The 55,442-nt window shown below is 54.9% G+C and carries 45 protein-coding genes and 1 pseudogene; 17 read left to right on the top strand and 29 right to left on the bottom strand.

Annotated elements, in window-relative coordinates; translation table 11 throughout:
• Window positions 1-340 precede the first annotated feature (340 nt).
• From guaA to fsa, 4 genes are all read right to left on the bottom strand, one after another.
• Window positions 341-1,897 (bottom strand): glutamine-hydrolyzing GMP synthase, encoded by a 1,557-nt coding sequence (gene guaA / locus FD34_RS01280; RefSeq protein ID WP_057806002.1) that lies wholly within the window; start codon window positions 1,895-1,897, stop codon window positions 341-343.
• 329 nt (window positions 1,898-2,226) lie between these two features.
• Entirely contained in the window at window positions 2,227-4,251 is a 2,025-nt protein-coding gene (tkt, locus tag FD34_RS01275) for a transketolase (RefSeq protein WP_057806001.1), read from the bottom strand.
• Window positions 4,248-4,781: a triose-phosphate isomerase gene (locus tag FD34_RS01270; protein WP_057805999.1), complete on the bottom strand. Its 534-nt coding sequence runs from the start codon at window positions 4,779-4,781 to the stop codon at window positions 4,248-4,250. The genes tkt and FD34_RS01270 overlap by 4 nt, the downstream gene beginning before the upstream one ends.
• Window positions 4,782-4,815: 34 nt before the next feature.
• Window positions 4,816-5,469: a fructose-6-phosphate aldolase gene (gene fsa, locus FD34_RS01265; protein WP_057805997.1), complete on the bottom strand. Its 654-nt coding sequence runs from the start codon at window positions 5,467-5,469 to the stop codon at window positions 4,816-4,818.
• Window positions 5,470-6,039: 570 nt separating this feature from the next.
• Here fsa and FD34_RS01260 point away from each other — a divergent pair.
• The gene (locus FD34_RS01260) at window positions 6,040-7,008 is read left to right on the top strand and encodes a DUF4143 domain-containing protein (protein WP_057805995.1); all 969 of its coding nucleotides are present in this window, start codon (window positions 6,040-6,042) and stop codon (window positions 7,006-7,008) included.
• On the opposite strand, the gene coaA is transcribed toward FD34_RS01260, so the two are convergent.
• From coaA to FD34_RS01235, 5 genes are all read right to left on the bottom strand, one after another.
• A complete protein-coding gene (coaA, locus tag FD34_RS01255) occupies window positions 6,910-7,833 on the bottom strand; it encodes a type I pantothenate kinase (RefSeq protein WP_057805993.1) in 924 nt (307 codons plus the stop codon). The two genes, FD34_RS01260 and coaA, sit on opposite strands and share 99 nt — an antisense overlap.
• Window positions 7,834-8,024: 191 nt before the next feature.
• Window positions 8,025-9,968 carry a copper-translocating P-type ATPase gene (locus FD34_RS01250; protein ID WP_057805991.1) on the bottom strand — a complete coding sequence of 648 codons (1,944 nt, stop codon included), beginning with the start codon at window positions 9,966-9,968 and terminating at the stop codon, window positions 8,025-8,027.
• Window positions 9,965-10,216 carry a cupredoxin domain-containing protein gene (locus FD34_RS01245; RefSeq protein WP_235805952.1) on the bottom strand — a complete coding sequence of 84 codons (252 nt, stop codon included), beginning with the start codon at window positions 10,214-10,216 and terminating at the stop codon, window positions 9,965-9,967. The genes FD34_RS01250 and FD34_RS01245 overlap by 4 nt, the downstream gene beginning before the upstream one ends.
• A 37-nt stretch (window positions 10,217-10,253) precedes the next feature.
• Window positions 10,254-10,625: a cupredoxin domain-containing protein gene (locus FD34_RS01240; protein WP_057805987.1), complete on the bottom strand. Its 372-nt coding sequence runs from the start codon at window positions 10,623-10,625 to the stop codon at window positions 10,254-10,256.
• Between the two features lie 137 nt (window positions 10,626-10,762).
• Entirely contained in the window at window positions 10,763-12,859 is a 2,097-nt protein-coding gene (locus FD34_RS01235) for an LTA synthase family protein (protein ID WP_057805985.1), read from the bottom strand.
• 187 nt (window positions 12,860-13,046) lie between these two features.
• Between FD34_RS01235 and FD34_RS01230 the strand changes: the two genes are divergently transcribed.
• On the top strand, window positions 13,047-13,922 hold the full coding sequence (locus tag FD34_RS01230; protein ID WP_057806015.1) for a DMT family transporter: 876 nt from the start codon (window positions 13,047-13,049) through the stop codon (window positions 13,920-13,922).
• 48 nt (window positions 13,923-13,970) lie between these two features.
• Here FD34_RS01230 and helD read toward each other — a convergent pair whose 3' ends face one another.
• On the bottom strand, window positions 13,971-16,274 hold the full coding sequence (helD, locus tag FD34_RS01225; RefSeq protein WP_057805984.1) for an RNA polymerase recycling motor HelD: 2,304 nt from the start codon (window positions 16,272-16,274) through the stop codon (window positions 13,971-13,973).
• Window positions 16,275-16,528: 254 nt separating this feature from the next.
• On the opposite strand from helD, the gene FD34_RS01220 reads away from it, so the two are divergent.
• The 3 genes from FD34_RS01220 (at window position 16,529) to hflX (ending at window position 19,232) form a co-directional block, all read left to right on the top strand.
• Window positions 16,529-17,179 carry a DedA family protein gene (locus tag FD34_RS01220; RefSeq protein ID WP_057805983.1) on the top strand — a complete coding sequence of 217 codons (651 nt, stop codon included), beginning with the start codon at window positions 16,529-16,531 and terminating at the stop codon, window positions 17,177-17,179.
• 85 nt (window positions 17,180-17,264) lie between these two features.
• Window positions 17,265-17,921: a histidine phosphatase family protein gene (locus FD34_RS01215; RefSeq protein WP_057805976.1), complete on the top strand. Its 657-nt coding sequence runs from the start codon at window positions 17,265-17,267 to the stop codon at window positions 17,919-17,921.
• Between the two features lie 30 nt (window positions 17,922-17,951).
• Window positions 17,952-19,232: a GTPase HflX gene (gene hflX, locus FD34_RS01210; protein ID WP_057805974.1), complete on the top strand. Its 1,281-nt coding sequence runs from the start codon at window positions 17,952-17,954 to the stop codon at window positions 19,230-19,232.
• Window positions 19,233-19,288: 56 nt separating this feature from the next.
• On the opposite strand, the gene FD34_RS01205 is transcribed toward hflX, so the two are convergent.
• The 3 genes from FD34_RS01205 to FD34_RS01195 form a co-directional block, all read right to left on the bottom strand.
• A complete protein-coding gene (locus FD34_RS01205; RefSeq protein WP_057805972.1) occupies window positions 19,289-20,281 on the bottom strand; it encodes a D-2-hydroxyacid dehydrogenase in 993 nt (330 codons plus the stop codon).
• A gap of 144 nt (window positions 20,282-20,425) precedes the next feature.
• The gene (locus FD34_RS01200; protein ID WP_057805970.1) at window positions 20,426-23,356 is read right to left on the bottom strand and encodes a YhgE/Pip domain-containing protein; all 2,931 of its coding nucleotides are present in this window, start codon (window positions 23,354-23,356) and stop codon (window positions 20,426-20,428) included.
• A 30-nt stretch (window positions 23,357-23,386) separates the two neighbouring features.
• Window positions 23,387-23,938 carry a TetR/AcrR family transcriptional regulator gene (locus FD34_RS01195; RefSeq protein WP_235805951.1) on the bottom strand — a complete coding sequence of 184 codons (552 nt, stop codon included), beginning with the start codon at window positions 23,936-23,938 and terminating at the stop codon, window positions 23,387-23,389.
• A gap of 277 nt (window positions 23,939-24,215) precedes the next feature.
• On the opposite strand from FD34_RS01195, the gene FD34_RS01190 reads away from it, so the two are divergent.
• On the top strand, window positions 24,216-25,262 hold the full coding sequence (locus FD34_RS01190) for an aldose epimerase family protein (protein ID WP_057805967.1): 1,047 nt from the start codon (window positions 24,216-24,218) through the stop codon (window positions 25,260-25,262).
• Window positions 25,263-25,316: 54 nt separating this feature from the next.
• Window positions 25,317-25,553: a PspC domain-containing protein gene (locus FD34_RS01185; protein ID WP_057805965.1), complete on the top strand. Its 237-nt coding sequence runs from the start codon at window positions 25,317-25,319 to the stop codon at window positions 25,551-25,553.
• A gap of 72 nt (window positions 25,554-25,625) precedes the next feature.
• Here the strand turns inward: FD34_RS01185 and fucP are convergent, their stop codons facing one another.
• The 7 genes from fucP to FD34_RS01150 all read right to left on the bottom strand — a co-directional run bounded on the left by fucP (window position 25,626) and on the right by FD34_RS01150 (window position 30,505).
• Window positions 25,626-26,966: an L-fucose:H+ symporter permease gene (fucP, locus tag FD34_RS01180; RefSeq protein WP_057805963.1), complete on the bottom strand. Its 1,341-nt coding sequence runs from the start codon at window positions 26,964-26,966 to the stop codon at window positions 25,626-25,628.
• 10 nt (window positions 26,967-26,976) lie between these two features.
• Complete coding sequence (gene rbsD / locus FD34_RS01175; protein ID WP_057805962.1) at window positions 26,977-27,372, bottom strand: D-ribose pyranase; 396 nt, start codon at window positions 27,370-27,372, stop codon at window positions 26,977-26,979.
• A gap of 206 nt (window positions 27,373-27,578) precedes the next feature.
• The gene (locus FD34_RS01170; RefSeq protein WP_057805960.1) at window positions 27,579-28,424 is read right to left on the bottom strand and encodes a DUF6681 family protein; all 846 of its coding nucleotides are present in this window, start codon (window positions 28,422-28,424) and stop codon (window positions 27,579-27,581) included.
• Between the two features lie 14 nt (window positions 28,425-28,438).
• Window positions 28,439-28,969, bottom strand: a complete 531-nt coding sequence (locus FD34_RS01165; protein ID WP_083479763.1) for a hypothetical protein — start codon at window positions 28,967-28,969, stop codon at window positions 28,439-28,441.
• Window positions 28,970-29,040: 71 nt separating this feature from the next.
• Window positions 29,041-29,484, bottom strand: coding sequence for a Fur family transcriptional regulator (locus FD34_RS01160; protein ID WP_057805956.1), 444 nt, complete (start codon window positions 29,482-29,484; stop codon window positions 29,041-29,043).
• Window positions 29,485-29,513: 29 nt separating this feature from the next.
• Window positions 29,514-30,089: a guanylate kinase gene (locus tag FD34_RS01155; RefSeq protein ID WP_057805954.1), complete on the bottom strand. Its 576-nt coding sequence runs from the start codon at window positions 30,087-30,089 to the stop codon at window positions 29,514-29,516.
• Window positions 30,090-30,091: 2 nt separating this feature from the next.
• The gene (locus tag FD34_RS01150) at window positions 30,092-30,505 is read right to left on the bottom strand and encodes a bis(5'-nucleosyl)-tetraphosphatase (protein WP_057805952.1); all 414 of its coding nucleotides are present in this window, start codon (window positions 30,503-30,505) and stop codon (window positions 30,092-30,094) included.
• 151 nt (window positions 30,506-30,656) lie between these two features.
• Here FD34_RS01150 and FD34_RS01145 point away from each other — a divergent pair, with 151 nt between their 5' ends.
• Window positions 30,657-32,048, top strand: a complete 1,392-nt coding sequence (locus tag FD34_RS01145) for an APC family permease (protein ID WP_057805950.1) — start codon at window positions 30,657-30,659, stop codon at window positions 32,046-32,048.
• A gap of 36 nt (window positions 32,049-32,084) precedes the next feature.
• Here the strand turns inward: FD34_RS01145 and FD34_RS01140 are convergent, their stop codons facing one another.
• From FD34_RS01140 to FD34_RS01120, 5 genes and pseudogenes are all read right to left on the bottom strand, one after another.
• Window positions 32,085-33,692, bottom strand: coding sequence for an APC family permease (locus tag FD34_RS01140; RefSeq protein ID WP_083479761.1), 1,608 nt, complete (start codon window positions 33,690-33,692; stop codon window positions 32,085-32,087).
• A 702-nt stretch (window positions 33,693-34,394) separates the two neighbouring features.
• The gene (locus FD34_RS01135; RefSeq protein WP_057805948.1) at window positions 34,395-35,468 is read right to left on the bottom strand and encodes an ABC transporter substrate-binding protein; all 1,074 of its coding nucleotides are present in this window, start codon (window positions 35,466-35,468) and stop codon (window positions 34,395-34,397) included.
• Window positions 35,465-36,283 carry an ABC transporter permease gene (locus FD34_RS01130; RefSeq protein ID WP_057806007.1) on the bottom strand — a complete coding sequence of 273 codons (819 nt, stop codon included), beginning with the start codon at window positions 36,281-36,283 and terminating at the stop codon, window positions 35,465-35,467. The genes FD34_RS01135 and FD34_RS01130 overlap by 4 nt, the downstream gene beginning before the upstream one ends.
• A 9-nt stretch (window positions 36,284-36,292) precedes the next feature.
• Window positions 36,293-37,090 (bottom strand): annotated as a pseudogene (locus FD34_RS01125) (ABC transporter permease); the annotation flags it as partial.
• Entirely contained in the window at window positions 37,090-38,181 is a 1,092-nt protein-coding gene (locus FD34_RS01120) for an ABC transporter ATP-binding protein (protein ID WP_057806004.1), read from the bottom strand. The gene FD34_RS01120 and the pseudogene FD34_RS01125, both read right to left, overlap by 1 nt.
• Before the next feature lie 141 nt (window positions 38,182-38,322).
• Here FD34_RS01120 and FD34_RS01115 point away from each other — a divergent pair, with 141 nt between their 5' ends.
• The 6 genes from FD34_RS01115 (at window position 38,323) to FD34_RS01090 (ending at window position 46,401) form a co-directional block, all read left to right on the top strand.
• The gene (locus tag FD34_RS01115; RefSeq protein WP_057805946.1) at window positions 38,323-40,731 is read left to right on the top strand and encodes a Xaa-Pro dipeptidyl-peptidase; all 2,409 of its coding nucleotides are present in this window, start codon (window positions 38,323-38,325) and stop codon (window positions 40,729-40,731) included.
• A 64-nt stretch (window positions 40,732-40,795) separates the two neighbouring features.
• Window positions 40,796-41,707, top strand: a complete 912-nt coding sequence (locus FD34_RS01110; protein ID WP_057805943.1) for a proline-specific peptidase family protein — start codon at window positions 40,796-40,798, stop codon at window positions 41,705-41,707.
• Window positions 41,708-41,898: 191 nt separating this feature from the next.
• Window positions 41,899-44,568: an HAD-IC family P-type ATPase gene (locus tag FD34_RS01105; RefSeq protein WP_057805941.1), complete on the top strand. Its 2,670-nt coding sequence runs from the start codon at window positions 41,899-41,901 to the stop codon at window positions 44,566-44,568.
• A gap of 87 nt (window positions 44,569-44,655) precedes the next feature.
• The gene (locus FD34_RS01100) at window positions 44,656-45,297 is read left to right on the top strand and encodes an HAD family hydrolase (RefSeq protein ID WP_057805939.1); all 642 of its coding nucleotides are present in this window, start codon (window positions 44,656-44,658) and stop codon (window positions 45,295-45,297) included.
• Between the two features lie 12 nt (window positions 45,298-45,309).
• Window positions 45,310-45,753 carry a DUF3290 family protein gene (locus tag FD34_RS01095; protein ID WP_057805937.1) on the top strand — a complete coding sequence of 148 codons (444 nt, stop codon included), beginning with the start codon at window positions 45,310-45,312 and terminating at the stop codon, window positions 45,751-45,753.
• A 12-nt stretch (window positions 45,754-45,765) separates the two neighbouring features.
• On the top strand, window positions 45,766-46,401 hold the full coding sequence (locus FD34_RS01090; protein WP_057805935.1) for a DUF421 domain-containing protein: 636 nt from the start codon (window positions 45,766-45,768) through the stop codon (window positions 46,399-46,401).
• Window positions 46,402-46,444: 43 nt separating this feature from the next.
• On the opposite strand, the gene FD34_RS01085 is transcribed toward FD34_RS01090, so the two are convergent.
• Window positions 46,445-47,527: a DHHA1 domain-containing protein gene (locus FD34_RS01085; RefSeq protein ID WP_057805933.1), complete on the bottom strand. Its 1,083-nt coding sequence runs from the start codon at window positions 47,525-47,527 to the stop codon at window positions 46,445-46,447.
• A gap of 151 nt (window positions 47,528-47,678) precedes the next feature.
• Between FD34_RS01085 and FD34_RS01080 the strand changes: the two genes are divergently transcribed.
• Both FD34_RS01080 and brnQ read left to right on the top strand, forming a co-directional pair.
• Window positions 47,679-48,932 carry a DUF2325 domain-containing protein gene (locus FD34_RS01080; protein WP_057805931.1) on the top strand — a complete coding sequence of 418 codons (1,254 nt, stop codon included), beginning with the start codon at window positions 47,679-47,681 and terminating at the stop codon, window positions 48,930-48,932.
• Between the two features lie 394 nt (window positions 48,933-49,326).
• On the top strand, window positions 49,327-50,706 hold the full coding sequence (gene brnQ, locus FD34_RS01070) for a branched-chain amino acid transport system II carrier protein (protein WP_057805927.1): 1,380 nt from the start codon (window positions 49,327-49,329) through the stop codon (window positions 50,704-50,706).
• A 79-nt stretch (window positions 50,707-50,785) separates the two neighbouring features.
• Here the strand turns inward: brnQ and FD34_RS01065 are convergent, their stop codons facing one another.
• On the bottom strand, window positions 50,786-51,622 hold the full coding sequence (locus FD34_RS01065; protein WP_057805925.1) for a response regulator: 837 nt from the start codon (window positions 51,620-51,622) through the stop codon (window positions 50,786-50,788).
• Complete coding sequence (locus FD34_RS01060; protein WP_057805923.1) at window positions 51,619-52,914, bottom strand: sensor histidine kinase; 1,296 nt, start codon at window positions 52,912-52,914, stop codon at window positions 51,619-51,621. Before FD34_RS01060 ends, FD34_RS01065 begins: the two co-directional genes overlap by 4 nt.
• 175 nt (window positions 52,915-53,089) lie before the next feature.
• On the opposite strand from FD34_RS01060, the gene FD34_RS01055 reads away from it, so the two are divergent.
• Window positions 53,090-54,637, top strand: a complete 1,548-nt coding sequence (locus tag FD34_RS01055) for a YfcC family protein (protein ID WP_057805920.1) — start codon at window positions 53,090-53,092, stop codon at window positions 54,635-54,637.
• Between the two features lie 54 nt (window positions 54,638-54,691).
• Here FD34_RS01055 and FD34_RS01050 read toward each other — a convergent pair whose 3' ends face one another.
• Window positions 54,692-55,285 carry a glycoside hydrolase family 73 protein gene (locus FD34_RS01050; RefSeq protein WP_057805918.1) on the bottom strand — a complete coding sequence of 198 codons (594 nt, stop codon included), beginning with the start codon at window positions 55,283-55,285 and terminating at the stop codon, window positions 54,692-54,694.
• Between the last annotated feature and the right edge of the window lie 157 nt (window positions 55,286-55,442).

Below are 55,442 nucleotides of genomic sequence, written 5' to 3'. Positions count from 1 at the left end.
TCTTCTTACTTAATCTGCGTCACTAAATTCGTTCAAGTTATTTCTTGCAATCTGCCATCTCTATTAACTAGCTGAAAATTAAGTGTGAAGTACTATTTCAAGCTTTTCTAAATAGCCTTCAAGTAAATAATAATATATGAAGCTATTTAAAAAGATCATATTATTAGTGCTATGAAACTAACAAAAGGTACTACGTAATTTGAGTTTACGTAGTACCTTAGGCCATATTATCTACTACAATTTTTGGTAGACAACTTGGAATAAACTACCTTTTCTACCAAATTTGACCCTCTACAAATGCCGTTATCTTAGGCTTCCCTCTTCATATTATCCTATAACATCACTCGTATTCGATTGTCGAAGGCGGCTTGCTCGTGACGTCGTAAAGGATCCGGTTGACGTGGTCGACCTCATTGACGATCCGCACCGAGATCTTCTGCAGGACGTCCCACGGAATCTTAGCGAAGTCAGCGGTCATCCCGTCAATCGAGGTCACGGCCCGGATGGCAACCGCGTAGTCGTAGGTCCGGCCGTCACCCATCACCCCAACGGAGCGGATACCTGGCAGGACGGTGAAGTATTGCCAGATCTTCTCGTCGAGGCCGGCCTTCTTGATCTCGTCACGCAGGATAGCGTCGGACTCCCGGACGATCTCCAGCTTTTCCGGTGTGATCTCACCAATCACTCGAATTCCCAGGCCAGGGCCAGGGAACGGCTGCCGCCAGACCAGTTCGTGCGGAATGCCGAGCTTCTCACCCAGCTCCCGGGTCTCATCCTTGAAGAGCTTGCGCAGCGGTTCAATCAGCTTGAAGCCGAGCTTCTTCGGCAATCCCCCAACATTGTGGTGGGACTTGATCGTCTGGGCCGTGTCAGTCCCAGACTCGATCACATCCGTGTAGAGGGTCCCTTGGGCCAGGAAGTCAGCATTCGGGATCTTCTTGGCTTCCTCGTTGAAGACCTCGATGAATTCCTTACCGATGATCTTCCGCTTCTTCTCAGGATCAGTAACCCCCTTGAGCTTGCCCAGGAAGCGTTCAGACGCGTCGACCTTGACGATGTTTACCCCGAGGTCGCGGTTCAGGGCGTTCATAACCTGATCGGCCTCGTTCTTCCGCAACAGACCGTGGTCCACGAAGATGCAGGTCAGCTGGTCGCCAATCGCTTTGTGGATCAGCACGGCGGTAACGCTGGAGTCGACCCCACCGGACAGACCGAGGATGACCTGCTTATCGCCAACCTCTTGGCGGATGTGGTCAATCTGCAGGTCGATGAAGTCGTCCATCGTCCAGTTGTCCTTGGCACCACAAACGTCAAAGGCAAAACGCCGCAGGATGTCAAGCCCGTACTCGGAATTGCGGACCTCGGCGTGGAACTGGATCCCGTAGAACTTCCGCTTGTCATCGGCGATGGAAGAGATCGGGCAGTTCTTGCTGGTGGCCGTTACCTTGAAGCCGTCGGGCGCCTTGGTGACCAAGTCACCGTGGCTCATCCACACGTACTGTTTCTTTGGCAGGCCCTTGAAGAGGACCGCATCGTCGTCGAGCACCGTGATATCGGCGCGGCCGTACTCGGAATTTTCGGCCTTCTCGACCTTACCACCCAGGTCATAGGACATCAGCTGCATCCCGTAGCAGATTCCCAGGATCGGAATACCTAACTTGAAGATTGCTGGATCAACCTTGAATGCGTCTGGATCATACACACTGTTCGGGCCGCCGGAGAAGATGATCCCCTTGAGGTTCTTGATCTTCTTAATCTCGTCAGTCGTGATCTTGTGCGACAGCAGCTCAGAGTATACCCCGAAATCCCGCAGCCGCCGGGTAATCAGCTGGTTGTACTGACTCCCGAAGTCAAGCACGATGATCTTATCAAATGCATCTAAATTGACGTTTGCCACAATGCCACTTCCTTTGATTGAAATTCTTTTCTTAGAGGCTAGTTTACAGGCAAGAAGCCGGACGGTCAACCGCATATGACGATTAATTGTTACGCTTTTTGCCGCCATCTTTATTATATGCGGGAGCCGGGGGAAAGTTCAGCCATAAATGGCGAAAATTTTACCAGAGAATGGCAAAACGGACCGGCAGGGCGCCGATCCGTTGCGAAGGAATGTGTGTAAATTGATGGATGGACGGACCTAGTCCTCGAGGGCGGCGGTCAGGAGTTCGAGCTCCGTGATGACCGCCTGCTCATCAAGTTGGTTGAGGTCCTCGTTAACCCTTGTGATCATTTGCCAGCCCCCTTCCGCTTCAGATCCAGGAAGTGCTTTACGACATTGTCGACGGTAAAGCCGTACCGGTCGGCGATCGTCTGACCATCCCCACTCTGGCCAAACTGATCGACACCGATCACGTCACCGTCGAGGCCCACATACTGACCCCACATAGCGGGTGAGGCCATCTCGACGGCGAGGCGGGTCCGGATTCGGCCCGGCAGAATCTGCTCCCGGTAGGCCGCGGACTGCTGGTTGAAACGCTCCATGCTGACCATCGACACGACCCGGACGTGAATATTATGCTGCTTGGCCAGGCGGTCACGGGCGGCCAGGGCCAGGGAGAGTTCCGACCCGCTGGCCATGATAATCCCTTGCGGCTTATGGGTGTCGGCAGCCACGTAGGCTCCACGTTCGCAGACGGCCCCGACCGTCTCGTTTAGGACGGGGAGATCCTGGCGGGAGGCGATGATCACGCTCGGCCGGTCGGTGGTCTTGGCGATCGTCTGCCAGACGGCTACCAGCTCGTTGGCGTCAGCCGGCCGGAAGACCTGAACGTTAGGAATCGTCCGCAGCATTGCCAATTGTTCCACCGGCTCGTGGGTCGGGCCATCCTCCCCAACCATCAGGGAGTCGTGGGTCAGAATGAAGATGGACGGCAACTGTTGCAGAGCCGCCAAGCGGATGGCCGCCTTCAGGTAGTCGCTGAAGACCATGAAGGTGGAACAGTAGGCCCGGTTGCCACCGTGAAGGTTAATCCCGTTGATGGCCGCGGCCATGGCGAATTCCCGGACCCCAAAGTAGATGTTACGACCACCATAGTTGGCGGGCTTGAAGGCATCATAGTCCTTCAACAGGGTCTTATTGGACGAGAAGAGGTCAGCTGAACCACCCCAGAGCTGGGGATTGCGTTTGGCCAGGTCTTGCATGGCCATGGAGTTGGCGACCCGGGTTGAGACCTTCTCCCCCGGCCGGTAATGGTTGGCCAGGTCCCGGATATCCAAGCGTTGGGCCACCAGCTGCTTGGCCTTAGCCGGAAACGCCCGCCGATAGTCGGCAAAGAGGGCCTGCCACTCGTTGTAGCGCTCCTTCTTCCCCATCACGTACTGGGCGAACTGCTGGTAGACGCTATCCGGATATTCAAACGGTGGGTACTCCCACTGGTAGTTCTCCCGGGTGACGGCCAGGTTGTCCGCACCCAGCGGGTTCCCGTGTACCTTGTTAGTCCCCTCATTCGGCGAATTGTAGCCGATGATTGTCTTCACCTCGATCAGCGACGGCTGCGGTGACTTTTGGGCCCGGCTGATGGCACGGGCAATGGCATTCATGTCGGCACCGTCCTCAACCAACTGGTAGTCCCAGTGGGCAGCCTTGAAACGCTCGCCAGCATTCTCGTTATTACTGAGGTTCAGCGGACCATCCAGGGAAACATCGTTGGAGTCGTAGAGGACGATCAAGCGGCCCAACCGGTTCTTCCCGGCCAGGGACATGGCCTCATCGGCGACCCCCTCCATCAGGTCCCCGTCACCGACGATCGAATAGGTGTAGTGGTCAATGATCGAATATCCTGGCTTGTTGTACTGGAGGGCCAGGTGGCGTTCGGCCATCGCCATTCCCACGGCCATCGCAAAGCCCTGACCGAGGGGACCGGTCGAGGCGTCAACGCCCGGTGTCAACCGGTATTCGGGGTGGCCCGGGGTCCGGGAGCCCAGCTGGCGGAAGTTCTTGATGTCCTCCAGTGACAGGTCAAAGCCGTTGAAGTGTAAGAGACTGTACAGGAGGGCAGAACAGTGGCCCCCGGACAGGACGAAGCGGTCCCGGTTTAGCCATTGCGGGTCGTTCGGGTTGAAACAGAGAAACTTCTCCCAGAGGGTGTAGGCCAGCGGGGCCATCCCCATTGGCGAACCCGGGTGCCCACCGTGGGCTCGTTCAATCATGTCCATACTCATAAACCGCAGGGCGTCAACCGCCTGCTGGTCCTGGTCAGTAAATTGGGGCGCTGGTGCCCACATCACAGAAGTGTTTCGACTGGTAATCATTTTCTAACCTCATTTTCTATGTTTTGCTTGCCAAACGGGTTCTGCACCACCCCGTCGACGTTGATATCATTCATTACGGTCGCCCGTTCTGCATCCAGGACGGGGCCGGCGTAGACAATCGTGACCCGGCGTGCCAGTTCACGGTCGTACAGGCTGGCGAGGATGTCCCGAATCTGCCGGTGGGCCACCCGGATTCGCTGGGCATCATCGGGTAGCCAGCAGACCTGGGACCACTGTGGCCAATAGGCAACGGTCACGTGCCCGAGGTCAGCCGAGTTCACCCCGTGAAGGGCACCCGCCAGCTGAGTAATGATTGTCGCAGCAAAGTCCAGCGGGGCCAGACGCTGCTCGCCCTCGTCCAGGCAAACCAGCAGGGGCCGTTGAGCAGCAAGGGCTCGCTTTACGTTTCGATTTGCTAGGCGACCACCCTCGCTGCGACATTCGATCCAGGCATAATCGGCGATCGCCGTGGTCCCTCGCACCGTGTCAATCCGCAGTGGAAGGGGACGAAACGCCTGTAGTGCCGGCATTGTACTCTTCAACATCCTAATCACCATTTCCTTCCTACTTCTGCAGGCGTTCAAACTCCGCCCAATCCCTTTCAAAGGCAGCCAGCCCCTTGTCGGTCAGTGGGTGTTCCCAGAGCTTGACCAGGATCTTGGCGGGGACCGTTGCGATGTCGCAACCGGCCAGGGCCACCTGCTCGACATGCTGGTAGTTGCGGATCGAGGCCGCAATGATCTCGGTCTGGTAGCCGTAGTTATCGAAGATCTGGCGAAGCTTCTCTACCAGCTCGATCCCACTGGCCCCGATATCGTCTAGCCGGCCAAGGAAGGGGCTGACGTAGGTGGCACCCGCCTTAGCCGCCAGCATCCCCTGCATGGCAGAGAAAACCAGGGTGACGTTGGTCTTGATTCCTTCTTTAGATAAGACCTTGACCGCCTTCAGTCCTTCGGCGGTCATCGGAATCTTCACCACGATGTTGTCCGCCCACTTACTCAGGGCCCGCGCCTGGTCAAACATCTCCGGCGCCCGGTCCGCAGTAACCTCCGCGCTAACCGGGCCGTCAACGATCGCGCAGATCTGCTTCTCGACGCTCTCCCAGTCCTTGCCTTCACGGGCAACCAGGGTCGGGTTGGTGGTTACCCCGTCGATGATTCCGAGTTCGTTTACCTTCTTGATGTCTTCAACGTTGGCTGTATCGGCAAAAATTTTCATGGTTATTATCTCCTCAATCATTCATTTTTCCGCTCGCTAAAGCATGTCTAATCTCTTAAGTGGTCTCATTAAGACTGTCAAGGAGATTCTGGCGATTATTTTTTGTGCAACCGTTCGCCCTTCCGCCACGCTGGAAAATATTTTTAGTAAAATTTCTCGATTTTACTAATTTATTTGGCGATTATTGTCACCAGCATTTGGAATTCGTTCCCAATTTGTAAGCTAGTCCAATCACTGTTAGAATTAATTTAACTACTAATTTTTAACGGAGATATCAAAGATGTTCACACGATCATTTCAACTAGACCAATTTATAAAATATTCGAATGAAAGCTGGATTAAGGTCATCACTGGCGTGCGCCGCAGCGGCAAATCAATTTTACTAAGACAGGTAAAAGATAGCTTACGGCGAAACGGTGTCAGCATGGACCAGCTCCACGTCGTCCGCTTCAACCAACTCCATCGCCAGCTCCTGATCGACTGGCCCTCACTGGCTGCCTCAATAGAAAAAAGCTCGCCGCTAAAAAGGAAAACTACCTCTTCCTCGACGAACTTGACCAGGTTGACGCTGTGGTTCCCCTCCTGCAGGATCTACTGAGCCGGGGCAACGTCAACCTCTTTGTGACTGCTGCTACCCGTTCCCTAATTGGCCGGTTATCCCCACTGCGAGCCCAGTTGGTGGTCATCCCGGTCCTGCCGCTGGGCTTTAGTGAGTTTTGCCGGTATCAGGGGCACCCCGCTGACCACCAGGCCCTCTACCGGTACCTCAATACCGGTGGCTTTCCCTTTGCTCAGGGGGTTCATGACGCCCACTCGCTGGGTAACTACCTGGACGAGGTCTTCAATACCATCCTGGTCGGCGGTTTCACCAAGCATGGCACCCTCTGCAACCCCTTTTTGACTAAGCAGTTAGCGATCTTTCTGGCCACCCAGCTGGGCGAAGCAGTCAACGCCTCCAAGGCCGTCAGCGGACTCCGGGCAGCGGGTGTTTCAGTCTCCAATAAGACCCTGGCCACCTACCTGACCTTTCTCCAGGACACCTTCCTCTTCTACCCCTGCTACGAACTTGACCTGGCCCGCAATCGGACCAAACCGACCAACGTCAAATACTACCCGGTCGATCCCAGCCTACGTAACTACCTGACCAATCAAAAAGGAGCGCTCTCCCAAGCAAACTTGGAGGCGCTCATCTTCATCGAACTCGTCCGCCGCGGCTACCTGGTCCACTCCAGCAAACGGTTCACCTTCGTTGCCGACCGCGGTCAGCAACGTTCCTATATTCAGTTTCGGTATTCTCTTCGCAGCCAACACGACTACGACCAAGTTCTGGCAGCCTTTCGGACCCTACCAGCTAGTGCTCACAAACAACTAATCGTCATGCAGGCCGGTGACATGGTCGTCACCGCCCCCGACCTGCCGCTGATCCGTCTCACCGACTGGCTAGTCACGCCGCAGGTAAATCCGGTCGACCACGTGGCCCACGGTCTTGTGGAGGATGACGTTGGCCCGGCTCTTGGTGGGGAGGATAAACTCCTCTAGATTCGGTAGGTCGACCCGCTGCCAGACATCGCGGGCCATCTTGAAGGCCGCCTCACGATCGCCTTGGGAGTAAGGGTAGTAGTAGTTGGATGGGTCGGTGAAGGCCGTGTCCAACAATAGCCCAAACCGCTGCAGGTACCACTGCTCGATCAGGTCGGCATCGGCGTCAACGTACAAGGACAGGTCGAAGTAGTCGCTGACGTAGAGACGCTGGTTGGTCGATAGCTGGAGGGTGTTGATCCCCTCGACAATCAGGATATCGGGCTGTTCAATCAGCTGGGGCTTATCCAACTGAACATCGTAGACCTGGTGGGAATAGGTCGGCGCCTTGAGCTCGGGTTCGCCTGCCTTGACGTCGTTTAAGAACTTCAGCAGCTTCTCCATGTCGTAGGACTCGGGGAAACCCTTGCGATCCATGATTCCCCGTCGTTTCAGTTCGGCGTTAGGGCAGAGGAACCCATCGGTGGTCATCAGCTCCACCCGCTTATCCGGCAGGAGCTTATTAAGCAGGATGCTGAGCAGACGGGCAATCGTGCTCTTGCCGACCGCTACCGAACCAGCAATCCCAATAATATAGGGTACCCGGTGGACCGACTGGCGCAGGAAGTTAGCCTTTTGCATCTGCCATTCTAGGAAGTTCTGGTAGCGCAGCTGGATCAGCTTGATCAGGGGGAGGTAGACGTCTTGCACGTCCTGGATCGAGACCCGGTCGTTCAGCGACTTGATGTCCTCCAGGTTATCCTGACTCAAGCGCACCGTATTGGTCGGGAAGAAGCTGTGCCAGGTCTGCCGATCAAATTGTTCATAATTCATCCATTCATCCATTATTCGTTTTTCCTTAGTCTATTTTCAAGTAAGCGTTTACTAGTATGGTACCACAAGGGAGGCGGCTTGGTTCAGCAAATTGCCTTGTAGGTTCCTTCACGAGTCAACATTGCTAGTCTACTGGAATGGGAATCGAAAAGCAACCATATAGAAAACGGCCTAGCACCCACACTTGCTAAGCCGTTTTTATATTATTGCGTTACAGTAGCGGGTTTGCTGCCACCAATCCGTACCTTATTAAGCAACAGGGATGAGGTGACGACCGAGACCGAACTGAAGGCCATTGCCAGGGCCGCAAACTCGGGGCTGAGCTGGAGGCCAAGCCCGACGAAGACGCCGGCTGCAATCGGCACCCCGATCAGGTTGTAGATCAGGGCCCAGAACAGGTTGAGTTTGATCCGGTTGAAGGTCTTCTTACTGATATTGAGGGCCTTGACTACCCCACGGAGGTCATTTTGTACCAGGACAATGCTCCCGGACTCGATCGCAATGTCGGTACCTGAGCCCATGGCGATCCCGACGCTGGCCGCCGTCAGGGCTGGAGCATCGTTGATCCCATCACCGACAAATGCTACCTTACCGTCCTGCTCTAAGGCTTGGACATGTTCCGCCTTCTCGTTAGGCAGGACGTTGGCAATGACCCGGTCAATCCCGACCTCCTTGGCGATTGCCGTAGCAACCCGGTCATTATCCCCAGTCAGCATGACCGTCTGCAATCCTCGTGCCTTCAAGGCCGCAATCGCCGCGGCGGATGTCGGCTTCGGGGCATCCTGGATGGCAATCAGACCGATTACCTTCTTGGCCAAGCCAATCAGGATCACCGTCTTGGCCTCGTCCTGGAGGTCAGCCATCCGCTGGCGGAAATCGTCGGTAATCTGGTAGTCAGCCAAGAGCTTGTCGTTGCCGACAAATGCCTGCTGGTCGTTGAGGGTAGCTTGAACACCCTTCCCCTCAACCGCCGTAAAGTTAGTGACAGTCTGTGGGGTAATTTGCTTGTCCGCAGCAGCCTTCATGACCGCCTTGGCCAGCGGGTGCTCAGAGTTATCCTCGAGGCTGGCCGCCACGGTAAGGACTTCGGCCGGGTCACCGACAATATCCGTGACCGTTGGCTTGCCAACCGTGATCGTCCCGGTCTTGTCGAAGACCACCGTCTTGATGTCGTTAATCTCCTCTAAGGCCTGACCGTCCTTGATCAGAACCCCCATCTTGGCGGCGCGACCGGTTCCGACCATCAATGCGGTCGGGGTTGCCAGGCCGAGGGCACATGGGCAGGCGATCACGATGACTGCCACCGCAAACAGCATGGCCTGAACCAGGGTGGCACCCAGGAAGCTGTACCAAACCACAAAGGTGATGATCGCAATGATCAGAACCGCTGGTACGAAGATTCCTGAGATCTTATCGGTTAGGTTCTGGATCGGCGCGTGGCTGGTCTGGGCCTTTTTTACCATCTCGACGATCTGAGCCAGCATGGTGTCCTGACCAACCTTGGTGGCGCGGAACTGAATTGCCCCGTCGCCGTTGATGGTCGAGCCGACCACCGTGTCACCGACCTTTTTGGTCACCGGCATTGACTCCCCGGTGATCATTGACTCGTCCAGGCTGGTCTGCCCACTGGTGATCACCCCATCGACCGACACCTTCTGCCCCGGCTTGACCTGGATGATGTCGCCAACCTGAACCTGGTCAAGTGGGACCTGAACAAAGTGACCATCGCGCAAGACCATGGCGTTCTTCACCTGGAGGTCCAACAGCTTCTTGAGGGCGTTGGAGGCGTTGTTGTGCATCCGTTCCTCCATCGTGTCACCGAGCAGGACGAAGACGGCAATAAAGGCCGCACTCTCAAAGTAGACTGGCCGACCGGTGACCATCGCAAAGAGACTGTAAAAGTAGGCGATTGTGGTCCCAATCGCGACCAGGGTGTTCATGTTGGCGTTATGGTGCTTAAAGGCCGCCCAAGCACTGGTCCAGTAAGGCAGGGCCGCCACCAGCATGATCAGGGTCGTAGTGACCAGGGCCACCCAGTTGTAGCCCGGCATCATCCAGTGAAACGGCATCGCCAGCATCTGGATAAGCATCGGGATCACCAGGACGAAGGAGATCCAGAAGCGCTGGCTGCTCGTCAGCTTTCTCATTTGACAACCACCTTTCCGCGGAACATGTCCATCCCACAGGCGTAATCGTATTCACCGGCCTGCTGTGGATTAATCGTAACCGTCACATCTTCATTCAGGGGAAGATCCTGCTTAAAGCCAAGGTCATTAGACTGGACGGCCGCCAAACAGGCAGATGGGTTGGTGCGATTAAATACCAGCCTGGTTGACTGGCCCTTTGGTACCGTCACAGTCTGTGGTTCATAGCCATTATTAACATTAATTTTCACCGTATTTTCCATCGTTTACCTCCATCACCAATTCAAACTACTTAACGATTACCTTGCCGTGGAACATGTCCATCCCGCAGGCGAAGTTGTATTCGCCAGCCTGGTCAGTGGGGATGTCTACCGTGGTGACCGACTGCTTGGTCAGGTCCTTGTCGACACCAAGCTTATCGAAGACGACGTGGGAAAGGCAGGCCGTGGAGTCCTTCATGTCAAAGTGGACTTTCCCCGGCATCCCCTTCTTCAGGACAACCGTCGATGGTGAGTAGCCACCCTTGACGACCACTGTGGCCGCCTGGCTACCACCATCAACCTTGGCGTCACCCGCGGTCTCGGTATGCTTACCGAAGAACCACCACGGTATTGCGCCGATCAATACCAAACCAATAATCAAAGCTAAAGTCCGTTCCATGTATGTTCACCTCGTCAAAATTTTTGTTTACGTTTGTAATTCAATTATTAGCCTACCGTTTATGTTTACGTTTGTCAACAAAAATGCAATAAGAAAACGGCAATCACGCAAACATGCGTAATCACCGCCCTATTTAGCTACGGCTTCGGGAAAGTCAGCTTTGGATAATCCTTAAGTTCCGGTGCGTTGGTCGTGTACTCATCAAAAGTACTCTGGTTGTCATTCTCAGTCTTGAGGCTAGTCTTCTGCTTCTTCTGTTGCTTCTTCAGGTTCTGCAGGCTCTTCTTGAGATTGTAGGTATAGTCCTTCTTGTTAACCTTCTTGAAGCCCGGCAACTTGTAGAAGCGGAGCAGGTCGCCGTTCACAACCCGGTCGGACAATCCGAGGTCGGTTGTGACGTACTTCTGGATCTTGCTGAACTCGGCCTTCTGCTTTGACGTCGCCTTAGTGATCTGTTTCCCATTCTTAGTGTAGAAGTAATCGCCGTTGTACTTGGTGTACTTCGGTGTTACCCAGTCACCGTTACGGAACGGCACAATCTGGTTACGCTCTGGTGACAAGAGGTCTTGGCCAAACTGAATGTAGTTCTTGGAACTGATCCCCAGCAGGTCCTCCAGGGTCGGTAGGACGTCAATCTCACCGCCATAGGTGTGGTCGATGCCCCCCTTGAGGCCCGGCATGTTGATCATGAATGGTACCTTCTGGAACATGGCCAGGTCGTAGTTGGTCAGCTTCTTCTTGTGCAGGATCTGGGCAACTGCTGGCTGGTGGTTGTTGGAGATCCCGTAGTGGTCCCCGTACAGAACTAAGACACTGTTCTGGCGCAGGCCGGACTTATCCAGGTAGTCGAGGAACTCACCGAGGGCCTCATCCAGGTAGCGGGCCGTCTGAACATACGGGTCTACCGTATCGTCCCCGGTCTTCCACGGCTCAATGTCCTTGTTCTGCTTATCCAGGATATATGGATAGTGGTTCGTGACCGTGATGATCTTGGCGTAGAACGGCTGCGGCAGTTGCTCAATGTAGTGGGCCGTCTCCTTCATGAAGATCTTGTCCTTCATCCCGTAACCGGCGTCGTAGTCCTTGGTCTTCGGGAAGTACTCCTTACTAAAGAAGTACTGGTAGCCAAAGGACTTGTAGGCGTTGTCCCGGTTCCAGAAGCTCGGTACGTCCCCGTGGAAGGAGGCCGTCGTGTAGCCAAGCTTCTGGTGAAGGAGAGCCGGTGCGGACTGGAAGGTGTTAGTCGTCCCATCGGTGACCATTGCAGACCCCTCCGGCAGCCCGAAGAGGGAATTCTCCAGCATCGTCTCGGCATCGGCCGTCTTCCCCTGGCCGACCTGGTGGAAGAAGTTATCAAAGGCCAGGGTATCGTTGGCGTGGTAGAGCCGGTTGAGGTTTGGCATGACCTCCTGGCCGTCCTGCTTATAGTCGATCATGAACTGCTGGAGACTCTCCAGGTGGATGACGAAGATGTTCTTCCCCTTGGCGACCCCCTCATACTGAATGTTTGGTCCGGCGTAGTTATGATGAATGAAATTCAGGACCGGCTTGAGCTCGTTCTGGTTGGCCTGGGCCTTAATAACACTGTTGTGGGTGGTCTTCACCCCGTCATAGATCGTGTAGGCCTGCAGTCCCAGGTACTTAACAATGTAGTTGTTATCAAAGGTCCGGGTCAAGAGTTGTGACCGGTCCTTCTCCGCCATCCCCAGGTTGGCGCCGAACAGCACCAGGCCGAGCATCGTGACCGTCATGGCATAGCGAATCTTGAAGTAGCGCATGTCAACTCGGATAACGTGGAAGAGCAGGATTAAGGCGAGGATGATCACGTCGGCATAGACGAGGAAATCCTCGGGCCGCATGATTCCCATCAGGCTCTTCCCCAGGTTGTTGGAAGCCGCCCCCGACCCCTTGATCACGTTGAAGGTGATGAAGTCAGAAAATTCACGATAGTATAAGATGTTTGCAAAGAGCCAGGTTGATAGCAGGGCGTTGATGATGATCATCAGCCAATACGACAGCCGACCCCGGAAGTACAGCGCAATCCCGAGAAAGATCAGGGCCCCCGGAATTGTATTAAACGCGAGCAGGAAGTGTTGCATGCTTCCCTTAACACCAAGGTTGAACTCATTTTGATATGCCCAGTAGCTCTTGATACAGAACAAGAGCACCACGAGCAGGAAGAAGCCAAGTTTGGTGTTCAAGCCGCGTTGGAGCTTCTGAAACGCTGTTTTCATGTTTGTTCCTCCAGTAAAAAAGATCAATACTTACGATAATACACTATTAATGACGATGGCAATCATAATCGGTTCATTTTTCAAAAAAGTTTAGAATTTGCCCCGGTGCCCGTACTGGCCGTGTTAAGATATGACCATTCAAGAGAGGAGAATGATTATGTCAATTACGAAACACCGGGCGAACCTGATGCTGCTGATGGTCGCGATCCTGTGGGGGAGCAGCTATATTTTCGCCAAGCTGACCATTGAGGCCGGGATGCATTCGGGCCTGATCAACGCTTGCCGGGGAACGATGTGCGTGGTCGCTGGCTACCTGATTTTCTACAAGAAGATCAACCGGATGAACTGGACGGACGTCAAGCTGGGCCTCTTGATGGGGATCATCAACTTCCTCGGCTACTACCTGCAGACCGACGCCCTCCGCTACACGACCCCGGCCAAGAACGCCTTTCTCACCACGCTCTACATCGCCGTGGCCCCACTGATGTTGTGGCTCTTCTGGTACGAGAAGCCCCAGCGCAAGGCCTACTTTGCGATTGTCCTGGCCATCATCGGTATGGCGATCCTCACCAACGTCGTTCACAGTGGCCTCCGCTTTCAGTACGGCGACCTGTTAACCCTGATTTCGACCGTCTTCTGGGCCCTCCAATTGATCAACTTTGGTAAATTTGCGCCCCGGGTCTCCAGTCCCTGGGTCGTCATCTTCATGATTGGCCTCTGCCAGGGCGTCTGCGGCTGGATCACGACCCTGCTCTTTGAACGCGACACCCTGGGTCAGGTCCATTGGGCGCAGGCCCTGATCCCGCTGGCGATCCTGGCCATTGGGGTCACCTTCCTCGCTCAGGGGATGCAGATCACCGCCCAGGCCTACACGGACGCCACCTCGGCTGGGCTGATCCTGATGCTGGAATCGTTCTTTGCCAGCGTCATGTCGGTCATCCTCGGCTACGATCCGTTGACTCACCGGCTCCTGGTCGGTGGGCTAATCCTCCTGCTGGCCAACGCCATCATGCAGGTCGACCTCCGTCGGCTACCAATCTTTAGCAAACACCACCAAGTCTAGGATAGCAAAAACGTTCAGCGCCAATAATGACGCTGAACGTTTTTGCATTTATTCGTGCTTAATAAGCTGGTACTCGTCCTCAGGTACCCCGGCTAGTAGCGATGTTGGCTGACCGGTTACCGTCAGGGTCAGGGCGTGCATGGCCCGCGAACAGATCGTGTAAAGGAGCTGCCGCTCGTCATCGCCATGATACTGCTGGTCGTTGGCGTTCCAGACAATGACCGCGTCGAACTCCAGTCCCTTGGCTAAGAAGGATGGCACGATAATGGGGCCCTTGACCAGCCGTTGGTTCTCGGTTCGGATCAGGGTTGTCTTGACGTTGCGCCGCTCCAGCTCCTGGTAGAGATCCTCGCAATCCGCCAGGGTCTTGCCGATAATGGCCACCGCGTCGTGCTCCTGCTGATCCTTCTGCAGGGTATCAACCACGGCGTCCGCACTCCCAGCCGTATCCGGACTGACAATCACTTGCGGCAGGGCGCCGTTACGGTTGAAGGCCTCGATGGCTTCCCCGTCGACGAGCAGGTGCTTAGTGAAGTCGGTGATCTGCTTGGTCGACCGGTAGGACTTGGTCAGCTGAACCACCTTGGTCTTCTCTGGATCAAACATCGTCCCCAGCTGTTTCAGGAGGGAGTGGCTGTTGGCGTGGGTGAAGATCGCCTGGTTGAGGTCGCCCAGCAGGGTGTACTTGGCCTTCGGGAAACGGTACTTCAGGTAGGCGAGCTGGTAGGCGTCATAGTCCTGGACCTCATCGACGAAGACGTAACGGATGTCGCGGTCACCCTTGCGGCCAGTGACCAGATCGTAGAGGTAGAGGTAGATCGTAATGTTGCTGGCACTGATCGCCCCTTTCTTCAGGTCGTCCTTGACCCCGTCGACGTAGGACCGCCACTGGTCGGCCGTTAAGTCATATTCCGCCAGGTCAACTAGCTTCGGGGTAACCCGGAGGAGGTGGAGAAACTGGCCGTTAATGTTGATCCACTGGTTATGGTTGATGGCCCGCTTGATCGGTTCGAGGGCCTTCATGACAATCTTTCGTGCCAGGAAACGGTACTCCTTATCGTCACTCTCAAATTCCCGCGGTTCATTAGCGAAGAGGTTGTCGATCTCCTCCTTACTCAAGTCCTGGATACGCTGCTCAACCCACTTGCTCCGCATCTCGCTGGACACGCGGTGGTTGAGGTACTTGATCAGGGCCTCCTTGGTCCCGTCCAGCCGGTTGCCCAGGTTGTAGTTGTTGTTGAAGGAGTAGTAGATCTCCTTGATCTTCTCCTTACTGATGAAGACCTTGTTGTTGAACATGATGTTGCGGAAGCGCATGTTGGCGTGACCCAGGTGCTGGGCGTAACGGCCGGTCAACTTGAAGTACTGAAGACTGGTGACCAGACGCTGGATCCGCTGAGCCGTGGCCGTCTGCCCGGCCGCAAAACGCTGCGCCAGAGTCTGGACGTGGAGGCGGGGTACCCGGCGGTTGACGAACTGGAAGTAGGTCATCTGGACCATGTTGTGTTCGCCCAGCTCCGGCAGCACCTGGTCGATGTAGTCGTTGAAGAGCTGATTGGGTGAAAAGAGGACCACCTGTGAGGAGGTCAGGTTCCCCCGGTAGCGGTAGAGCAGCCAGGCGACCCGTTGTAGGACCGCCGCCGTCTTCCCGGAACCCGCGGCCCCCTGGACAAAGAGCAGGTCATCCTTAGTGTCCCGGATGATCTCGTTCTGGGTCCGCTGAATCGTCGTCACAATGCTCTTCATCTTGGTGCTGGAGTGATTACCCAGGGCTTCGAGCAGCATCTGGTCCCCGACCTGTTCATCGGTGTCGAAGATGGTCACGATCGTCCCGTCCTTGATCTGAAACTGGCGCTTCAAGGTCAGGTCGACCTCCTGCTTGCCCACCGGGGTGTCGTAACTGACCTTGCCCAGCTTACCCTCGTAGTAAACGGAAGAAATCGGCGCCCGCCAGTCGTACACCAGAAAGTGGTCGGGTTGGTCACTAAACGAGGCCAGACCGATGTAGATTGACTCTGGCTTGGCCGCCCCCTTCTCCTGGAAGTCGATCCGGGCGAAGTAGGGCTTCTTCTCCAAGCGCTGGAGGGTGGCCAGGTGGTCGGCGGCGTGCTGCCAGCTGTTCTGTCGTTCATCAAGCATCTGCTGCTGGGCGCGGAAGGACATCGCCGTGTCCATCATCCCCGAGTAGGTGGTCGTGTTGAGGTGGATGTCGTCGATCTGCTTGTTGATCCCCTTGATATCGTGCTTGGCGGTACTGATCTTCTGTGCCGCCTTGTCCTCGGCCTTTTTGATCTCCTCCACCACGTGGTCTAAGTGATCCTGCTCATACTTTCTTACTGCATCTTCAACCACTGCTATCTTCCTTTCTACCAGTGCGGCGGTGAGAAAAGATTGCTTACTCGCCAGCCACCATTTTTTCGTATATGGGAAATGCACTTCCCAGACTCATTAAAATCGTCCTACTATTATATCATCATCCCCGCATCGACCGTTAACGTTTCGCCAACGGTTAAAGGATTACTTAATTTTCAACCAAAGTGCTAGGCAATCACGCGGCAAACAGCCTAAAATAAGTATAGGATTATGCATTCAAAAGGAGGGGTTCCATGGCCCATATTTTCTATATTCTGACCCACATCGCAGAAACACTGATTCCAATGTTTCAATGGCTGGGGCCGTGGAGCTACGTCATCCTCTTCACTCTGGTCTTCATGGAGACCGGACTAGTGGTCTTCCCCTGGCTGCCGGGCGGATCACTAGTTTTTTTGACTAGTTCGTTTATCGCCGTCAAACCGGTCCTGAAGATGGAGATTGTGATCCCCGTCTTCTTCTTTGCCGCCTTCATCGGTGACTCGGTCAACTACTACATTGGCCACCGCCTCTCCCACTGGCACTGGTTAAAACACCAGCTGGAGGGTCCCCGGATGGTAGAGGCCGGCCGGTTTCTCGACAAGTACGGCTTCTGGGCGGTCGCCTTTGGTCGCTTTGTCCCCTTCATTCGGTCCTTCATCCCGCTGATCTCCGGGATCATGGGTTACAGTTTCCACCGTTTTACCATCGGCAACATGGTCGGCGTCGCATCCTGGGTCGCCCTGGGCTGCGGTTGCGGTTACTTCTTCGGGACGATCCCCTTTGTCCGCAAGCACTTCTCCCTATTCATCCTGCTCTTCGTCCTGGCCGCTCTGGCGATTGCCGGACTGACCTTTATCATCAAGCTGATCCGCCAGAAAATCATCCGGAAAAACCGGATGCTGTAACGGACGCGTTTGCTACTATTTATAAGTCATTTCATGTTAGAATAGGAACAGGAGTTTATTCAATTTAAAAGGAGTTTTGTGTATCATGGCAATTCAAGTTTACTTTGTTCGTCACGGCCAGACCTACCTGAACCGTTACAACCGGATGCAGGGTTGGTCCGACGCCCCACTCACCGAAAAGGGAAAGGTCGATGCCAAACGGGCCGGCAAGTTGCTCTCCAAGGTGCACTTTGACTACCTCTTCAGTAGTGACCTGCCACGGACCCTGGCCACTGCCCGCCTGCTCCTTGCTGCGGACGAAAACACTGACATCACGGAGCCCATCCCCGAGCCAGCCTTCCGCGAAGAGTTCTTCGGCTCATTTGAAGGCCAAAACGGGGCTGAGTTTGCCGACTTTCTGGGCGGTGCCGAGGGCTACCACAGCTTTGCGGCAATGGTCGGCGGCTGGGGTCCTGACAAGCTAAAGGACAAGATTGCCGCGGCCGACCAGTATGGGGATGCCGAGGACCATGTCCAGTTCTGGGACCGGATCAACAAGGGCTTTGACCGCCTGCGGGCCCTCCCTGATGGTTCAACCGTCATCGTGGTTTCCCACGGGGCTACGATCCGTTCCATCGCTGCACACTACTCCACTGAATTGGATCCTGGCGAGTCACCACGTAACGGCAGCATCACCAAGCTGACCCTCGACGGCGACTCCACCCACGTTGATTTTTACAATATGCTTGAAATACCCGAATAATTAATCCACAAAGGGGGAAAATACTCTTAAATGGATACCAACATACAATCTGACGAATTAGTAATCATCACCGGCCTAGACACGGGCCAAGAAGATTATGACTACTCCATGGTCGAGCTCGCTGAATTGGCCCAGGCCAACCACATGGACGTTGTTCAACGGGTCGACCAGGTCATCGACCGGCCAAACCCGGCCACCTATTTTGGTAAGGGCAAGGTCCAGGAGATCGGTGACGTAGCGGCCGCTAACCACGCCACCACGATCATCACCAATGATGAACTGACTCCGAGTCAGCTCCGCAACCTCGAAGAAGAGACCAGCTGCCGAATCTTGGACCGGACCGCCCTGATCCTTGAGATCTTCGCTACTCGGGCCCAGACTAAGGAGGCCAAGCTCCAGGTTCAGATTGCCGAGCTCCAGTACCGCCTGCCCCGCCTGCAGACCAGCGCAAGCCAGCGCCTCGACCAGCAGACCGGTGGCGGGAGCGGCTTTACCAACCGGGGAGCCGGTGAAACTAAGCTGGAAATGGATCGGCGGACAATCCAGTACCAAATCACCCACCTCCGTCACGAGCTAGCTGCCATCGCCAAGTCCGAGAAGACTAAGCGCAAGCAACGGGCCAAGAGTGAGATTCCGACGGCCGCCCTGGTCGGCTACACCAATTCCGGTAAGTCCACCATCATGAATGGCCTGGTCAAGCGCTACGGCAGGGTTGAGGACAAGACCGTCTTCGAAAAGGACATGCTCTTTGCCACCCTGGATACCAGCGTGCGACGGATGGCCCTACCCGGCCAGAAGGAATTCCTGCTCAGTGACACGGTCGGTTTCGTCAGCAAGCTACCGACCCAGCTGGTGGAATCATTCAAGTCCACCCTGGCCGAGGCTGCTAATGCCGACCTCCTCATCCAGGTGATCGACTACTCCGATCCGCACTACGAGGAAATGATGGCAACGACCAGGAAGACCCTCAAGCAGATCGGCATCCACGATATTCCAATGGTCAACGTCTTTAACAAGGCCGACAAGACCGAGATCGAGTTCCCAGTCCTGGAGGGTGACGACCAGATCGTCATCTCGGCCAAGCAAGGCGCTTCCCTGGAGCTGCTGGTGGACGTCATCCGCAAGCACCTCTTTAAGGACTATGTGCAGGCCAAGCTCCTGGTACCATTTGCCGACGGGCAGGTTGTCTCCTACCTCAACGAACACTCCAACATTTTGGACACCGAGTACCAGAACGACGGTACCCTGCTGACGGTCGAGGCCGCCCCTCAAGACTACCAGCGCTTCGCTAAGTACGAGGTTAAATCTTAATTACGCTAAAAAGCCTTCACAAGCCAGTAACTACTGGCCTGCGAAGGCTTCGTTTTTTAAAGGTGAACCTCATTTTTGGTCCGCTGACCGGTGACCACCCGGACGACATCGTTCAGACTGATCTCAACCATGTTTCTGATCGAGGTCGTGGTGAAGAAGGCCACGTGCGGTGTGATCAGGACGTTCGGCATCGCGTGAAGGCGCTGGTAGTCGGCCGGCAACTGGTCAACTGCCACCTCCTGGTTGAAGAAACCAGTCTCGTCGGCCAGAGTGTCGAGGCCGGCCCCAGCGATCTCGTGATTCTCCAATGCGGTGATCAGGTCGGCCGTGTTGATCAGGCCACCCCGGGCCATGTTGATGACGATGGCATTCTTCTTCATCGCCGCAAACTGCGGTGCCGCCAGCATGTTCTTGGTGCTCGGCAACAGCGGCGTGTGCAGGGAGATGATGTCGGCGGTCTTGATGATCGTGTCGAGGTCGGTGTACTCAACAAACGGGGCGTACTCGACGTTCTTGTTCGGGTCGTAGGCGAGGACCCGGGCGCCGAGGGCCTTGTAGAGCTGGGCGGTGGCCCCACCGATGTTGCCCAGGCCAATGATCCCAACCGTCTGCGTATAGATCTCACTACTGATCAGGTCGGGGTTCCAGCGGAAGTCACCCTGGTCCATCCGGCTGGTGAACTCACCGATGTGGCGCAGGAGGTACATTGCGTGGGTCAGGCCCATCTCGGCGATCGCCCGCGGTGAGTAAACCGCCACGTTGGTCACCACGATCCCGTTGGCCCGGCACGCCGCCAGGTCGATCATGTCGTAACCCGCCGTCCGGGTCGCAATCTGCTTGATTCCCATTGCGGCCAGCTCCTGGTATACCGCCGAGTCACCAAGCGGCTTGGTCTGCTGGATCGAGATCCCGTCACAGCCCTTTGCCAGGTCAATGGTCTGCGCATTTAGTTGGTCGCTGACCATCTCAACCTCGTTTCCGGTCTCCTTCATCCAGTCCTGAACGTACTCGCGCTCGGCCTTACCGGTGCCATACATGATAATCTTCATAAATACTCATTCCTTTTCTGAAAGCTCTTTCATTATTAGAATACCATCAAATTAACCAGACGTCACCTGGTCCTGTGCTCATTAATTACGTGTTAAAACACAAAAAGTGTCCGTCACCGAAACGGCAACGGACACCTTATTAGGTTACTTATTCTTCTGGTCGGATTGAATTCCGCCATCGTTTTCCATCTTATCGAGGAACTTCTGGTCCTTGTCCAAGCGTGGGAAGAGGTTGAATGCGTGGGAACGAATCCCAATCATCGACGCCCACAGCAGGAGGAAGAAGACCACGGCGATCCCGAGCAGGACAGCGTTGCAGAACATTGCGTAGTGCTGGCCCAGTCCGCTACTGATCGACTGCCGCAAGCCCTGAATGGAGTAGGTCATCGGCAGGAACCAGTGGATCACGTTATAGAACTTCATGGTAACCTCCATCGGGAAGGTCCCACCGGAACCACCGAGCTGGAGCATCAGCAGAACCATGGCCAGGAAACGACCAGGGTTGTCGAAGGTCATCGACAGGAACATCACGATCGCCATCGAAGCCAGCCCGAAGCAGATCGTCGTCAGGAAGAATGACGGAACATGGTCGATGTGCAGACCACAGGCCATCATGATTCCATCCTCGACGATTGCCATCGCAGCGGCTACCGTGCTGCCGATCACAACCTTGCTCCCCCACCAAGCGGTTGCGGACTTGCCTGGCGCCGCAATCCGCCGAATTGGGTAAACGAAGTTGAAGACCAGCATACCGACGTAGAGGGCAACCGACAGTACGTACGGTGCCAGGGCGTGACCATAGTTCGGTACGTAACTGTAGTTCTTGTGCTGGAGCTGGGTAGGTTCCGCGAACATCTTAGCTGTCCGTGCGGTTGGCTTGATACCGTTGATGGTCTTGGCACCACGGCCCAGGGAGGAGGCCAGACGACCGGCACCGGCGTTCAATTGCGCAATCCCGAAAATTAATGCTGGCGAGTTGTCCTGGAGCTGTTGAGTCCCGGCCGCTAATTGGTTAACCCCAGCCACCAGGGTTGGAATCTGGTTATTGAACTGACCAAGGGCACCGGCTAACTGCATGGCACCGGAGTTCAGCTGGCCGCTGTTGGCGGTAAGCTGACTGATCCCGCTGCCCAGTTGGCCGACCCCAGCCGTGTACTGGTTGATACCACTAGCCAGTTGGTTGGCACCGGACTGCAGAGCACCGGTGTTGGCAGCGAGCAGGCCCGCACCAGCAGCGGCGGTGCGGACACCGGCCGTGTACTGGTTGATGCCGGCCTGAGCGGCTTGAGCACCAGATTGGAACTTGTTGGCACCAGCGTTCAGCTGGTTAGCACCAGCAGTGGCCTGGCTGTTGAGCTGGTTGGCGCCAGCAGTCAGTTGGTTGGCACCGGCCGTCGCCTGGTTGCTGAGTTGGTTAGCACCAGCAGCCAGTTGGGCGGTCCCGTTCTGGAGGGCCTTGATCTGGTTTGGCAGACCGGCGATTGTGCCCTTGTAGCCATCGAGCTGGTTAAGCAGCTGGTTAGCCTGGCCCATCACCGTCGTGGCCTGGTCAAGGGTGCCGGACATGTTGCTCAGGTTACCCAATTGTGATTGGAGATCCTTAAGGCTGCTGTTGAGGCTGTTCATCTGGTTAAGGGCCCCAGACATCCCCTGGATTGTCGCGGCATTCGACTTTGCCATCCCAGCGATTTCCTGCAGCTGGCCCTTGATCTTATCGTCACTCATACTCCCAGCAAGGGCGGCTGCCGTCGCCGCAATCTTGGCATCGTTACCCGCAACGCCACTCAGCTTACCCAGTTCACCCTGGGCACTGCTGATGGCACCGCCGGCATTCTGAAGCTTACCGGCAGCGGCAGAGGCGGCAGTCAGTGAGGACTTGGCTTGGCCGAGAGCCGTGCTCAGTTGGGCGATGCTGTTCTTCATCTGGTCGGCCTGGTTCAGGGCACCCATGATCCCCGCGGTGTTGATCCCACTGAGGGAGCTGGTGACCTGGCTGTTGAGCTGGTTGGCACCATCAGCTAACTTGCTAGAGCCACCAGCAACCCCACTGGCCAGGGTGTTGGTCCCATTGGCCAGCTTGTTGGCACCACCGGCAACACCGGTGGCCAGGGTGTTAGCACCACCGGCCAGGCTACCGGCACCGTCGGCCAGCTGGGCACCACCGTTCTGCAGAGCGGTACTCTTGCTGTCTAAGAGACCAAGACCAGAGTTCAGTTGGTTGATCCCACTGGTAAACTGACCGACCCCTGAACGGAGCTGACCGGCACCGCTGTTGAGGGCGGCCGAGTTGGCAACCAGCTGGCTGACCCCGGCGCCGAGCATACCGACCCCACCGGTGTACTGCTGGATCCCGTTAGCCAGGGTCTGACTACCACTGGCCAGCTGAGCAGCACCCGCAGTCAGTGGGGCGACCTTGACACGCATCTCCTGGACACCATTGTTGACCTGGCTGACCCCGGCAACGTACTGGTTAACCCCATTGTTCAGGGTCACAATTCCGGTATCGAGCTGCTTGGCACCACTGGCGGCCTTGCTCATGCCCTTGCCAACCACGTGGAGTTCCTTGAACATGGCCGAGGCGTAGGCGTTGGTAACCGAGGCCCGAATCTTGGTGTTCAGCTTCTGCATCCCCATCTGGGAGATAACCTCACCGATCATGTTCAATGAGTCGTTGGTCTCGTACTTAAGCTTCATTGGTTTCGGGTGCTTATCCATCACCGTTGCAGCGTTCTTGGAGAAGTCCTTCGGGATGGTAACAACCGTGTAATACTTTCGGTCCTTTAACCCTTCCTGGGCCTTCTTGGCCGAGACAAACTCCCACTTCAGGGCGTGGTTGGTCTTCAGATTCCTGATCGTCTGATCTCCAACGTCCATCTTACGGCCCTGGTATACGACCGGGTCATCCTTGTTAACAACTGCGACTGGCAGGTCCTGCGTGTTCCCATACGGATCCCATACCGACTTCAGGAAGAAGATACTGTATAGGAAGGGAATAATGCAGATGACCAGGGTCGAAACCAGCAGGATTTTATTATGGTAGATATTCTTAAATTCCTGCTTGATCATTTCCCACATTTTTCTCTTTCACCTCTAATTTACTAAATCCTACATTTTCTTATCGTCGGAGAGACTGTGGACTGTCTCCCGAACGAAGCTGATGACTTCCGCTACCGGCACGTTGTAGTTCTTACTCTGCCACCAGTGGAAGCCCCCAAGGATCGCGCCACTCAGCGTGTAGGCCAACAGCTCCGGATTATCCGACTTCTGTAGTGCCTGAATAACCGGGTCGCTGCTCTCCTGTTCGCGCCGTTCCAGAAACATCTGGGTCAGAATCTGCAGTAGCTCCGAGTACAGGGAGCTGTGAGTGTCACTGGCGGCCAGATGACGAACCACGTCACGGTGCTGATCAATATACATAACAACCTGCTTAACAATATCATCCTCAGAATTACCGTTATCGACGATCCGCACCACCTGGGCTTTCAGGGTCTGCTCAAGCAAGTCGTACTTGTCGTTGAAGTAACGATAAAAGCTACTCCGGTGCAAGAGCGCCTCCTTGCAGATCTGGTCAACCGTCAGGTGATCAAATGAGTTGGTTTCCAGCAGGACCATCAGGGCATTCTGAAAGTCCCGAACTGTCCGTGTAACGCGCATCATCTATTCCTCCCTCCTGTTGTCTTTTTAACATGAATACTATATAACGTTCTGATATCAAACAACAGAGTTTTTTAAGAATATTTGTTGCTAAAAGCGACAGTAGTTCCGAAATGTGTTAAAAATCGGGTCCACCTCCCAGAATTGGTTATTGGCCCCTTTCAGTCGCAAAGCGCTTAATTTTCCTATATTTAGATTAGAATTAGTCAAATTGTCCTGGATATTCCGGTGAATATGCTACAATCGCAAGTGAAAGCAAATATGCAGGAGGCGTTTGATCATGAAGATTGCAACGGAAAAATTCGGTGAATACCGTAACCAAGATGTCATCAAGTACACCCTGACTAACGATAACAACGTCAGCATCAGTGTCCTCAACTTCGCGGGGATCTGGCAGGCCTACATGGTTCCCAACACGCGGGGCGGACGCGTCAACCTCCTCCTCGCTGCTGATACCTTCGACCCCTACGTCGAGCACGGTAGCCTCTACGCCAGCCGGATCGTGGGGCGGACTGCGGGCCGGATCGCCGGTGGCCAGTTCGACATCGACGGTCAGTCCTACAGCGTACCAACCAACGAGGGCGATAACCTCCTCCACGGTGGCGCCAACGGGCTCGCCCAGCAGTTCTACCAGGTCGAAACCAAGCAGGATAGTGATCAGGTCCAGGCCATTCTGACGACCAGCATCACCCCGGCTACCGACCACTTCCCGGGCAAGGAGGACGTCAAGGTCACCTACACCCTGGCCAACGACAATAGCGTCACGATCGACTTCGACGGCCAGACTGATTCGAAGACCCTCTTCAACCCGACCAGCCACACCTACTGGAACCTGTCCGGCGAGGCCAAGACGATCCAGGGCCACGTGCTGACCCTCAACTCCACCTACCACCTCCAGCTGGACGAGGAGAAGCTACCGACCGGGAAGAAGATCTTAAATAAAAACACCCCGTTTGATTTCAGATACCCGACCGTCCTCGGCACCGCCCTTCAGCACCTTCAGGAAGAAAACAATCCGGAGGGGGGCTTTGACGACGCCTTCGTGGTCCTGCCAAGCAACCGCCTGGCCCACGAACCGGTGGCCGTACTGATGGACGCCGCCACCGGTCGCAAGATCAAGATGTACTCCGACCGCAACGGGCTGGTGGTTTACACCGCTAACGGCCTGCAGGTGCCGGACTACAACCGGCCAGCGGGCAGCTGGTTTGCGATCGCTCTGGAGGGACAGACCCTACCGGACGCCCCGCACCACCCACAATTTGGTGACATTGCTCTGCGGCCCGGCCACCCCGAACACTTCCAGTTACGTTACGAGTACTTTGCCTAGTGAAATGGTATAATTAAGATAGTTAATCGTACCGTTTCGATTGGAGGTCTTAATATGGAAAAGAAGCTTACCAAATCAAAGAACAAGGTCTTCCTCGGGGTCTGTGGCGGTCTCGCCAACTACTTCCACGTTGATCCCACCATCGTGCGGCTGATCGCCCTGGTTCTCCTGGTCATGACCGGGTTCTTCCCGCTTGGCCTGATCTACCTGGTGGCCGGCCTGATCATGCCCGATGCCAAGAGCAAGGGCGGCAAGCACGTTGTCGAGGGCGAATTCAAGGAACATAAGTAATCACAACGCAAAAAGCACTGCCTGGGGAGGAATCTTCCAGGGCAGTGCTTTTATTATGCTTTCAATTAATGGTTATTCACCATCGTGGACTTCGTTCGGGTGCTGCTTTTCCCAACGGTGTTCCGTCCAGAAGTAGAGGGTGATCAGGGTGAAGCAGATTGCCGGCACGATGAATGAGAACTGCATCGAACCACTCAGGTCGGATACCCGTCCCTGAACAGCTGGGATGATGGCCCCACCGATCAGTGCCATCACGATGAAGGCCCCACCAGTTTCGGTGTACTTCTTCTCGTGAATCTGGTCCAAGGTGTGGGCGTAAATCGTCGGCCATTCCGGACCGAAGAAGAAGCTGGTAACGATGGCGGCGATGACGGCCGTCAGGTTCGGAATCGTGAAGGTGACGATCAAAGAAATTGTCCCCAGCAGGGAGAACCAGGTCAGCACCTTGGTGATTGAGTAACGGTTCAGGAACCAGTTGGCAACCAGCTTACCGAAGAACCAGGCGATGTAACTGTAGATCATGAAGGTTGAGGCTGCAGAATCGGAGATGTGTGAGTCCAGGCGTAATGCCAGCCGGATGGTGAAGGACCAAACCGTGGTCTGCATCCCGGCGTAAATGAACTGACATAAGACCCCCTTCATGTACCGCTTGTTGTGGAAGAGATAGTGGAAGGTCTCGCCGAGCTTTGGCTGCGCCTCGGCTGATTCACTGGACATTGCCTTGGCCCGTGGCATCTTGGTGATTGCCAGGACGATGAAGATGATGATCAAGACGATCAGGATATACTTGTATGGCCGCAGAGTCAGTTGCAAGAGGTGTTGGTTGTAGACCTCGGCCTCGGCCTTGGACATCTTGGCAACCTTGTCGGCAATGTTACCACCCTCACCGAAGATCAGGTACTTACCGAGGACGATCCCCATGATGTCCCCCAGCGGGATCAGGACGTTGGCAACGTTGAGCCGCTTGTTGGCCGTCGCCTGGGGGCCGAACATCGTGGCGTAGGTGTCACAACTGGTTTCCAGGAAACTCAGACCGATCGCAATGGCGAAGATGGCGGCCAAAAACATGCTGTAGGTGGCCACGTGTGAGGCCGGGAAGAACATCCCACAACCAATGATGTAGAATAACAAACCAGTTAAAATTGCCAGCTTGTAGGATGTCTTCTTGATCAGGATCGAGGCCGGGATAGCCATCAGGAAGTAACCACCGTAGAAGGCACTCTGGACGAAGGCCGTGGCCGTATCGTTCAGGGTGAAGACCGTCTTGAACTGGGTGATCAGGATATCATTTAGACTGGCGGCGGCTCCCCACAGTGGGAAGATCAAACACAAGATAACGAATTGGAACATTGGCGTCCGGCTGAGGTAACCGTTCGGTAGCTGCTCCCAACTTTGGTGTTTTACTTTATCCATGAGCGACCTCCTAGAACGTTACGCCGGATTCCAAGATGATGTTGGAGTATGGCGTCATTTCCCCAGTCCGGATGAAGGCGTGGGTCTTGGCCAGGTCCTTCTTCAGCTGACTGTGGGGTACGAAGGCCACTTCAACGTCGGGCAGGAGCTCCTTGATGGCAGCGAGCTGGTCAGGGTTTTGGCCCTTGATCTCATCGGCCAGGTAGATCTTTTGTACCTTCATCTCCTTTAAGACGTTCTTCAAAACGTCGATGAAGCTCGGCAGTTCCTTGTCGAGGGCCAGGTCAATTTTCTTGGTCCCAAACGGCACCGGCATCCCCGCGTCACCGATGGACAGCCAGTCCATGTGGCCCATGTTGGCAACGACAGCGGAAATCTCTGAGTTGATAATTCCGGTCTTCTTCATTGCAAATCAATCCTCCAAATGCATTAATTTTCAGTGTAACGTTTTAGTAAACCGCTTTACCAAAACAACGATTTGTATATTATCACATCACGAAAACGATTACAAAGGCTTTCATAGGATTGTGATGGTATTTACGAATTGATTTATAAAACAAAAGCAGCTGATCCGGGATTTGCCTTCCAATCAGCTGCTGATTATTTTTAGTATTATTCTTTTGGTCGTTCGCGATAGGCCACCTGGGCATTCAAGCCGTAATCGGCGGTCGTCATGATGGTCGAGCCCCGCCGGCCGGGGATCTTGTTTGGTCCCCCGACGACGGCTAGGTTGGCCAGGTAGATTTGGTAGCGGTGGTGGGCCGTTGCCGCGTCGGTCAAGCCGATCTTAACAATATGACCGACTGCCCGCCGTTCCATCTGGTTCATCCCGATGTAGATCTCCAGGCGGTGCCGGAGTTGGTCGTGGACCAGCTCAAAGTACGGTGGAACCGACCGGGCGTTTAGGGCCGGCACCGGCCGATTGGTCTGAGCGTACTGCTCAACAATCTCCCGGTCACTAAGGCCGCTGTAGTCGTTGACGAAGATGCCCTCTTTTAAAAGCCGGTCGACAATCACTTGCAGATTACGCTGTTCGTGGTCATCAATCGCCACCACGGCGGGGATGGTGTCGGCACCATTGAAGACCCCATTTGAATTGTTGGCCAATTCCTGGGCGAGTTGCTGCTGGGCCGCAATGGATGGGTTAGGGTTACCACTAGCGGTATCAAACTTCTGCCCGGTCACCTTGGCAAAACGCGGAGACAGGAAGTCAAACTGTGAGGTCCTCCCCAAAAAGTAGAAAACAAAGTTGAGGTAGAGGAAGTAGGTGATCGCCAGCATTGCCAGACAATAGAGGAAAGCCCGCATCCAGACGTGGTTTGCGAATAGCCGGAAGGTAACGTAGACCAGGTAGATATCACCCGCGGCCGCGATGCCGATGTAGATCCGGCTCTTCAGCTTCGTGTCGAGGTTGAAGTAACTCAGCGATGAATTAATCATATCAAGAAAACTAAACATATTAATTCACCCCCTTACTGGTTGTTGCCCTGCGTGGTCGTGGTACCACCGGTGTTACCATTCCCCTGGCTAGTGTTGCCGCCACCATTACTCTGTGTTGTACCAGTATTGCCAGTCGAGTGGCTAGTGTTGCCGCCACCATTACTCTGTGTTGTACCAGTATTGCCAGTCGAGTGGTTATCGTTATTCGTCTGATCGTTCCTCTGATTGGCATTACCAGCTGACCTGGTTGAGTTATCATTGGCTTGGTTATTATCATTTCCCCGGTCATCGTTGTTGCTCGTCTTTGTGGCCTGATTGTTATCGTTGTTGCTTTGAGCAGAACTGCTGCTAGCATCATCATCGTCGTCGCGACTGGAGCTCCGGGAAATCTTCTGATCATCGTCCATGGTCGAATCGTCCGACCGCCGCGAGGAGACCCTGGTGACCTTAGCCCCTTCGTTGGTATGGGTAGTCTTGTTTACAACCACATTGGTGGCCCCCAGTGCCAAAACTAGTGATACCAAGGCAAAGGGGGTTACTAAAGGTGGGATTTTTCCTGCCATATTACTTTCGCTCCTTTTCGCATAATATCATACACTCTTTTCGTTCAAAAAGTGTTAAGGAAAGATGAAGATTATTTGTCACCCGCTTGGGCAGCGCGACACTGGGCACAGATCCCGTGCAGTTCAAAGCTGTGACCGGTGATCTTGATTCCTGGCAGCTGACGCTCAAAGAAAGCATCGTCGATCGGCATCATCTTGATCTCCTGAACCCGACCACAGCGGTCACAGATAAAGTGGTGGTGGTGAACCGGGTCGCAGCGGTACTTAACCTGCATCTGGTCATTATGCTGCCGCAGCTCGACGATTCCCAGTTCTTCAAACTCCTTGAAGTTACGATAGATCGTGTTATGGCTGAGGCCCGGATAGTCACGCCGCAGGTACTGGTCAACCTTGGTAATGTCAACATAGCGCGTCGGATCGGCAGCTACCGCGGCAATCATCATCTTCCGCTGCTTGGTCCATCGCAAGTGGTGTTTTTTCAGGACCGCTTGGGCCCGTTCAACCAATTTATCCACAATCACTCCCCCAATCTAGTCGTTCAATTCTAGCATTTCTGATCCTGGGCCGCCAGGACTTTGCCGACCAAGTGGTCCAGTTCCTGCCGGGTCGCTGACCAGTCATCGTTAGTGATCACGTGGGCGATTCCGTCCAGGGCTGCTGGCAGGTGCAGGTCACGCTGATACTCCTTACTGTGCAGGCGGGAATTAATGGCCGTCTGCTGGTCTCCCCGCTGGGTCATCCGCTTGGCAAGAACTGTCAGCTGGGAAACGGTCAGGAAGATAATTACCGCATCATCACCCAGCTGCTGGTGGTAGGTCAGTGCCCCGGCCGTATCAAGAACGATCACGTCGTCATGTCCCGCCTGCCAGCCCTCCTGCAGGCCTTCGTAGGACGAACCGTACTGGGCGCCATCGTAGGTCACCTGTTCAAGGAGGTGGAGGCGGCTTATCGAGGTGTCATCTTCGAAATGATAATCAACCCCATCCCGCTCGCCCGGCCGCGGTGCCCGGGTCGTGTGGGTGATCACCCGGTGCATGCCGTAGTGTTCCCGGAGGTAGTTGGCCACCGTCGTCTTGCCAGACCCAGCTGCCCCACAGATAATGAATACGTGCTTTGCCATCATTACTTCGTCAAGTGGTCGTTGACCTGGTCAAGCAATTGCTTGAGGTTGTCGTAGGTCAGCCGTTCCCGGGCGTCCTGGTAGGTAAACCAGCCGCAGTTCTTGGTCTCTTCACCCTGGAGGCGGATATTTTCGTGCTCGGTCAGGTTGGCGGTATAGAGGGTCATCTGCTTACGGTTGCCGTTGGGCAGGTCGTACTCGGTGTAAACATGGAAGCTGGTGTCGATCGGCAAGACCAGCTGGGTTTCCTCGCGAATCTCCCGTTCAGCGGTCTCCTTCAGGCTCTCGTTGCCCTCGACATGGCCCTTGGGGAAGCCCCAGAAGTGCCTCTTGTTCTGACTCTCCAGCAGCAGGTATTCGATCCCACAATCCGTCCGCCGGTAAACCACTGCACCACTCGTTACTTCAATTGCCATCGTTTCCTCGCTCCTTAAGCAATATTCTTAAGATTATTAAGTTAATCTTAATTTTCTCATTGACTTTTAATGCACTAACTAGTTATTATTAATAGTTAAATAGTACATTTAAGTACCTTGACTCATTATAACAAAGAAAGGTGGTTTAGCGATGGACTTAAACATTCTCCGCAAAGAAAGTCTCGACCGTTACTTGGGGGCGGACAAGAAGTTTGTTAAGACGATGACCGCTAAAGACTTAATGGCGATCGGCATCGGTGCGGTGATTGGGACCGGGATCTTCATCCTCCCCGGTACGATCGCCGCGGAATCGGCCGGTCCGGGGGTGACCCTGTCATTCTTCCTCTCCGCCATCATCTGTGCCCTCGCTGCAATGTGCTACGCCGAGTTCTCCTCTGCCCTCCCCGTTGCCGGGAGTGCCTATTCATATGGAAACATCGTCTTCGGTGAGTTCTTCGGCTGGCTGCTCGGCTGGGCCCTGGTCCTGGAATACATGCTGGCAGTGGCCACCGTTTCAACCGGGTGGGCCGCCTACTTCAACTCGCTGATCGGGTCGTTCGGCCTACACCTGCCAACCGCACTCAGTGGTCCCTTCGACCCGGCCCACGGCACCTACGTCAACATCGTGGCGGTGGTGATCGTCCTGCTGATTGCGTTGATGCTGGCCCACGGGATGCAGTCATCAATGCGGATCAATGACTTCGCCGTGGTATTGAAGTTGGCAATCATCCTGATCTTCATCGGGGTTGGGCTCTTCTTCATCAAGCCTAGCAACTACCACCCCTTCATGCCCTTCCATCTTAAGGGGGTCATCCACGGGGCCACGCTCGGTTTCTTCGCCTACTTAGGTTTCGACGTGGTCTCCAGTTCCGCCGCCGAGGTCATGAACCCGAAGAAGAACATGCCGATCGGGATCATCGGCACCCTGGTCGTCGCTACGATCCTCTACATGGGGGTGGCTGCCGTCCTAACCGGGATGGTCAAGTACACCAAGCTAAACGTCGCCAACCCGGTCGCCTACGCCCTGCAGCTGGTTAACCACGGCTGGCTAGCCGACCTGCTCTCCATCGGGGCCCTAGTCGGGATGCTCACCATGATGATCTCCATGATCTACTCCAGCTCCCGGCTGGTTTATGCCATCGGCCGTGATGGGCTCCTGCCGTCCAAGCTGGCCCAGTTCGATGAAAAACACCATTCACCACAGATCGCCCTCTGGGTGGTTTCAATCATCGTCGCCGTCATGGGGGGCTTGGTCCCACTGGATGAATTGACCAGCCTGGTTAACATCGGGACCCTGTTTGCCTTCACCCTGGTATCGTTCGGGATCATCCCCCTGCGCCACCGGAAGGACATCGGTAACCGGGGCGGCTTCAAGGTGCCGCTCTACCCTGTCCTGCCGATTCTCTCCGGTTTGGCCTGCCTGGGAATGATGACCCAGCTGTCCAAGATCACCTACATTGGGGCCGGGATCTGGTTTGCCATCGGCATCATCATCTACTTCGCCTATGGCTACCGGCACAGTAAGCTGAATAAGGAACGTTAACGAAAAAGATCGACCGTTGCTGGTCGATCTTTTTTACTATTCTTCAATTTTAACCCGTTGATTGATCTGGTCGGCCATCGGTAGGTCGGGGCTGTTCTTCATCCGGCTCTTCAATCCCCACCGGTAGAAGAAGTAGCTGGCAATGATGATCACCACGAAGTCCCAGGGATAGTGAATAAAGTTCTGCCCCCGGAACCCGGCGCTACCAATATAGGACATCACCGAGATGAAGACCAGGCAGCAGATCATCCAGCCACTACTACGTAACTGCTGGCGAATGGTCGTCTTACCGTTCTTATAGTCGAAGTAGATGTACATCGGCAGGCCCAGCAGGATCACCAGGATAACCTCCACCGTCGTCGGCCACATCGCCCAGTAGATCGCTAGGCTGGCGAGGATAAAGGAGAGCGGAGCCACCACCCGAATTGACTTGGACTTCACCGGCCGCTTGTAGTCGGGCCGGAGCTTACGCATCGAGATCACGGTCACCGGCCCGGTCAGGTAGGCGATCAAAGTCGAGGTCGAGATGACCGCGGCCAGGACGGACCAATCGCGGAAAATCGTTACCAGCAGGCCCCCAATGACCAGGTTCGCCAGGTAGGCCAGGCGCGGGTTGCCGTAGATACCATCTGTCTTGCCCAGCCACTTGGGGATGTGCCGGTTGAGGGTCATCGCCGCCAGGGTCCGCCCCGAGGAGGCCACGAAGGAGACCCCGGTACCAAACGGTGAAACGAAAGCATCCAGGTAGAGCAGAGTGGCCAGCCAGTTCATCCCCACCATGATTGCCAGGTCGGCGAACGGCGAGTTGAAATTTAGTCCGCCCCAGCCAACATGCTTCAGGTCGTGGGGAGCGACGGCGCCGATGAAGGCCACCTGCAGGAGGATGTAGATGACCGCCGCCACCGTCAGGGAGATTATGATCGCCCGGAAGATGTTCTTCTGCGGCCGCTCGATCTCTCCGCCGATGTTGATGACTGTCTGGAAGGCGTTGTAGGAGAAGATGATCCCGGAGATCGTCGTCGCCTCAAAGATGGCACTGGTCCCATGTGGCATGAAGGTGTGGACACTATTCCCGAAGTTGGCCGGGTGGAAGCTGCTAAGAATCAGCAGGATAATCGTCAACAGCGGCATCCCGATCTTGAAGACCGAGATGGCGTTGGTGAACTTGGTCATCAGTTCCACCGACCAGAAGTTCAGGAGGGTGAACACGATCATGAAGGCAAAGACGACCAGCAGTCCGCGGGAGCTGATATGGCCACCCGCCATGAAGCGGTTCGTCCAGTTGGCCCACTTCCACGGCCAGGAGCTCATGTACTGGACCGCCGCCACGGCCTCGATCGGGATGATGGCAACCAGGGACAGCCAGTTGGCCCAGGAGGCGATGAAGCCGAGCAGGGGGCCGTGACTGTACTGGGCATACCGGCTCATACCCCCGCTCTCGGGCAGCATCACCCCGAGTTCAACATAGTTGGCAGCAATCATCCCCATCACGACGGCACCGACAATCCAGGAGATCACGGCGGCTGGTCCGGCAGCCGCGGCGGCCTCGTTGGCCCCGAAGAGCCAGCCGGACCCGATCAGGGAGCTGATGGCCAGCATAATTGCGGAAAACAGGGTTATCTTCTTCTTGGGTTGGTTTTGCAAAAAAGGTTTCACCTCATCAAATGTTGTGGATCGATTTTATGCAAATAGTAGCTAGGCTAGTTAATCTCTTAATTGTGTTCCAGAACAATTTCTTATCTACCTGCACGAGAATTCGATTAGTTACTTAAAAGTTACGACGTTTTCCACCCTAACACGGCCACGGCGGGGATTTCAAATAATTCATAGCAATTTATCCTGCTGTGACCGCTGTCATTAAACGTTTTCTTTCCCAACATGAAGAGAATTGACGATTTTATCAAAAAACTCCCAAGCGGGGAAGCTCGGGAGTCTGACTTGGTGTGTGATATAAGTTGCTTGTGTCAGTAACGCTTCTCGGTAACCAGATAAGGCCAAACATGGCAAATACCGCACCGGGGACGCGGGCGGTGAGTATACTCTCGTTACCGACCTGGCGGGCCGTCCTGATTACTTGCGTAGCGGTTACTATCTTAATTTTAGCACCATCGCACCGTTCTAGCACCCGTCACAAAAAGGTTTTGACCCCCACTGAAATAAAGCGACAGCTCGCTGAAACTTAATTAGAGAACGGAAAGATTCCGGTACTATTATTCATGGAAACAACCTAAGCTTCTCAGCTAGCCGTACAGGGCGCGCTTGTTTCCCGTAACTGCATTATAATATTCGGAAAACTAATCGTGGCTGGTGAGAAAACAAAATTTTCTCCCAGCCACTTAATTCTATTCACTTGGCAAACATCTTGAACTCGAGGAAGAGGTCATTGTACTCCCCCAGCACGTGCAATGGCAGGTCACGGTAGGTCTGTAAGTGACTCATCGTGCTCTTTGGCGGGTAGAAGGACCGGTCTGCGGTTACTTTCTTCGGCAGGAGCTGCTTGGCCTTCCAGTTCGGCGTCGCGTAGCCAACGTAGCGGGCGTTTTCGGCCGCGTTCTTTGGCTCCAGCATGAAATTGATGAATTGGTAGGCAGCCGCCTTGTTGCGGGCCGCCTTCGGGATCACCATGTTGTCAAACCAGATGTTACTCCCCTCGCTCGGCACGACATAGTGGAGGTGGTGGTTGATGTCCATCATCTCGCGAGCATCCCCCGAGTAGGTCACCCCGACGGCGGCCTCGCCCTGCTCCATGTACATCTTCATCTCGTCGGCGATGATCGCCTTGACGTTGGGCGTCAGCCGCTTGAGATGGCGCTGGGCCCGCTTGAGCTGAGAATAGTTGGTCGTGTTGACCGAGTCTCCCTGGGTGATCAGGGCCATGGCGAAGACATCGCGGGCACTATCGATCAGCATCACGTTGTCTTTCAGGCGCGGGTTCCAGAGCTGGGACCAGTGCTGGACGTCGCGCCCATTGACCTGCTCATCGTTATAGATGATCCCCAGGGTGCCCCAGAAGTACGGCACCGAGTAGTGGTTGCCGGGGTCAAAGGACCGGTTCAGAAACTGACGGTCGATGTAGCGTAGGTTGGGAAGCTTACGGTGGTCCAGTGGGGCAACCAAGCCCTCCTTTTTCATCCGCTGGACGGTGTACTCACTGGGGATCACCAGGTCGTAGTTGGTCCCGCCCTGACGGATCTTGGTCAGCATTGACTCGTTACTGTCAAAGGTTTCGTAGTCGACGTGGTAGCCGGTCTGCTTCTCGAACTTGGTGATCAGGGCCGGATCCACGTAGTCACCCCAATTGTAGATGGTGACCGTCCGCCGCCCCGCCTGGCTGGTCTGCCGGTTCAGGGCGTAGTCACCAAACGCGAGCAGGAGGCAGAGGGCCAGGATACCCACCAGTGCGGCAAATAGCTTCTTCATTGCGCATCCCCCTCCTTTACGGCCACGATTCGGTTCCGTCGGCCGCTATGCTTGCTGATGAAGTAGTAACCAACCACCAGCAGGAGCGACACGATGAACATCAATGTTGACAGGGCGTTGATCTCCAGGTTGATCCCCTGCCGGGCCCGGGAGTAGATCTCCACCGACAGGGTCGAAAAGCCATTACCGGTGACGAAGAAGGTCACGGCAAAGTCGTCTAAAGAGTAGGTCAGGGCCATGAAGTAACCGGCGAAGATACCGGGTGCAATAGCGGGCAGGATCACCCGGGAGAGGGTCTGCCAGCGCGAGGCCCCCAGGTCGTAGGCAGCGTCGACCAGGGTTGGTGACAGTTCATTGAGCTTGGGCAGGACCATCAGGACGACGATCGGAATGCAGAAGGCGATGTGGCTAAGCAGGACCGACACGAAGCCCAACCTGATGCCAAGGACGGTGAAGAAGATTAAAAAGCTCGCCCCGATGATGACGTCGGGTGAAACCATCAGAACGTTATTCAGGGAAAGGAGGCTATTGCGCCAGGTCCCCCGGCTGTCCTTGATCACCAGCGCCCCCATCGTGCCGATGATGGTAGCGATCAAGGACGCCAGCAGGGCCACAATCAGGGTGTTGATGACGATCGTGATCATCCGGCTGTCGGCAAAGAGGTCGGTGTAGTGTTGGAAGGAGAAACCGTGGTACTTCTCCATCGTCTTCCCGGCACTGAAGGAGAAGATCATCAGGTAAAGGATCGGGGCGTACAGGATCACGAAGACCAGGGCCAGGTAGAGGCCGCCCCAGGTGAAACGGTGTTTTTTCATCAGTGCCGTCCCCCCCTTCTGCCGGCCCTCACCGGTGACAAACATGACAATAAACATTGCCAGGATCAAGATCACCCCAATGGTCGAACCCATCCCCCAGTTCTGGGTGGTCAGGAAGTGCTCCTCGATCGCCGTCCCCAGGGTGATGACCCGGTTGCCCCCGATCAGGCGGGTAATCATGAAGAGGGAAAGCGATGGAATGAAGACGGCCTGAATTCCGGCCTTAACTCCCGGCAAAGACAGCGGCCAGACCACCTTGGTGAAGGTCTGCCACTGGCTGGCGCCGAGGTCCTTGCTGGCGTTGATCAGCGAGGGGTTGATCTCGGCCAGTGAGTTGAAGATCGGCAGGACCATGAAGGGGATCTCGATGTAGGCCGCCACGAACATGAAGCTGGCGTCGGTGAAGAGGAGCTGGTGACTGCCCAGGCCGACGAATTGCAGGAACTGGTTGACCGTTCCCGTCCGGCTGAAGAGGCCGATAAAGGCGTAGGTCTTCAGCAGGAGGTTGATCCAGGTCGGCAGGATCACCAGCAGGAGCCAGAACTGCCTATTCGGCAGGTGGTTAAGCACGTAGGCCGTCGGATAGGAGATCACTAGGGTCACCAGGGTAATCAGGAAGGCGTACCAGACCGAATTGAGGGTCATCTTCAGGTAGACCCCCGAGGTCAGGTAGGTTGCGTAATTGCCCAGGGTAACCTGGCCGTCGATGTTGAAGAACGATTGGTAGAAGATCAGCACGAGCGGGGCGATGACGAAGAGCAGGATCCAGAGGGCGTAGGGAACCGTAAAGATTACTTTCTGCCGCATCAGTCATCCTCCTCATAACTATCCAGGCGGGCATCAAAGTCCTCCTCGCTTTCGTTGTAACGCATCACGTGAATATCTTCGGGATCAAAGGCCAACCCGACCTGGGCCCCGACCGTGGTCTGGTGAATCGAATTAATCTTCCACTCATGGTCCCGCTGGTCGTGGGCGGTGATCTGGTAGTCAACGCCCCGGAAAAGCTGGGTATCGACGGTGACGGTCAGCTTGCCCTGGTCAGCCGTGGTGATGTCCAGGTCCTCGGGGCGGATTACCACCTCGACACGCTCGTTGGGCCGCATCCCGGCATCGACGCATTCGAAGTCCTGACCGTCGATCGTCACCAGGTAGTCGGCCTTCATCACCCCGGGCACGATATTGCTCTCGCCGATGAAGTCGGCAACGAAGTGGTTCAAGGGCTCATCATAGATATCAACTGGGGTCCCGCTCTGTTGGATCGTGCCGTCGTTGATGATCATAATCTGGTCGCTCATCGCCAGGGCCTCCTCCTGATCGTGGGTGACGAAGATAAAGGTAATCCCCAGTTGGCGCTGGAGCTGGCGCAGTTCCGTCTGCATCTCGACCCGCAGCTTGTGGTCGAGGGCGGACAGGGCCTCGTCTAGGAGCAGGAGCTTGGGCCGGTTGACGATCGCCCGGGCAATTGCCACCCGTTGCCGCTGCCCACCGGACATGGCGGTGATCTCCCGCGGCCCGTAGCCGTCCAGCTGAACCAGGTGGAGGGCCTCCTTAACCCGCCGGTCAGTTTCAGCCTTCTTAACACCCTTGATCTGTAATCCGAAGGCCACATTCTCCGCCACGTTCATGTGGGGGAAGAGGGCATAGTCCTGGAAGACCGTGTTAACCTGGCGCCGGTTGGCCGGGACGTCGTTGATCTGCTGACCATCAAAGTAGATCTCCCCGCTGGTCGGCTGGTCGAAACCGGCGATTAGGCGCAGGATCGTGGTCTTCCCGGAGCCGGACGGGCCGAGGAGGGTGTAGAACTTACCAGCCTCAATCTCAAAGTCAATGTCGCGCAGGACCACGTTGTTGCCGAACTGCTGGGAGACGTGCCGGAACTCCATGATGTTATTGCTCATTTTCACTCACCATCTTTCCTATCTAAAATTTTGCAAACAGGTAAATTATACCCTTTCTGGCCCGGAAAAGCGCCTGGCAAAACTGATTAATTTCACCATCAGTGCGATAATGTAGATAGAAAATTTTGCGAGGTGCTTATTATGAAAATCAATCAATTCAGTATCACACCAACCAATCCAAGCCAGCGTTTGGCCGAGCTCGCCGGCATTCGCCTGCTCAAGGATGATGAGTGCGAGGCTATGGACGCTAAGGCCCTGCTTGAGACCCTGCTGGTCCGCACCCACCTCTCCTGCACCACGCCGCTGACCAGTACGGAGTGGCTCCACGACCTGTTGGCCACCCCCGACCTGGCGATCGACGACTGGCTCGCAAGTGGCCAGGGGCTGACGAACGCCGTCTTCTACCGGATCGCCCTCCAACTGCTGGACTTTGAACCCGGGATCGACTTCCAACTGGCTGACCCGCTGACTAGCTGGCATAAGCTCGGCCTGCCGCTTGAGGAGCACGACCACTGGACCAGCAGCGACGTCGCTAACGCCTACTACCTCCTCTTAAACACCCGGGGCAAGAACGGCCAGATCCTCATTGACCGGCTGAGCGCAGACGGTTTTTTGACCTGGTCCTACCGACTGCCGGCCGACCAGAAGCCGCTCTTCTTCAATGGCAAGCCCCTGGCTAGCTTTGACCCGGCTCACTTCATCCGCGAGGTCGTTTACGTGGAGACCGACATGGACAGCGACTTTGATGGTCAGGCTGACCTCGTCAAGACCGAAATCATCCGGCCAGCAGAATCCAACCACGGCTTGAAGGTCCCGGCTGTCTTCACCGCCAGCCCGTACAACCAGGGAACCAATGACGAGTGGGGAGAGCAGGCCACCCACAAAGTCGACTATCCCCTTACCCACAAAACAGCCGACCAAAAAGCGCCCGCCGAGATGACCTTTCCAACCCAGTTTAGCCACCGAACCGTGACTGGCCACGCCGAAGCAGCTACTCAGCACTTCAGTGATAGCCCGGCCTACACCCTCAACAACTACCTCGCCGTTCGCGGTTACGCCATCGTCTATGCCGCCGGGATCGGCACCAAGGATTCAGACGGGGTTCAGACCTGTGGTTCTCCGGAGCAGACCGACTCGATGAAGGCGGTCGTGGAGTGGTTACACGGTGATCGGCGGGCCTTCACCGACCGGACTGGTGGCGTCACCGTTGATGCTGACTGGTGCAACGGCAACGTCGCCATGACCGGTCGTTCCTACCTCGGGACCCTGGCCACCGCCGTTGCCACCACCGGGGTGCCCGGACTGAAGGCAATTATCAGTGAGGCTGCCATCTCGAGCTGGTACGACTACTACCGGGAGAGTGGCCTGGTCCGGGCGGCCGGCGGTTTTCAGGGCGAGGACGCCGATACTCTGGCTGACGAGACCTTCAGCCGAACCAAGCGGCCCGCGGACTTTGCCCGAGTTAAGCCCGTCTACGATAAGTACATCCACCGACTAGCCGCGGCGATGGACCGACAGACCGGAAACTACAACGCCTTCTGGGACCGGCGCAACTACCGCAAGGATATTCCGGGGATCAAGGCGGCGGTGATGATGGTCCACGGCCTCAATGACACTAACGTCAAGCCCAGCAACGTTAAGGCCCTGTACGACGCCCTCCAGTCCCTGCCCGTCACCAGCAAGCTGATCCTCCACCAGGGCCAGCACATCTACATCAACGCCTTCCGGTCCCTCGACTTCTCCGAGATGGCAAACCTCTGGCTAGCCGATAAGCTCTGGGGCATCGATAACCAGGCCGACCGGGTCCTGCCAAAGGTTCTCGTCCAGGACAACGCCCAGCCGGAAAACTGGACCGCCTACGACTATTGGACAGCTGGTGACCCACTGACCCTCCACCTGGACGAACACGGCCTGATCGACGGTGACATCCACCTGGGTAAGGAAATCACCTTCAACGACCACCAGGATGACGCTACCTACCAGGCTTGGTGCAAGGACCCGGCCAAGTGGCAGGCGGCACTGATGAAGGATCCCGGCCGCTTCAGTCACCGCTTCACCAGCCAGGCGGTCGACTCCGACCTCCTGCTGCGGGGGACGCCACGGGTCAGTCTTGCCGTTGCCAGTTCCAGCGATCACGGTCTGATCAGTGCGGCACTTGTCGACCTCGGTACGGACCGGCGGCTGACCAGCTCGCCCGTGATCATCAACCGGGGCGGGCTGCGGCTCGGTTACCACTGGGCGACGGATGACCTGCGCGAATTCCGCTTGCAGAAGAAGCCGACCGACTACCGGATCATTGCCCGTGGTTACATCAACCTGCAGAACCGTCACGACCCGTCCACAGTTGACCCCTTGGCCCCAAACGAGCTGGTGAACATTGCCTTTGACCTCCAGCCAATCTTCCACCGGCTCCGGGCCGGCCACCGCCTCGCCCTGGTTATTTATGCAACGGATTATGCATTTACCCTCTGTGGCAACGAAGATATCAACTACCAAGTCAGCCTTGAAAACGCTATTTTAACGGTCCCCGGCGTCAATCACTTGAACTAGGCCCGTTTCTTGCGTTAGAATAATCTTATAATTCGCTTAATAATTATTAAGGAGAGTATGAGATTTGAAACAAGGAACTAAGATTTTAACGCTGGATAACGGCTACCACCTCTGGACCAACACTCAAGGTGAGGGTGATATCCACCTGCTCGCCCTGCACGGCGGCCCCGGCGGCAACCACGAATACTGGGAGGATGCGGCCGAACAGCTGGCTAAGCAAGGACTCAATGTCCAGGTCACGATGTACGACCAACTGGGGTCTCTCTACTCCGACCAGCCCGACTACTCCGATCCCGCAATCGCCAAGAAGTACCTCACCTACGACTACTTCCTCGATGAGGTGGATGAGGTCCGCGAAAAGCTCGGCTTGGATAACTTCTACCTGATTGGCCAGAGCTGGGGCGGTCTCTTGGTCCAGGAATACGCCGTCAAGTACGGCCAACACCTCAAGGGCGCCATCATCTCCTCGATGGTCGACGAGATCAACGACTACGTTAAACACATCAACGCCCTGCGTGAGAAGACCCTCTCACCAGAAGCGGTGGCCTTCATGAAGCAGTGCGAGGCCAACAACGACTACAGCAACCCGAAGTACCAGGAATACGTCCAGGTCATGAACGAGAACTACATCGACCGCCGGCAACCGTCCAAGCTGGAACATCTGAAGGACCTCGGTGGCGATGCGGTCTACAACGTCTTCCAGGGTGACAACGAATTTGTCATCACCGGAAAGCTGAAGGACTGGCACTTCCGCGACCAGCTCAAGAACATCCAGGTACCAACCCTGATCACCTATGGGGACCATGAATCAATGCCAGTGCCAACCGGTGAGAAGATGGCTGAGCTGATCCCGAACGCCAAGTTTGTTACCACACCAGGCGGCGGACACCATCACATGGTCGACAACCCCGACGTCTACTACAAGCACCTCGCCGACTTCATCCGGCAGGTGGAAAACAACACTTTTAACAAGTAGTCTTGCGCAGCGCCTTTCAGCAAACAAGGGCGCTGCTTTTATTTGTAAAAAGCTTGTGAATTGATTATTAAAAATCCCTTAACTTCGCTATTTAGGCATGTGAAGTATGGTATGATATTCTTACGAAAAATAAGAAGGACTGATTAAAGTAAAAACGATCGGGCTTCACTGATGACGGTTCTCGATGGGGTATCAAATTCGGGAACCATTTAACAAAAGATGAACTGAAGCAACGATACGGCCTGACAGAATTCACGGTCGGGCTAAGCAGCCAGGAGGCCCAATCCCGCCTCGCCAAAAACGGCCGCAACGTCCTGGAGGTTAAACCCACCCCGAAGTGGAAGATCTTCCTCCGGCAATTCAACAACATCGTGATCTACATCCTGCTGGTCGCCACGGCCCTGACCATCATGATCGGCCACTACACCGACGCGATCGTCATCGCCGCCGTGGTGGTCCTGAACTCGCTGATCGGCTACTTCCAGGAGACCAGTGCCGCCAACGCCCTGGCCAAGATCAAGGAGATGTTGGCACCGCGGGCTACGGTCTACCGTGACAACAAGCGGCAGGATATCGACGCCGCTGACCTGGTGGTGGGCGACGTCGTCTTCCTCGAGGCTGGTGATAACGTGCCTGCCGACCTGCGAATTGTCTCTGCGGACAACCTGCGGATTGAGGAATCAGCCCTGACTGGGGAAACCAACTCAGTCATCAAGACCGATGACGCACTGACCGACGGCAGTGTACCGTTGGCTGACCGGGTCAACATGGCCTACGCCTCCACCCTGGTAACCAGCGGGAGCGGTATCGGGGTTGTCGTTGCCACGGCTGAGGCGACCGAGATTGGGAAGATCTCCCAAGAGGTGGCCCACATCAAGCAGAAGAAGACGCCGTTGACTCTGGAGATTGATCACGTCGGCAAGGTGGTTTCCTACATTACCATCACCGCCTCCGTAATTGTCTTCATCGTTGGCTTCTTCCTCCAGATCTACTCCCTGCCGGCCCTCGCTCTGGCGGTTGTGGCCATGCTGGTGGGTTCAATTCCTGAAGGGCTACCGGCCACGACATCCGTGATCCTGGCGTTCGGGGTCAGCAAGATGGCCAAGAAATACCAAACGATCATCAAGTCGATGCCGGCCGTGGAAACGCTGGGTTCCGTTGATGTCATCGCTACCGACAAGACCGGGACGCTGACCAAGAATGAGATGACGGCGATCGAGCTCTGGGTCGGTGACCACCACTACACGGTGACCGGAACCGGATATGCCCCAGATGGTCAGATCTTAAGCGATGGCCAGCCTGCCACATTAACTGACCAGCTCAAGCTCTTCGTCGAGGCTGGCTACCAGGCTAACGACACCGTGTTGAGTCACGAGGATGGTAAGTGGCACATCAACGGGGAACCAACCGATGGTGCTTTTCTGACCCTCTACCACAAGGCCTTCGGGGCTGACTACCAGTCCCCATACAAGGCCATTGACCTTCTGCCGTTCGACTCCGACTACCGTTACATTGCGGAATTGACGAACGATCCGCAGACTGGCCAGCAGGTGATCTTCGTCAAGGGGTCACCGGACAAACTCTTTGAGATGGCCGCCAAGGAAGATCCACGCTTTGACTTGCAAAAGTGGGAGCAGCGGGTTAACCAGTGGTCCAAGCAAGGTAAGCGGGTCATTGCCGTCGGGTACCAGCCGGTGGCGGGTGAAAACCTGGTGGAGGTCGAACACGACCACCTCTACCAGGGAATCCACCTCCTCGGGCTGGCCGCCCTCCAGGATGCACTACGTGAGGAAGTCATCGCGGCCCTCAAGCAGATGAACCGGGCCGGGGTCTCCGTCAAGATGATCACCGGTGACGACCCGCAGACTGCCCGGGCCATTGGGAAACAGCTTGGCCTGACCAACGGGCCGATTCACGCCGTCACCGGGGCCGAATGGGACGCCCTGAGTAAGGACCAGCGTGGTGACGTTGCCCTAAACACCCAGGTATTTGCCCGGACTACCCCGCAAAATAAGCTTGAGATCATCGAGGCCCTGCAGGACAAGCAGCAGGTAACCGCGATGGTCGGGGATGGGGTCAACGATGCCCCAGCCCTCAAGCGCACTGACATCGGGGTTGCCATGGGAATCAAGGGAACCGACGTGGCTAAGGACGCCGCGGACATGATCTTAGGCGATGACAACTTCGCCACGATGTCCGCCGTTATCAAGGAAGGGCGCCGGATCTACGACAACATCAAGAAGAGCATCCTCTTCCTGTTGCCGACCTCATTCTCCGAAGGGCTTGTCGTCGCCTTCTGCATCTTGACTGGTCAGGAGGTTCCCCTCCTGCCGGCCCAGTTGCTGTGGATCACCCTGATTGCCGCCATCACGATTCAATTTGCCTTCGTCTTCGAACGCGCCGACGAAGGTATCATGGACCGGAAGCCACGGCCAATTACCCAGCGACTGATGAACCGCCACGACCTGATCCAAATGGGCTATGTTTCGGCCCTGATCGCGATCTTCTCGCTGATCGGTTACGTATGGTTTATCAACTCCGGTTCCAGCATTGCCAACGCCACGACCATGATGATCAACACGATCGTCATCAGCAAAGTCTTCTACTTCTTCTCCATCCGGACCGACCAGTACGGTTTGGGCCAGATCAAGACGATCAGTGGCAAGGCCTGGGGAGTGATCGCCATCTTGATCCTCTTCCAGCTGATCCTGACCTACGTACCGTTCATGCAGGCCGCCTTCCACGTCTCCGGCATTAGCCCACTGGAATGGCTGGCGGTGATCATCATCTCCGCTTTGATCATGCTGTGTACGGAATTGGACAAGCTGATTCGCTTCCAGCGGCAGCGCAGCACTAAGTAACTAAAAACGTGATGGCCCAAATCTTGAGCCACCACGTTTTTTTGCTACAATGGACCTAATCACGTTCAACGAAAGGAAGTCTTCCCAATGACAAAGAGAATGCAGAACTTTATTTTTGATATCGATGGCACCCTGATCGACACCCTCGATATGTACATGCCGGCGATGATTCAGACCCTCCGTAACCACGGCTACCAGGTGGCGCCCGAAGACGAAGAGGAGACGATGCACCGTCTCTTCGGAATCACCGGGGTCGACGCCCTGCGGATCTTCGGGGTCAAGGAGGACGAGATCGCCCCGATGGTCAAGGAATGGTTCGCCCTCTCATACCAGCGTGAGGACCGGGTCAAGATCCTGCCCGGTATCCCCGAGACCCTGCAGACACTGGCCGACGAGGGCAAGAACCTAGCGGTGGCTACGTCCAAACTCCAGTCCGAGTATGACCACTTTAAGCAGCAGTTTGCCTTTGCCAAGCTCTTTAACACCGTGATCACCTCTGACGACACCAAGAAGCACAAGCCAGATCCGGAGCCGATCCTGGCAGCAGTTGAGAAGATGGGGGCCAACCCGGCCACGTCGGTCTATGTCGGCGACACCATCAACGACCTCAAGGCGGCCAAGGCGGCGGGCGTCAAGTTTGCCGGGGCTCTCTACGGTTCTGCCAACCCGGATGCCATTAAAAACGCCGACTTTCCGTTGACTAGTCCAGCCGACCTGTTGAAGATTTAGGGATGAACCAGCATGACCTTCTACACTGATCATTATCTTGCTAACCACCAACAGCTTAACTCACTGATCAACTACGCGGTGATTTTAGTCTTGCTCGTGCTCCTGGCTTTTACTCTGCTCTACTACTTCCGCCACCAATTGCAGACCAAGTACCGGGACCTGGGAATCATCATCTTCTTGCTTCTCCTGATCTTCAGCGGCCTCCAGGTGACCAACCTGGAGAAGAGTCAGGCCCAACACGCCCAGGCCACCCAGATGCGACCGTTCATCCAGGCCGTGGCCCGTGACCATCACCTAAAGCCTAGTCAGGTAGTAGTCAACTCGACGACCCTGACTGATGGGATCATTGTTCGTTTCAACAAGCAGGACTACCGGGTCAACTTCAGCCCGAGCGGGGACAACTACACCCTCACTCGGACCCGCGTGGTTGACCACCACGTCAACATTCAGGATTAGGGAGGTGCAACGATGGATTACGGACTCGTCACAATCAAGTTTATCCTCGGTATGCTGTGCCTGATCCTGCAGATCAACATCCTCGGCAAGGGCAACCTAGCCCCGACCACGGCTATCGACCAGGTACAAAACTACGTCCTCGGTGGAATCATCGGTGGGATCATCTATAACAACGACATCACCGTCCTCCAATTCATCAGGGTCCTCCTGATCTGGACCCTGATCGTCTTCGTCGTAAAGTTCACCAAGGAGCACAACTACCTCGTCCAGAAGGTCGTCGACGGCCAGCCCCGCCTACTGATCCGTAACGGTCAGGTCCTGGTCGACAATTGTATCCGGGCCGGGATTTCGGCCAATGACCTGATGTTTAAGCTCCGCAGCCGGGGGATTTACGAGGTCAGTAAGGTCAAGAGCGGAATTCTCGAGCAAAATGGCCAGCTAGTCGTCATCGAAAACGATGAGGAAAACATCCGCTTCCCCCTGATCAACGATGATCGGATCAACCAGGACGTTTTGGAGCTGATCCACCACGATGAGGCCTGGGTGGAGCAGCAGGTCCGCCAGGCCGGTTATGCCGAGATCGGTGATATCTTCTTGGGGGAGTACATTCACGGCCAGGTTCACCTGGTTGCCTACCCAAAGCGTTAACTAAAAGAGGTTGAAGGAATTTGGGCCTTCAACCTCTTTTTAGTTAGTCTTTTTTCTTGAACAGAGCCGCCATCTTCGCCGCCACCGCGGGATCGAGGTTGTCGGCCAGGGTACTCTCCGTGGTCTGTTTCTCCTCCTGCTGGTTCTTAACGGTCTGATTCAGGTCGTCGATCATGGCCTGCTCTCCGACCTGAACCGGGTTAACCGTCAGGCGTCCCCCTGCCGCGTCGGCATGACCACCGCCGTTGAAGTACTTCTCCGCGAACTTGGCAACATCCAGCTTACCGTTGCTGCGTAGCGAAACACTGACTGGACTAACCACCAGGGCAGCATCCACGTCCGGATGCTGTTTCAAAAGCTCATGGGCGATCTCGGACTTGTAGTCATCGGCGTAAACAACCCCGAACCGGTGGCCGGCAATTGTCGTTTTAATCATGTCCTTGAGGTGGCTCTTCAGGTACTTAGCCCGCCGCTCGTTCAGGGTGTGGATCAGGAGATGATTTGCCTTCTCGTATTTAGGCCAGCCGGCCGCCAGCACCCCCTCGACGAAGGAGGATGAGTCCTGGAGCGGGTAGAACCAGAAAAGCTGGTCAAGGTTATCGGCCGCTGTCCGTTCCGCCGCATCCATGTCGGGATCATTCTGCCAGTCCCAGGTATCGTAGGCCCGGATTAACTCGACCAGGTAGGCTAATTCGTCCTGACGCTGGCTCGGTAGGTCGGCGAAGTGCGGTTGCTGCTGAAGCCAGTCCCAAACTAGGCTGGTTGCGCTCGGGTTGGTAGTCGGGTCTGCCGCTGTGACACTATTAGCAGCATACTTACTCCGCAGGGCAGCCTCACTCTCATGGTGGTCAAACACCAGCCAGTGGTTGGCAAAGTTGGCGTTGAGCTGCTGGAAGGTGTAGTCGCTGTCGGGGGTCATATCCATGATGTAAACGTCGGTGAACCGGCTAGCCTCAGGAGTCCGCATCCAGCGGGCAAACTCGTCGTCGATCCGGCCGGCCCCGCAGTTGGTCATGTCAAACTCGGTGTCGTCAAACATCACCGGCTGGACGGCCTTCAACAGCAATGGGGCGCCGAAGCCATCCAGGTCATTATGGGAAAATAATTTTATCGTTCGTCTTGCCATTCTATTCGCCTCGTCCTCTTAAAAATTTCTCTTAGGACCATTATACAAGATTTCCCCGCTAAATCACTGTCCAGGTAGCCCTTTGAACTGACAATCGTTGAACATCTTGTTATCATTGAGACAGTTATGAATTGAAAGGAAATAACCAATTATGGAAATTTACGATTATCGGCAGGAACTTATCGACCTGCTTGAGAACACCGGTAGTGACCCGCGGAGTCTCCACCAGACCCTGCGCAGTCTCACCACGGTGGTCAACATTCTTAACCATTACAACAGTCGCTCCGGTGACGCTCACCGCAGTCATCATGAAAAGACCGGTCACCAGCGCTACCAGACCCACCAGCGCACTGAGCACCCGCTCTCCCCAGCCGCCCGGCGAACCCTCCACTCCCTGCTGACCGGTCCATCTGACCAGCCGAAGAAGCCGACGCGGACCAAGACCACACCAAAAGTATCAGCCGCCCCGGCACCCGAAGCCCCTAAACAGATCAGTGCTGAAGAACGCCTGGCCGCGGATAACCTCTACCTGGTCCACCGGAAGCTGAGCGGGGCCGAGATCAATCACCACTACTACTCAGAAGCAATCCTCCACCAGCTCCACTTCCCGCTGGAAGACGGCGACGTGGTCGAGCTTGACCCCCACCAGCTGGTCCGCGGTCTGCCAAGCATCCGGCGGGTCACCAGTGACCACCTCGATGACTACACCCCAACCAAAATTAAGGTAATCGAGTATGCCGAACTCCGGCCCGTTCCCGGCTCCGACGTTCTCCAGATTGCCAACACAATGAAGGGCGACTCCATCCTCGATCAGGCCCCGGCCAATACCATCGTTGTTGACCCATTCAAGTATCCGGGCCGCGACCTGAAAGCGGGCATGGTAATCGACTTTGCCTACTTCGACCACGGTAATGGTCTCAAGGACGCCAGCGCCGGTAGTATTCGCTGGATCCACGAGAAGCAGGATTACGACACCACCCGACAGCCAGCTAAACCGAAGACGGCCAAGAAAGTTGTCAACACCAAGCACGACTATGAGAAGAAGCTCGACTACGACCTCAAACAACGAACTGTCCTGGTCATCACCGGTGTTCGCGATAAGGTCCAGGGACTCAAGCCGGTGATCGCCAAGCACCACGGGGTCTTCCACGGCCTCGATGCCTCGGCTGAGGAGAAGGTCTCCAGCAGCAAGATCAAGCGAGAGATCCGTGACGCCGACTTCGTGATTGTCTGCATTGACGCCATCCACCACCGGATCAGTCAGTTGGCTAACCACCACGCTAAGCGCTATGAAAAACCGCTAGCCATCGCCAATGTCACCTCCAACACGGCGGTTGAACGGGCAGTGGCCCGGGCGCTCAACGGTGACCCAGCCTACGCGGCCTCTAGTGAGAAACTCGGCTAAATTAAAAAAGGTTAAATTTACTGTTGACTTTTCTAAGAAAATCCTTAGAATAATAAACAACAATTTAATTATTCGATCGCAATGAGAAAGAAGAGTAGCTCGGCAAACAGCTCCAGCGAGTCCCGTTTTGGTGTGAGGGGATAGTCAACTTTGCCCGGTGAAAATCACTTTCGAGTCCGGTTCTTAAATCCAGTAAGTTCCGGTGGTTACACCCATTATCGTGTCAGCGTATCGCCAGTTTGGCCGTACGTGGAAGGTACCGTTAGCAATGGCGGTACGAAGATAGGGTGGTACCACGCTAAGGCGTCCCTTAACCAAAGCAATTTGGTTAAGGGACTTTTTTATTGTGATCAGGGCAATTATTTCTAATTCTATTCTTAGGAGGAAGATTCTCATGCAAGATCTCACATCACGAAAATTAACGTGGAAACAGTATCTCGTTGTCGCTTCGCTGCTGTTCGGCCTGTTCTTCGGTGCCGGGAACCTGATTTTCCCTCTGCACCTGGGCCAGCTTGCCGGTGCCCACTGGGGAACGGCCGTAGTTGGCTTCCTGGTCACCGGGGTCCTGCTCCCGCTGCTATCCGTCCTCGCCGTCGCCGTTACCCAGGCCGAGGGGGTCTATGATGTCGGTCGGCCGCTCGGTGCCGGATTTGCCTTGGTGTTCATGGCCCTGATCCACGCCACCATCGGTCCCCTCTTCGGGACACCACGGACCGCCACCGTCTCCTTCACGGTTGGGGTCGCACCGTTCCTGCCAAAGCAATACACGTCCGTCGCCCTATTTGTCTTCTCGGCCCTGTTTTTCCTGGCTGCCTTTGCCTTCTCCTACAAGGAAAACAACATCCTGGCCAACGTCGGTAAGGTCTTAAATCCGGTCTTCTTAGCCCTGCTCTTCCTGGTCTTCGTGGTCGCCTTCCCTAACCCGCTCGGTAACCCTGCCAGCGCACCGGTAACTACTGCTTACGCGCACCACGCTCTTTCCAACGGCTTCCTGGAAGGTTACAACACGATGGACGCCCTGGCCGGTCTGGCCTTTGGGGTTACCGTCGTCACCGCCGTTCGTTCCATGGGTCAGCGGCGGGCCAGCGATGTCTCCCGTGTCGTTGCCAAGTCCGGTGTCCTGGCCGTTAGCGCCATCGCCGTTATCTACGTTCTCCTGATCGTCCTCGGCGCCATGTCCCTCGGTCGTTTCAAGGTCTCCGCTGACGGTGGGGTTGCCTTCAACCAGTTGGTCAACGCCTATGCCGGGGCATTCGGTCAGGTTGTCCTCGCCTTCCTGCTGACGGTAACCTGCCTGACCACTGCGGTTGGTTTAGTGGCCGCCTTTGCCCAGGACTTCCACAAGCACTTCCCAAAGGTCAGTTACCACACCTGGTTGGCCCTTAGCTGCCTGGCCTCATTTTTGACCGCTAACTTCGGCCTCGACCAGATCATCGCCTGGTCAACCCCAATGTTGATGTTCCTCTACCCACTGTCAATGGTTCTGATCCTCTTATCCGTCACTTCCCCACTCTTCCACCGCGATGGTGTGGTCTACCTCTTCGTCGTCCTCTTCACGGTGGTTCCGGCCCTCGGTGACATGGTCGTCGCCTTCCCGGCCGTGGTCAGCCAAAGCCACTTTGGCCTGATGGTCGCCGCATGGCGGGCCCACCTGCCACTGGCCGCAATGGGACTGTCCTGGTTGGTTCCAGCCCTGGTCGGTGCAGTCGTTGGCCTGCTCGTTCATTGGTTCCGGCGGCAACGCTCCACAACAACATCAGCCGAACTTAATTAACATGCATAATACGCAAAGCGCGCCCTGTGTCCGTTAAAACTCGGACATTGGGCGTGCTTCTTGCTTACAGAATTAACTTTTAATCATGGAATGACTCTTCATCGATTAAGCCATCCATGAACTTTTGCAGGGTGATCCGACCACCAGTGAGCTGTTTTCCCTGCTGGTGAAGCATTTGAGCATGGACATTCTCATAGCCGAATAGGTTATTGGCATGGTTACTCAGTCCTTCATCATATGGATTATCAATCAATTGATTGCTTAGGTTAACCAGACCTACCTTGATTGCCCGTCGCATCCGTTGCTCCATAATCTTCTTCTCGTGGTTACTAATCCCAAGAATTTTTACTAGGTCCAGGCTTCGATAGTTCAAATGATGGATCTTCATGAGCTTGACCACATGCAAGATATCACTGGTTCCACGCTCCGAGGACATTCCTAGCGCCTTAAGGATTGTTGTGGCCTGGTCCGTCACGGATTGCGACTGGGGGTCCGGCTGTGTATTGAACTTGTTGACCATCGCTGAGATCGAAGAGAGTTGGGCAGCCATCTGCACGTTTTGCTCAACCTTCTTGATCACCGACTTAATCTCAATAATATTCAGGGGTTTACTGATAAAGAATTCAATCCCTGCCTGATAGGCCTTAGCCCGCATGTCGCCATCCTGGACCTTGGAGATCATGATAAACCGGATCTGGGGTTTGACGTTCTTGATCGTTTGAATCAACTCGATGCCGGACATCTCCGGCATTAGGAGGTCAACCAGGACAATATCAACGTCACGAAGCTGGATCTCGTTAACCGCCTGTTGGGGATCACTGCTCATCCCCACCACCTCATCATCAAAGTTCTGCTCAATAATATTCTGTAACACGTATAGAATTGACTGTTCATCGTCAACAAGATAGAACTTCATGTTGTTACCTCCTGACTATTCGTGAGCTGGTGCTTATTCATCGTCACAAAAAACATTGTGCCAACCTGCGGGGTTGAATCAACCGTAATATGCCCGGCAAACTGTTCCTGAACGATCGTCTGAACGTTCGAAAGACCAATGCCCCGGTAAATATCTCCGGACTGGTCAAACTTCGTGGAGAAACCCGGCTTAAAGATAAGGGGAATCATTTCCCGGGAAATACCCGATCCATTGTCAGTGACCGCCAAGCAAATGTCGGGTCCTTCATGGCTAACCTGGATAAGGATTTCGCCGTTACGACGGCTGCCAATCGCATCGATTCCGTTTAAGATCAGGTTTGACATGATTGTGACCAGGTAATAATGCTTTGGGACAGTACAGTCAACGGTATTATGAACAACAAGATTAATTGACAGGTGCCGGCTACGGATAATCATTTGGGTATAGGAGGTCACAATCCTTAAAATATCATCCATCTGCATTGGCACATTATCCTGGTCATTAAAGTAGTCCCCCAGGCCCTTGATGACATCCTGATAAGAGTGCTTGATTTCATGAACGTGTTGGGCAATCGCGTAAGCCATCTTCTGTTCGTCATCCTGTCCCGTTTTCTTAAGGTGTTCGTTTAAAACATACGCCTTCTTTGTGACCTCCTCAATATCAGTAATGGTCTTCCGCATGAAGTAGACCTCACTCTTAACGGCTGAGGCCACCCAGATGAAGTGGTAATACTGTCGCTCATGTTCCTCACTGTTGACAATCAGTAATTGGAAGTAGTGAATGATAAAGGCGATGAGGGAGGCAATCGTCGCCCGGACCAGCGCCACGGTGAAAACAATCGCCAAGACGGACATTGTGTAACCGTGAAATTTGGTTAGAAAGCCAATCTCCAACAGGTTAGCGGCATAGTCGCAGATGATAATCGTGAGAAAGAGGGCGACATCATTGTGGTAAACCAACCGCCAGTACAACAAATAGTAAATTAGCATATACAACATGAAATAAATGATATCAGCAATCGTATAGGTCACCGCATGAGTGGCATTATGCGTCAACAATAATATCAGACCACGAAAAACTGGTGAAGCAATCGCAATAGCACACCCTAACTGCAGGGGGTTAAAGTCCTGGCTGAAGTACAGGAAAATTGGTAACAACAGTGCCGACAGGGCCACGATGAATCCCGGGGTAAAGAAGGGGAACTGCACCTGAGAAGCCAAAGCTACGCAAATTGCCGCAATGATGATCCGCTGATATTTACGGTAATGCAGGAAGCTGATGTTTTTTAACATGTGAACTCCTTAATTAGTCGTGATTAAGTTTGAAGAACTTTGATGATTGTGGAAAGCGCTTTCTATAATCAAGCACGTAATTAATTGAGGATGAAAAATCCGCGATTAATATTCATTTATTATTATACAACTTACGAAATAACGATTAGCAATTATTAATTAAGGAGTGACGGTTATGGATGCAACGGTTGAGCAGCCAAAGAAAAAATGGAAGCTGAAGATGCCCGGCGCCTTCACGATTCTGTTCTTCCTGACGGTAATTTCGGTATTTTTGACGTGGTTTGTGCCCGCCGGTTCCTATTCCAAGCTGACATACGGTCACAATGAATTGACCGTCACTCAGCCAAGTGGTAAGAAGTCGACCATGCCGGCCACCCAGGCCACGTTGAAGAAACTCAATGTTCAAATCGACATTGATCAGTTTAAGTCGGGAGCCATCAGTAAGCCGGTCTCAATCCCAGGGACCTACAAGCGCCTGAAGCAGCACCCTGCCAGCCTCTATTCGATCTTTACCAACATGGTCAATGGGACGATGCAGGCCGTTGACATCATGATCTTCATCTTCGTCCTTGGCGGCCTGATCGGAGTTGTTAAAGCTAGTGGGGCCTTTGAGTCTGGGCTGGAATCGTTAACAAAGAAGTCTAAGGGTAAAGAGTTTATCCTGGTCTTCATGGTTTCGGTCCTCCTGGCCTTCGGGGGAACGCTGTGTGGAATTGAGGAAGAGGCCGTGGCCTTCTACCCGATCCTGGCACCAGTCTTCATCGCAATGGGCTACGATTCAATTGTGGTTGTCGGGTCGATCTTCCTGGCCTCCTCGATTGGGACGACCTTCTCAATCATCAATCCCTTCCAAGTAGTCATCGCCTCTAACGCTGCTGGGACACAGTTCACCCAGGGGATGCCCGGCCGAATCGTCGGCTTTACGGTAGCCGTCATCTGCCTCCTCCTGTACCTCCACTGGTACGCCCGGAAGGTACAAAAGGGCCCCGCATCCTCATACACCTACGATGACAAAGCTAAGTTCGATGCAATGTGGTCAATGGATTCCACAGAGGAAAAGGATCTCCGCTTCACGATGAAGAAGAAGATCATCCTGATTCTCTTTGCGGCCTCCTTTATCATCATGATCTGGGGAGTAATGGCCAAGGGTTGGGCCTTCCCAGAAATGGCGTCATCATTCCTGTTGATCGCCGTCATCATCATGTTTCTGACCTGCTTTGACCCTAGGGATGGTCTGGGGGAATACCAAACGACTGAGGCCTTCTCCCAGGGAGCCGCAAGTCTGGTTGGGGTTTCCCTGATCATTGGTTTGGCCCGGGGAATCAACAATATTCTCAGCGATGGCTACATCTCCGATACCATCCTGTACGAATCATCCGAAATGGTTCGACACATGTCCGGTTCAGTCTTCATCATCATGATGATGCTCATCTTCTTCGTACTCGGCTTCATTGTGCCATCCTCATCTGGTCTGGCTGTGCTCGCCATGCCGATCATGGCCCCGCTGGCCGATACGGTCCACATTCCACGCTACATCGTTGTTACTGCCTATCAATTCGGTCAATACGCGATGCTGTTTCTGGCACCAACCGGACTGGTTATGGCTACCCTCCAAATGCTCGACATGAAGTACTCGCACTGGGTTCGCTTCGTTTGGCCGGTTGTTGTCTTTGTCCTTCTCTTCGGGGGCGGAATTCTAGTAACCGAGGTCCTGATGAACTAATTACAAATAACAAAAGGGACGGTCGCCGCAATGGTGATCGTCCCTTTTGCTATATTATTTATCATACTTGTCGAGGTGGAACTTCTGAATGGCGTAGATCAATTCGTCGGCATAGTTTGGGTCGGTTGCATAACCGTTCTTCTGCAGTTCATAGGCCGCTTGCCGGTAGTTTTTGGCCTTCTGGACCCCACGGAAGCGATCGTGATCGTCGGCCGTCCCCCGCACAATCAGGTAGGTGTGGGATTTGATCGAGTCATCCCAACTGTCATAGACCTGGAAGTACTGCTTGACCTGCTTGTTCTTGCCGTTGATGTTCTCGGTCGTATACATCCGCACCCGGTCGTGCTTGGAGTTGGCCTTGATACCGAAAAGGTTGTTATACTTGTAGGCCAGCTTGCTGCGGCCCCAGTTCGACTCGGTCCCGGCCTGGGCAATGGTGATGCTGGCGGAAATATGGTACTTCTTCTGCTCCCGCTGGGCTGCCGGGGCCACCTGCTTGATGAACTGGTTGACGGTGATCTTGGCCGAGTGGGTCTCACGGTGGTGCGAAACCGGCTTGTGGTTAAACTCGACGGCACCGAGTACCAGGGCAACAACCAGGACAATCCCAAGGACTATTCCAATGATTATTGATAGGCGTTTCTTCATCGCGTGCCCTCCTTTACGCAGTTGACCACTCCATTATAATAATCCCCTACTAGAAAAGTGAAACTTTCGGGTCATCTTCACGAAAGTTTCACTTTTAATACGGCAGATTGCAAGAAATAACTTGAACGAATTTAGTGACGTAGATTAAGCAAGAAGA

The organism is Limosilactobacillus pontis DSM 8475, assembly GCF_001435345.1.
Lineage (GTDB): Bacteria > Bacillota > Bacilli > Lactobacillales > Lactobacillaceae > Limosilactobacillus > Limosilactobacillus pontis.
The sequence above is the reverse complement of the archived record's forward strand: the minus strand, read 5'-3'. Positions and strand labels throughout refer to the sequence as shown.

What these genes read in the sequence shown, in the direction of transcription:
- FD34_RS01270 (WP_057805999.1), bottom strand. Translation starts at nt 4,781, where the DNA reads ATGCCGGCACTACAGGCGTTTCGTCCCCTTCCACTGCGGATTGACACG.
- FD34_RS01150 (WP_057805952.1), bottom strand. Translation starts at nt 30,505, where the DNA reads ATGGCAATTGAAGTAACGAGTGGTGCAGTGGTTTACCGGCGGACGGAT.
- FD34_RS01085 (WP_057805933.1), bottom strand. Translation starts at nt 47,527, where the DNA reads ATGGCAAGACGAACGATAAAATTATTTTCCCATAATGACCTGGATGGC.
- FD34_RS01095 (WP_057805937.1), top strand. Translation starts at nt 45,310, where the DNA reads ATGACCTTCTACACTGATCATTATCTTGCTAACCACCAACAGCTTAAC.
- rbsD (WP_057805962.1), bottom strand. Translation starts at nt 27,372, where the DNA reads ATGAAGAAGACCGGAATTATCAACTCAGAGATTTCCGCTGTCGTTGCC.
- FD34_RS01135 (WP_057805948.1), bottom strand. Translation starts at nt 35,468, where the DNA reads ATGAAGAAGCTATTTGCCGCACTGGTGGGTATCCTGGCCCTCTGCCTC.
- FD34_RS01235 (WP_057805985.1), bottom strand. Translation starts at nt 12,859, where the DNA reads ATGAAAACAGCGTTTCAGAAGCTCCAACGCGGCTTGAACACCAAACTT.
- FD34_RS01080 (WP_057805931.1), top strand. Translation starts at nt 47,679, where the DNA reads ATGGAAATTTACGATTATCGGCAGGAACTTATCGACCTGCTTGAGAAC.
- FD34_RS01130 (WP_057806007.1), bottom strand. Translation starts at nt 36,283, where the DNA reads ATGAAAAAACACCGTTTCACCTGGGGCGGCCTCTACCTGGCCCTGGTC.
- tkt (WP_057806001.1), bottom strand. Translation starts at nt 4,251, where the DNA reads ATGATTACCAGTCGAAACACTTCTGTGATGTGGGCACCAGCGCCCCAA.
- FD34_RS01250 (WP_057805991.1), bottom strand. Translation starts at nt 9,968, where the DNA reads ATGAGAAAGCTGACGAGCAGCCAGCGCTTCTGGATCTCCTTCGTCCTG.
- FD34_RS01145 (WP_057805950.1), top strand. Translation starts at nt 30,657, where the DNA reads ATGGACTTAAACATTCTCCGCAAAGAAAGTCTCGACCGTTACTTGGGG.
- FD34_RS01230 (WP_057806015.1), top strand. Translation starts at nt 13,047, where the DNA reads ATGCTGCTGATGGTCGCGATCCTGTGGGGGAGCAGCTATATTTTCGCC.
- FD34_RS01205 (WP_057805972.1), bottom strand. Translation starts at nt 20,281, where the DNA reads ATGAAGATTATCATGTATGGCACCGGTAAGGCCGAGCGCGAGTACGTT.
- FD34_RS01120 (WP_057806004.1), bottom strand. Translation starts at nt 38,181, where the DNA reads ATGAGCAATAACATCATGGAGTTCCGGCACGTCTCCCAGCAGTTCGGC.
- fsa (WP_057805997.1), bottom strand. Translation starts at nt 5,469, where the DNA reads ATGAAAATTTTTGCCGATACAGCCAACGTTGAAGACATCAAGAAGGTA.
- FD34_RS01100 (WP_057805939.1), top strand. Translation starts at nt 44,656, where the DNA reads ATGACAAAGAGAATGCAGAACTTTATTTTTGATATCGATGGCACCCTG.
- FD34_RS01050 (WP_057805918.1), bottom strand. Translation starts at nt 55,285, where the DNA reads ATGAAGAAACGCCTATCAATAATCATTGGAATAGTCCTTGGGATTGTC.
- FD34_RS01185 (WP_057805965.1), top strand. Translation starts at nt 25,317, where the DNA reads ATGGAAAAGAAGCTTACCAAATCAAAGAACAAGGTCTTCCTCGGGGTC.
- FD34_RS01115 (WP_057805946.1), top strand. Translation starts at nt 38,323, where the DNA reads ATGAAAATCAATCAATTCAGTATCACACCAACCAATCCAAGCCAGCGT.
- hflX (WP_057805974.1), top strand. Translation starts at nt 17,952, where the DNA reads ATGGATACCAACATACAATCTGACGAATTAGTAATCATCACCGGCCTA.
- coaA (WP_057805993.1), bottom strand. Translation starts at nt 7,833, where the DNA reads ATGGATGAATGGATGAATTATGAACAATTTGATCGGCAGACCTGGCAC.
- FD34_RS01200 (WP_057805970.1), bottom strand. Translation starts at nt 23,356, where the DNA reads ATGTGGGAAATGATCAAGCAGGAATTTAAGAATATCTACCATAATAAA.
- FD34_RS01195 (WP_235805951.1), bottom strand. Translation starts at nt 23,938, where the DNA reads ATGATGCGCGTTACACGGACAGTTCGGGACTTTCAGAATGCCCTGATG.
- fucP (WP_057805963.1), bottom strand. Translation starts at nt 26,966, where the DNA reads ATGGATAAAGTAAAACACCAAAGTTGGGAGCAGCTACCGAACGGTTAC.
- FD34_RS01060 (WP_057805923.1), bottom strand. Translation starts at nt 52,914, where the DNA reads ATGTTAAAAAACATCAGCTTCCTGCATTACCGTAAATATCAGCGGATC.
- FD34_RS01215 (WP_057805976.1), top strand. Translation starts at nt 17,265, where the DNA reads ATGGCAATTCAAGTTTACTTTGTTCGTCACGGCCAGACCTACCTGAAC.
- FD34_RS01090 (WP_057805935.1), top strand. Translation starts at nt 45,766, where the DNA reads ATGGATTACGGACTCGTCACAATCAAGTTTATCCTCGGTATGCTGTGC.
- FD34_RS01220 (WP_057805983.1), top strand. Translation starts at nt 16,529, where the DNA reads ATGGCCCATATTTTCTATATTCTGACCCACATCGCAGAAACACTGATT.
- FD34_RS01165 (WP_083479763.1), bottom strand. Translation starts at nt 28,969, where the DNA reads ATGGCAGGAAAAATCCCACCTTTAGTAACCCCCTTTGCCTTGGTATCA.
- FD34_RS01170 (WP_057805960.1), bottom strand. Translation starts at nt 28,424, where the DNA reads ATGTTTAGTTTTCTTGATATGATTAATTCATCGCTGAGTTACTTCAAC.
- FD34_RS01190 (WP_057805967.1), top strand. Translation starts at nt 24,216, where the DNA reads ATGAAGATTGCAACGGAAAAATTCGGTGAATACCGTAACCAAGATGTC.
- FD34_RS01055 (WP_057805920.1), top strand. Translation starts at nt 53,090, where the DNA reads ATGGATGCAACGGTTGAGCAGCCAAAGAAAAAATGGAAGCTGAAGATG.
- FD34_RS01155 (WP_057805954.1), bottom strand. Translation starts at nt 30,089, where the DNA reads ATGGCAAAGCACGTATTCATTATCTGTGGGGCAGCTGGGTCTGGCAAG.
- FD34_RS01240 (WP_057805987.1), bottom strand. Translation starts at nt 10,625, where the DNA reads ATGGAACGGACTTTAGCTTTGATTATTGGTTTGGTATTGATCGGCGCA.
- FD34_RS01065 (WP_057805925.1), bottom strand. Translation starts at nt 51,622, where the DNA reads ATGAAGTTCTATCTTGTTGACGATGAACAGTCAATTCTATACGTGTTA.
- brnQ (WP_057805927.1), top strand. Translation starts at nt 49,327, where the DNA reads ATGCAAGATCTCACATCACGAAAATTAACGTGGAAACAGTATCTCGTT.